We start from the raw sequence: 49,434 nt of genomic DNA on the forward strand, positions 1-49,434 counted from the left end.
TGTCGGCAGATGCGGCTCGATCTTTGAAAATTGTTCGTCCGTCAGCCAGAACTGATCCCGATTCATCGGCGCTTCCTTTCGGAAGCCGTGAATCACAAACCGCTGATCACGCCAACCATTTTATGGGTCCAGACCCTAAGACGGATCTTGCGAAGTTTGAGAACGTCTGGGATGACCATCCGCGATACGTGAACCTTGGAGCCGAAAAGAATTTCGCCCGCTACGCCGCCCGGATCGGCAAGGAATGGGACAAGTCGTCGGACAGCTTCAACGAAGCGTACTTTAAACGCGCCGTTGCGCGAGGGATCATATTCCGTGCGACAGAACGGATTGTGTCAGCGCAACCGTGGTATAATAACGGCTATCGTGCCAATATTGTCGCCTATACGTTGGCCGTTCTCAGCGAACTGACAAGGCGGCAGGAAAAAAGTCTCGATTTTCAGCGGGTCTGGAATGCGCAGGCGATAAGTCCTGTCCTTGAAAACACCATCGCGGTTGTGGCTTCCCGCGTGAACGATGACCTCCTGCGCCCGATGCAGGGTATTTCGAACATTTCGGAATGGGCCAAGCGTGAGGCCTGCTGGACGCGGATGCTGGAAAATATGGACGAGTTTGCCGACCTTCTGCCGGATGAGTTCGACGGCGAATGCCTGTCCCGCGACGATCATCTGTCTGAAAAGCGGACTGCCCGGAATACCCAGAAGGTGGATAACGGCATTGAGGCGCAGACGAAGGTCTTCGCGATCCCGGCGGCCAGATGGATCGCTGTGCATGATGCGCTTGCTGCCAAGCGTCTGCTGACGCCGAAGGAGATCGGCATATTGAACGTCGCCATGCAGATGCCGATGAAAATTCCAACAGAAAAACAATGCGCCGTGCTGTTGGAAACTATTGAGAAAGCGCGAGCAGAGGGCATCAGCCTTGATTAATGCCCTCGCCTAAAATTGGATCAATAAGGAGGCATGTCACTTGATTTTCCAGGATGATCTCACAAGCGCCGATAGCACGACCTGACTCCATGGCACGAAGAACTACCAAGAGCGCGAATATCCCATGGACCGACGACGAGCTTAGGCGATCGGTCGAAGTGTATGTGCTGCTGCTTCGCCTTCAGCTTCACGGTGCGGATGATCGATCCGAGCCGCTTGCGCAGACGCTGTTAAGTGGCGCTCTTGCCCAGAGGAATGACGCAGCGATCCGCTATCGGATGCGCAATATCTCAGCCGTGGTTCAGGAACTTGGCGCTCCCATCCTCAATGATTTCTCTCCTGCCGAAAGCGTTGGACGGCTCGTCCGTCCGAAAATCAAAGCAATGCTGCTGGAAGATACCGACTTTGCCCGTATCCTAAAGCCCGGCGTTGCAGGAGAAGCTGACGCCACATCCAATGCACGCACGGCGCTTCGCATCCTCCGCGATCATATTGAAGACCTTGAGCGCGAACTCGCATGGCGGGGGCACAACGGGCCACCTGACCAAGAAGATCACAGTGCTGAACGTGACCAGCTCCAAAATGCACTGGATGATATAGGGGTGATTGAAAGGGAACTGGAAAAATCTAACCCCGACAAGGAAATTGTAAAATCGCGAACCGCAAAATTGCTCGGTCTGGCCGTCGCCTTCGGGAAGTGGTTGGGCGAGCGGACAACGAAGTTCGTTGATGCCGCTCTGGTTGCGGCAGCCCCGGTTGCTGTCGCAAAAGTCACCGGCCTGCTCCCAGCCTTGGTGAACGCTATCGAGGCTGTGTCGAAGGCCATTGCACATTAAGTGGAAGCCCTCCGTAACCGCTTGAAATGCGATATTAGAGGGCTATGGCGAAAACGTAGTGCTCATCACTATCGGTCGCGGCCCGCCAGCAATCTTGACTTTTAAAAAGACGTTGAAAATAAAGCCGATAGGCGGTGGTCTAAAGAAGACGGTAGCCTAAAGAGGACCCCAAGCGGGACCCCAAAGGCAGGCTTCATGGCCCTTCGCTTAAGGGCGCTGGGCGCTAGGCTTTCTTGACCGCCACGAAGACCATCGCAGGGGGCGTATCGACGCCTTCCTCTTTCTCTCGCCTGTCCATCTCCCGCGCAGCCTTCTCCGCGTCTTCTCTGGTCTTGAACCAGTCGGCGTATGCAGTGTCGGGCGTGCCATCTTTCTCGCATGGGCACATGATGAAGAATGGCTCCTTCGGCGCGTAACGCCATGCGCAGCGTCGGACGACGGCGAAATTTGAAAGCAAGACCCGGAGCGCAGGGGAGGCCCGCGCCGCCTATCTATCGGTCATGACGTCGGAGAACCGGAGATCAGGACAATGCCGGCCATGAGCCAGATGGGCGGCCCCCGCGCCGATTTCGACCCGCGCTGGCCGTCGATCGTCGCGCGCGACCGCGCGGCGGACGGCGCCTTCGTCTACTCCGTCAAAACCACGGGCGTCTACTGCCGCCCGTCCTGCCCGTCGCGCCGGGCCAATCCCGAAAATGTCGCGTTTCATCCCACTTGCGAGGCGGCCGAGGCGGCCGGATTTCGTCCCTGCAGGCGCTGCCGCCCCAATGGCGCGGGCGATGCGGCCGAGCGCGCGGCCCTCGTCGAAAAAGCCTGCCGGATCATCGAGCAGGCCGAGCAGGCGCCCAGCCTCGAAGAGCTTGCGCAGATGTGCGCGGTCAGCCCGTCGCATTTCCACCGCCTGTTCAGGGCCGAGACGGGCGTGACGCCGAAGGCCTACGCCAGCGCCGAGCGGGCGAGGCGGGTGCGCCGCGCGCTTTCCGACGGCGACGCCTCCGTGACCGCGGCGATCTATGACGCGGGCTTCGGCTCGAACGGACGTTTCTATGAAACCGCCAGCAAGAGGCTCGGCATGCGGCCCATGGCGTTCAAGGCCGGCGGCGCGGGCGCGGAAATCCGTTTCGCCGTCGCCGAATGTTCGCTCGGGTCGATCCTCGTGGCGCAGAGCGCGAAAGGGATCTGCGCGATCACGCTCGGCGACGATCCCGACGCGCTGGCGCGGGAGCTGCAGGACCGTTTCCCGAGAGCGGAGCTGATCGGCGGCGACGCGGCGTTCGAGCGCGTCGTCGCGCAGGTCGTCGGCTTCGTCGAGCGCCCGTCGATGGGGCTCGCCCTGCCGCTCGACATCCGCGGCACGGCGTTCCAGCAGCGGGTCTGGAAGGCGCTGGTCGAACTCGCGCCGGGGACGACGGCGAGCTACGCGGACATCGCGAGGGCGATCGGCGCGCCGCGCGCGTGTCGCGCCGTCGCGCGGGCGTGCGGGGCGAACGGGATCGCCGTGGCCATTCCCTGCCACCGCGTGGTGCGCAACGACGGCGCGCTGTCGGGCTATCGCTGGGGCGTCGAACGCAAGCGCGCGCTGCTGGAGCGGGAGCGCGGCGAATGATGGCGCGCCCATGAGGGCGGCCGGCGTTATCTTCTCCGACCGGACGTGAGCCAGGGCGCGCATGCGCAATCGCCGGCGCTGAAGCGGCGCGCTTTTCCTTGCGTCGGCGGGCGTTCAGACCGCTTCGCCGCGCGGCGCGAGCGTCTCGCGCGCCCGTGTGATCTCGGCCGGATCGCGCCCCGCATTGGCGGCGAAGGCGAGCAGCAGCGATTCGTCGCCGGCGAGAAAGTCGAGCACGCCCGCCAGAAAGCCCGGCTCCGCCGCCGCGGCCCGCAGGGTTTCGGGCGAAAGCCCCGAAAGGCTCAAAAAGCGTTCGAGCGTCGTTTCGTCTCCGGCGATATGGCCGAGCGCCTCGATGGCGAGCGTTTCGGCGCGCTCGAGGGCGGCCGCACGCGGCGCTGAGCGGCCGTCGCCTTCAATTCTCATGATTTTGGCGTCCCTTCATAAAGGTCGTTCGATTAGCTCTAGGACGACGGGGACGGGGGTTCCCGTCTCGGCCGAGCAGGCGTTTTTCCAAGGATTCGCCCAGACCATGCAAGCTGGAGCATAGTCGCATTCGCCCGAATTTTTGACGTTCGGGCGGAACGCTTCAGCCGCCGACATGGGAGCGCCGGACCGCCGATGGAAAAGACGATTCTGATCGTGGAAGACAATGAACTCAACATGAAGCTGTTCAACGATCTGCTCGAGGCGCACGGCTACAAGACAGTGCAGACCCGCAGCGGGCTCGAGGCGGTGGGGCTCGCGCGCGCGCATCGGCCCGACCTGATCCTGATGGACATCCAGTTGCCCGAGATTTCCGGCCTCGAGGTCACGAGGCGGCTCAAGGAGGACGACGAGCTGCGCGCCATCCCTGTGATCGCCATCACCGCCTTCGCGATGAAGGGCGACGAAGAGAAGATCCGGCAGGGCGGCTGCGAAGCCTATCTCTCGAAGCCGATCTCCATCGTCAAATTTCTCGAGACCGTGCGCGGTTTCCTGAACGAGCAGTGAAAGAGCCGCCGGCGGCGGCGAGCTTGAGGAGTTTGAAGTGACCGCTCGCGTTCTTGTCGTCGACGACAATCCTTCCAATGTGAAGCTGCTCGCGGCGCGGCTCGCCGCCGAATATTTCGACGTGCTCACCGCCGCCAACGGCGCCGAGGCGCTGTCCGTCTGCGCGGCCGGCGAATGCGACATCGTGCTGCTCGACGTGATGATGCCCGGCATGAACGGCTTCGAGGTCTGCCGTCGCCTGAAGGCCGATCCCGACACCGCCCATATTCCCGTCGTGATGGTGACGGCGCTCGACCAGCCCTCCGACCGGCTGATGGGCCTTGAGGCCGGGGCCGACGATTTCCTGGTCAAGCCCATCGACGAAACGGCGCTGCTCGCCCGCGTGAAGTCGCTGGCGCGGCTGCGCGCCACGCTCGACGACCTGCGGTCGCGCGCGGCCCGCGCGGCGAAGCTCGGCATTTCGGGCGCGGCCTGCCTGTCTCAGGGCGAGGAGCCCTCCGGCCGCATCCTCGTCGTCGACGACCGCCGCTCCGCATGCGAGGCGATCGTCAACGCCCTGAAGCCGCATTACGAGATGGAGCTCGAGCCCGACGCCGCCGAGGCGCTGACGGAAGGCGCCGCCGGCGGCTATGACCTGCTGATCGTGAGCCTCGGCCTCTCCGGCTATGACGGGCTGCGGCTGTGCAGCCAGTTCCGCTCGATCGAGGCGACGCGCCAGATCCCCATTCTCGCCGTGGCCGAGCCCGAAGATCGCGCACGCGTGCTGCGCTGCCTCGAACTGGGCGTCAACGACTATATTCTGCGGCCGGTCGAGCGCGCCGAACTCGTCGCCCGCGTGCGCACGCAGATGCGGCGCAAGCGCTACGTCGACTGCCTGAGGCAGAACGTCGAGGCCTCGCTCGAAATGGCGGTGGTCGACGCGCTGACCGGCCTGCACAACCGGCGCTTCTTCGACGGCGTGCTTCCGTCCATGCTCGAGGAGGCCAAGCGCAAGGGGCGGCCGGTTTCCCTGATCATGTTCGACATCGACCATTTCAAGACCGTCAACGACCTGCATGGACATGAGGCCGGCGACCGGCTGCTGCAGGGCCTCGCCACGCGCATCAAGTCGCTGATCCGCCGCTCGGACATCTTCTGCCGCCTCAGCGGCGACGAATTCGTGATCCTGATGCCGGACACGCGCGTCGACGTCGGCGCGAAGGTGGCGGAACGGGTGCGCGCCGGCGTCGCAGGCGCGCCCTTTTTCATCGGCAAGAACCGCTCGATCGCGGCCACCATCTCGATCGGCCTCGCCGAAAGCGGCCGCTGCGGCGCCGACATCCTGCGCGAGGCCGACAAGGCGCTCTACCGCTCCAAGGAGGGCGGGCGCAACCGGGTCTATTTCGACGTCGCGTCGCCGCAGGCCGCGCCCCGCGCGCCAGGTTTCAGGGTGGTGCGGGCGGGCTGACCGGCGCGCGCGGCCGCGTTAAGGAAAGCGGGAATTTACCGGCGCGCGCCATTGCCTTTCTCGCATCTGGCGCGATAACGTCTTTTCGCCGGGCCCGCCAAGGGTGCGGCGTGGCGAGCGTTCCTCAAAGAAAATGTCCGCCGCGTCCTGCGCAGAAGTTTTTCGCGCACTGGTTACTTGACGACGAACGCCCTACGGAGTGCTCAGGTCCGCCGCATCTCCTGGGTCCGTAGGGTCGGCCGGCGCGCAGGCGGTTTAGGAGTGGCCTCCTCGAAACGCCGTCTGCCGCCGGCCGCCTTCGCCGTGCGGCGCTTTCATGGCCGAAGGCGCGTGGCCGACAGGGCGTTCCGGATTCAGGCGTCTCGTCGAAAAAGCCGATCCCCATAGGTCGATCCAGACTGACCGGAGCGCGCTCCAAGAGGCGCGCCCGGCCGTAGCCGGACGCCCCGGGGGCGTCCCTTCAATCCGTCACACCACCACCAGCTCCGCCGCATTGGCGAAGGCCGCGCGCTCCTGAATGAAGGCGAAGCGCGCCTCGGGCTTGTTCCCCATCAGCCGCTCGACGGAGTCCGTCGTCTCGGCGCGATCGTCCGGCAGCACGACGACGCGCAGAAGGTTGCGCCGCGCCGGGTCCATGGTGGTCTCCTTGAGCTGCGAGGGCAGCATTTCGCCGAGGCCCTTGAACCGGCCGATCTCGATCTTGCCGCGCCCGGTCAGAACCTTCGCCATGAGTTCGTCGCGATGCGCCTCGTCGCGGGCGTAGACCTGCTTTGTCCCCTGCGTCAGCCGGAACAGGGGCGGGACGGCGAGATAAAGATGGCCGTTCTCGATCAGCTTCGGCGTCTGGCGGTAGAAAAAGGTGATGAGCAGCGAGGCGATATGGGCGCCGTCGACGTCGGCGTCGGTCATGACGATGATTTTTTCGTAGCGCAGCTCTTCCTCGCGGTAATGCGCGCCGACGCCGCAGCCGAGCGCCAGCATCAGGTCGCCGAGCTGCTGGTTGGCGGCGAGCTTGTCGCGCGTGGCGCTGGCGACGTTGAGGATCTTGCCGCGCAGCGGAAGAATGGCCTGGTTCGCGCGGTCGCGCGCCTGCTTGGCCGAGCCGCCGGCGGAATCGCCTTCGACGATGAACAGCTCGGAGCCCTGCGCCGCGGTGTTGGCGCAATCCGCGAGCTTGCCGGGCAGGCGCAGCTTGCGCGTCGCCGTCTTGCGCGCGACGTCCTTTTCGGCGCGCCGGCGCAAACGGTCCTCGGCGCGTTCGACGGCCCAGTCGAGCAGCTTCAGCGCATGCGACGGCGCCGCGGCGAGCCAGTGGTCGAACGCGTCGCGCACGCCCTGTTCGACGATGCGCGCGGCTTCGCTCGACATCAGCCGGCTCTTGTTCTGGCCCTGAAACTCGGGCTCGCGGATGAACACCGAGATGAGCGCCGCGCAGGAGCCCATGAGGTCTTCGCCGGTGATCGCGGCGGCGCGCTTCGTCTGGCCGATGCGTTCGGCATGGTCCTTGAGGCCGCGCAGCAGCGCGGCGCGCAGGCCCGCCTCATGCGTGCCGCCGTCGGGCGTCGGAATGGTGTTGCAGTAGGAATGGACGAAGCCGTCGTCTTCGGCGAGCCACGCGAGCGCCCATTCGAGCGAGCCATGGCCTTCCGGCTTCTCGACCTTGCCGGAAAAAATCGGCTCGATCACACGCTCCCTGTCGCCGATGTCGCCGACGAGGAAGTCCTTGAGGCCGCCGGGAAAATGAAACACGGCCTCGGGCGGGGTCTGGCCGTTGGCCTCGAGCCGCTCGGGCGCGCAGCGCCAGCGGATCTCGACGCCGCCGAAAAGATAGGCCTTCGCCCGCGCCATTTTGAACAGCCGGGCGGGCCTGAAGGCGCAGCCCTTGCCGAAAATCTGCTCGTCGGGCCGGAAGCTGACGCGCGTGCCGCGCCGGTTCGGCGCTTTGCCGACTTCGAGCAGCGCGCTCGTCGGCAGGCCGCGCGCAAAGCTCTGGCGATAGAGCGTCTGGGCGCGCGCCACTTCGACCTCAAGGCTCTCCGACAGCGCGTTGACGACCGAGACGCCGACGCCATGCAGGCCGCCCGAGGTCTGATAGGCGCCCGAATCGAATTTTCCGCCGGCGTGCAGCGTCGTCATGATCACTTCGAGCGCGGATTTCTTGGGAAATTTCGGGTGCGGATCGACCGGGACGCCGCGCCCGTTATCGGTCACGCGCAGGGTTCCGTCGGCCTCGTAGGCGACGTCGATGAAGCTCGCATGGCCGGCGACCGCCTCGTCCATGGCGTTGTCGAGCACCTCGGCGAAGAGATGATGCAGCGCGGTCTCGTCGGTGCCGCCGATGTACATGCCGGGGCGGCGGCGAACCGGCTCAAGCCCTTCGAGCACTTCGATCGAGGCGGCGGTGTAGCCGGATTCGCCCGGGGTCGCCCGCGCTGGCGCAGCGGGCTTCTCCGCGGCGCGCCGCGGCCTCCCGCGGTCGTCGTCCCGAGCCGGCTGGCGCGCCGCGCCTCCAAACAGATCGCCGTGATTAGCCATGAACGCCCTGGTCTGTCGATGTTGCGAAGGTCTGTCGAGGTTGCGGAGGTTGATCGATGTGCGGACGCCTTATGCCACAGACGCGGCGCGATGGGAACAGAACGAAAACATTTTCATCGGGCGCGGCCTTGTGAACAGCCCATGAAAAAAGGCGGCCTTGCGGCCGCCTCCAGCGTCGGAGCGCTCGATGAACGCGCGGTTAACGCCAATTCGATCCCGACGCGGGGAGCCGGCCGACGAAGCCCGACGGCCGGTTTCGCTCCGCGCCCGAGCGTTCAGGCGCGCGCCTGTGGGGCGGATCGGCGCGATCCGCCCGGAGCCTGTTTCAGGCGCTGACTTCTTTCTGCTTCTTCGCCGGAGCCGCCGCCGCCGGGAGCGGAACCGTCGCGATCGTCTTCAGGATGCGCGAGGCGATCTGGTAGGGGTCGCCCTGGGAGTTCGGGCGGCGGTCTTCGAGATATCCCTTGTAGCCGTTGATGACGAAGCTGTGCGGAATGCGGATCGAGGCGCCCCGATCGGCGAGCCCATAGCTGAACATGTCGATCGACTGGGTCTCATGCTTTCCGGTCAGGCGCAGATGATTGTCCGGGCCGTAGACGGCGATGTGGTCCGCCTTGGCTTTCGCGAAGGCCGCCATCAGCGCTTCGAAATATTCCTTGCCGCCGACCTCGCGCAGATAGGTGGTCGAGAAATTGGCGTGCATGCCGGAGCCGTTCCAGTCGGTGTCTCCGAGCGGCTTGCAATGATATTCGACGTCGACGCCATATTTCTCGCAGAGGCGCTGCAGGATGTAGCGGGCGACCCAGATCTCGTCGGCGGCCTTCTTGGAGCCCTTGCCGAAAATCTGGAACTCCCACTGGCCCTTGGCCACTTCAGCGTTGATGCCTTCGTGGTTGATGCCGGCGTCGATGCAGATGTCGAGATGCTCCTCGACGATCTGGCGGGCCGTGTCGCCGACCTGGGTGTAGCCGGCGCCGCAGTAATAGGGGCCTTGCGGCGCGGGATAGCCATGCTCCGGGAAGCCGAGCGGCCGGCCGTTCTTGTAAAAGAAATATTCCTGCTCGAAGCCGAACCAGGCGCCGGGATCGTCGAGGATGGTCGCGCGGGCGTTCGTGGCGTGCGGCGTGCCGTCAGGGTTCATCACCTCGCACATGACGAGGGCGCCGTTCTTGCGCGTGCTGTCGATGAACACGGACACCGGCTTCAGCAGGCAGTCGGAGCTCTTGCCTTCGGCCTGCCGGGTGGAGCTTCCGTCAAACCCCCACGCAGGAAGCTGGTCCAGCGTGGGAAAATTGGTGAATTCTTTAATGAGAGTTTTGCTGCGCAGGTTGGGGGCCGGCGTATACCCGTCGAGCCACAGGTATTCGAGCTTATATTTAGGCATTTAGTTCCGCTTCCGTTGGAGGGCGGGGTGTCAGCGTCGCTGTTAGTCAGAACGCCGCGCGCAAGGAGTCATGACTGCAATCCGCGCGTGCTCGCGTGACTCGCATCATCCGTGCCATCTCTCCGGAAGATCTCGCGTTTTTGCTCGTGCGGCGCGTCGATGAACGCGGCCTGCGAAAAACAGGGCGCCCGCCCTGGATGGCGCCCGTTTCGCTACGTCGCGAAGCGGGGCCCGCGGCGCCGCGGCCTGTGAAACGGCGAGGCCGCGCCGGCGGGCGAAGACGCAAAAATCAGCTCGGGCGCGGGTCGGCGAGAATGTTGGGCATTTCGTGCTCTTCAACGAGCAGGAGCCTGATGCGGAAAGTCGCAGACTTTTCGCGTCAGGCTCTCATATGCCGAATCCATCTCTGTGGGGTTCGTCGCCGCGCCGGACCTCGCCGGGGGACCGCCGGCCCGGCTCCGGCGTCGGCGGAGGCGCGGCGGGAGTCGTCGCGCAGCGGGACGCCGTTCATGAAAAAGCTGGGCGCCTTCATGAAGGCGCCCAGCTCAAGATCGTGGCGTGTCGCCGTCAGACGATCAGTAGGAGTAATACATGTCGAATTCGACCGGATGCGGGGTCATCTCGAAGCGCATCACGTCGTGCATCTTGAGCTCGATGTAGCTGTCGATGAAGTCGTCGTCGAACACGCCGCCGGCCTTGAGGAAGGCGCGGTCCTTGTCGAGGTTGGTGAGCGCGTCGCGCAGCGAGCCGCACACCGTCGGGATCTTCTTCAGCTCGCGCGGGGGCAGGTCGTAGAGATCCTTGTCCATCGCCGGGCCGGGATCGATCTTGTTGATGATGCCGTCGACGCCGGCCATCAGCATGGCCGCGAAGGCGAGATAGGGGTTCGCCATCGGATCGGGGAAGCGGACCTCGACGCGCTTAGCCTTCGGGTTCGAGGCCGTCGGGATGCGGCAGGAGGCCGAACGGTTGCGCGCCGAATAGGCGAGCAGCACCGGCGCCTCATAGCCCGGGACCAGACGCTTGTAGGAGTTGGTCGAGGGATTGGTGAAGGCGTTCAGCGCGCGGGCGTGGCGGATGATGCCGCCGATGTAATAGAGGCAGTCCTGGCTGAGGTCGGCGTATTTGTCGCCGGCGAACAGCGGCTTGCCGTCCTTCCAGATCGACTGGTGCACATGCATGCCCGAGCCGTTGTCGCCGAAGATCGGCTTCGGCATGAAGGTCGCGGTCTTGCCGTAGCTCTGCGCCACCTGATGGATGCAGTATTTGTAGATCTGCAGGTCGTCGGCCATCTTGGTGAGCGGACCGAACTTCAGGCCGAGCTCGTGCTGGGCCGAGGCGACTTCATGATGGTGCTTCTCGACCTTGGCGCCCATCGCCGCCATGGCCGCGAGCATCTCGCCGCGCATGTCCTGGCAGGAGTCCTGCGGCGGAACCGGGAAATAGCCGCCCTTGGTGCGGATGCGATGGCCGAGGTTGCCGCCTTCATAGGGCGTGTCGGAGTTCGACGGCAGCTCCGCCGAATCGAGCACGAAGCCGGTGTTGTAGGGGTCGGCGCGGAAGCGCACGTCGTCGAACACGAAGAACTCGGCCTCGGGGCCGACATAGACCGCGTCGCCGACGCCGGAGGAGGCGACGAAGGCTTCGGCCTTCTTGGCGATCGAGCGGGGGTCGCGGCTATAGGGCTCGTTGCTGTTCGGCTCGAGAATGTCGCAGACGATGACCATCGTCGGCGCGGCGAAGAACGGGTCCATCGTGGCGGTCGAGGGGTCCGGCATCAGCAGCATGTCGGATTCGTTGATCGCCTTCCATCCGGCGATCGAGGAGCCGTCGAACATCGTGCCTTCGGCGAAGATGTCCTCGTCGATGAGGCTGATGTCGAAGGTGACGTGCTGCCACTTGCCGCGCGGATCGGTAAAGCGGAAATCGACGTATTTGACGTCGTTTTCCTTGATCTCCTTGAGCACGTCTTGGGCGGTTTTCATAGGCGGGCCTTTCAGTCAATGCGCTATGGAAGAGGAAGGAGGAAGGAAGGCGGGCGGGAGGCGTCAGATCGCGTCGGGGCCGGTCTCGCCGGTGCGGATGCGGATCGCGCCTTCGATGTTGGAGATGAAGATCTTGCCGTCGCCGATGCGGCCGGTCTGGGCGGCCTTGCGAATCGCCTCGACGGCGGCGTCCACGACGGCGTCGGCGACGACGACTTCGATCTTAACCTTGGGCAGGAAGTCGACGATGTATTCTGCGCCGCGATATAGCTCCGTGTGGCCCTTCTGGCGCCCGAAGCCCTTGGCCTCGGTGACGGTGATCCCCGCCGCTCCCGCTTCATGAAGCGCTTCTTTCACTTCATCGAGCTTGAACGGCTTTATAATCGCCTCGATTTTTTTCATGGAGAATCTTGCGTCGGAATGGAGGGGACGGCCGCTGCAAATTCAACGCGGCGTTTAGCACTTACGACGAAAAAACGCCATGGCGAATTATTGGGCTTCGTCCAAGGGCGTAGTTCCTTCCTGTCGGCCAGTTTTTCGCCTTTGGCAAGGCGCGCCGGCGCATAAAGCAAGGCGTGCGCCAGATTTGGCCCCGACGGAGGCGGGCCCGAGGCCCCGGGCGGCCCGCCACACAAAGGCTTGAGCTTCAGGCCAGGGTTTAGGGCCGCGCGACGTCCGGGGGCGGCGACGCCGGCCTTGCGGCTCGGCCCGGACGATGGGCGGGGCGAAATTGCATGCCAGACCGGCGCGGCGGCGCGAAAAAAGCGCGCCTGCCTTGTTTTTGGGCGGCCGAGCCGCCGCGACGAAAAACCCGCTCCAGAAAGCTGGAGCGGGTTCGCTTCAGGGGAGGATGGCGAGAGGCCGGGTTATTCGGCCGGCTCGAGAACGACCTCTTCATGCATGGGGGCGTCTTCCTTGACGATTTTGGGCGCGACGACGCTCACCCCGACGCCCGAACCGAGAAGCTGCAGCGAAATCTCCTTGCCGTTGCCGAACTTCACGCCGTCGCGATAGGCGCCGTGCTCGAGCCGCGCGAACACGACTTCTTCCGAAGGACCAACGCCGAGCCGCGTCTGCAGGTCGCTCGAAACGCCTTCGAGCTGGAGCCGCGTGTCATACTGGACGCAAACCGCCGTCGAGCAGTCGCCGGGGGTCGCGAGGCCGATGCTTCCGGAGGGGAAGCGGGTCGTCACATATTTCTCCGACTCGCGCGCCGGCCGCGAGGCGTACATTTCAAGCGAATAATCACACATGTGAACCACTCCAAATGTCTCGAGATGCGGAGACCCTTCCACGCGAAGGCGTTCTCGCCGCAGGGCGACGAGCTGGAGCTACGAGCTGTGATGCAGCCCCTCAAGACGGAAGGGGAGGGTGTGGAAGCCTCTTGAGGCCGGCTTGGGTCGATCCTGAGAACCGCGGGGGCCTGCCCGCGTCGGTCGACGCCGCGCCCGACGATCGTCAGGCGCTCCACTTGCACGCCGCTAATGCGCAACTCTTGTGGGAGTTCGCTCGACGTGCTCTTAAATTGATGATAGCTCAGCGGTTTGCGCCGTCAAGGGCTTTCCCGGAACGCCGCTTCAAATCCTGCCGCGCGCCCTCAGTCTTCGTCGGGGCCGGTCGCCACCGGCAGATCGGGCCGTCCGCCCCATTCGCTCCACGAGCCGTCGTAAAGAGAGACGTCGGCCTTGCCGAGGCTTTCGAGCGCGGCGAGCAGGATCGCCGCCGTGACCCCGGAGCCGCAGGTGGCCACGATCGGCTTCGACAGATCGACGCCGGCGCGGGCGAAGGCGTGGCGCACCTCCTCGGCGGATTTGAGCCTGCCCTTGGCCGCCACTTCGGGCCAGGGCACGCTGCGGCTGCCCGGCACATGGCCCGAGCGCAAGCCCGGGCGCGGCTCCAGCCCCTCGCCCAGGAAACGCGCGGCGCTGCGCGCGTCGACGATCTCGGCGGTCTTGAGCTCGCTCGCCTTCAGCACCTCGGCGGCGGTCGCCACGCGGGCGCGGTCGAGGCGGGCGTCAAAGGTCTTGGGCCTCGGAAGCTTCTCGCCCTTTTCGAGCAGCCGTCCCTCCTTGCGCCATTTGGCGAGGCCGCCTTCGAGCAGAAAGACCTTTTTCGCGCCGAAGGTTCTGAACATCCACCGCACGCGCGCGCCGCCGACGAGATCGGAGTTGTCGTAAATGACGATGGTCATGTCCTCGGAGAGCCCGAGCTTGCCGACGGCCGAGGCGAAGCCCGCTTCGTCGGGCAGCATGTGGGGCAGGGAGGTGGTCCTGTCGGCGATCGTCTCGATGTCGAAGAAGACCGCGCCGGGGATATGGCCGGCGGCGAATTCGGCGCGCGCGTCGCGATGCTCGGCGGGCAGGAAATAGCTGCCGTCGACGATGGCGACATCGGCCGACCCCAGCCGCTCCGCGAGCCATTCCGTCGTGACGAAAAGAGTCTGGGCCAAGGCGACGTCCTCCATGCTCCCGGTCGCGCGATCAGGGCGCGCCGGCGAATCTTCATGCGTCAAAGGCATAGGACGGCCCAGCCGATCTTCCAAGCGCAAGCTGGCGTGGTTTCGCGCGGCGAACCATTTGTCGGCGGCGTCGTTAGCGGCGCGACGCGGGCCGGCCCAGGCGTTTGCCGGCCGTTCGCATCGTCGTCAAAACCGGGAGCCTGACAATGATGAAGTTTTCCGCCGCCCTCGCCGCCGCCATGCTCGCGCTCGCGCCGGTCGCCTCCTACGCCCAGTCGTCTTCGGCAAGCGGCCGCGGCGCCGGCGACAAGGCCGTGGGGCCCGCCTCGCAGAACGGCGACACCTCGACCAGCAACACCAAGGCGCCGGGCTCCATGGGCCGCTCGGCCTATCCAGACAGCGCCCGTCCGTCCATGCCCTCGTCAAGCATGGACGTGATCTCGCCGAAGGATATGGAGAAGTCTCCGGCCCGATAGCGGCCGGATGAGCCGGGCCCGGCCGCGACGCAAGACGCCGCGGCCGGCGTTTCAGCGGCCGGCCGACGTCAATTCGCAAAGGCGCAGCGCGTCGCCGGTCGCCGCGCCTTCGGCCGTGTTGTCGAACACGCACCAGGCCGCCGCGCCGCGGCGGGCGGCCGCCGTGACGAGCGCCGCCACGCGCGCGAGCGCCGCCTCCGCATAGGCCGAGCGGTAGACGACCGGCGAGCCGTGCAGGCGCAGATAGACGAGCCCGCCCCAGCCGCCCGGATCGCCCGCGCCCGGCGCGGGCGCGGGATCGGCCGCCACGCGCGCCGCCTGAACGTCGCCGAGAAGCGCGTCCGCCTCCGCCGTGAACCAGCTCGCATGGCGCGGCTCGAATGCGACGAACCCTTCATAAAGGCTTCGCAGCAGGCTGAAAAACGCCTCGGCCGCAGGCCGGTCGAAGCGCAGGCTCGGCGGCGTCTGGACCAGCACGGGGCCGCGCTTGCGCCCGAGGGCCGAGGTTTCGTCGAGAAAGCGCCGCAGCGGCTCGCCCGCGCCGACGAGACGACGGATATGGGTGATCTCGCGCGGCGCCTTGACGGCGAAGCTGAAGTCGTCCGGCGTGCTCGCCGCCCAGCGCGCGTAGGTCGCCGGGCGATGCGGCCTGTAAAAGGACGAATTGACCTCGACGGCCGAAAGCCGCGCGGCGTAGCGTTCGAGATGGCTTCCCGTTTCCGGAAATCGCGCGGCCCATGGCCGGGCGACGCTCCATCCGGCGACGGCGATCCTGGCGTTTTCGGTCATGCGCGCTCCGCGTCCCGACACGCGCCAAACGCCCGTCGCCGGCGCGCCGTTCATTGACTGTTCACGGCGCGCGAGGCAGCCTCGCCCCATGTCGTTCTCCTCCCTTGCGACGCTTCGCACGCTCGTCCGCCTTGGCGCGCTCGCCTGTCTTGGCGCTCAGGCCGCGCGCGCCGAGCCGCTGACGTGCTTCTCGCCCGGCGAGACGCGCGAGCGCATTCGCGTCGACGGCCTCGCGGAGCCGCTCGCGCCGATGCGTCGCGTCGCCGCGAAACTGCAGGCCGAGGCGCTCAACGCCCGGCTCTGCCGCAACGATGACTCTTTCGTTTATGAAATCAGCGTGCTGACGCGGGAGGGAAAGATCATGCGCGCCTTCATCGACGCCCGCAGCGGGCAGCCCCTCGGCGGCGCGGCGGCCGTGCGCCGATAGGTTTTTCCTGAGACTTTCCGCACACTGCGCCGGCTCCGGCCGCGCGATCATCTGAACGGCGCGGCCGTCGCCGCAACGGAGCTGAACCCATGCGTCTGCTCGTCGTCGAGGACGATCAGGATTTGAACCGCCAGATCGCCGCCGCCCTCGAAAAGGCCGGCTACGCGATCGACAGGGCTTTCGACGGAGAGGAAGGCGCGTTTCTGGGCGACACGGAAGCCTATGACGGCGTGGTGCTCGACGTCGGCCTTCCCAAAAAGGACGGGGTGAACGTGCTCGTCGACTGGCGCAAGGCGGGTCGGACCATGCCGGTGCTGATGCTGACCGCGCGCGACCGCTGGGGCGAGAAGGTGGCGGCCTTCGACGCCGGCGCCGACGATTATGTGACGAAGCCCTTTCACATGGAGGAGCTGCTGGCGCGGCTGCGCGCCCTGATGCGCCGCGCCGCCGGCCATGCGTCGAGCGTCTTCGCCTGCGGCCCTGTGACGCTCGACGAGCGCGCCGGCAAGGTCGCCGTCTCGGGCGCGCCGGTCAGGCTGACCTCGCACGAATACCGCCTGCTCGCCTATCTGATGCATCATCAGGGCAAGGTGGTCTCGCGCGCCGAGATCGTCGAGCATCTTTATGACCAGGACTTCGACCGCGACTCGAACACCATCGAAGTGTTCGTCGGGCGCCTGCGCCGCAAGCTCGGCGTCGACGTCATCCACACCATGCGCGGCCTCGGCTATGTGCTGAGCGCCCCGGCGGACGCGCCCGGGACGGCGCAGTCGCCGGAGACGGCGTGAACCGCCCGAGCGTCGCCGGCGTCTCCATCGCGCGGCGGCTGTTCGTCTCTTCGGCGGCGCTGAGCTTCGCCATCCTGTTCATCGCCGGCGCGCTCCTCTCGGCGGCGTACCGGCAGGCGGCCGAACGCAATTTCGACGACCGCCTCAGCGTCTATCTGCGCGCCCTCGTCGCCGACATCGCCGCCGCCGCGCCCGAGGCGCCGAGCATCGGGCCCGACGAGCTCGGCGACCCGCAATTCCTGCTCGCGCTGTCCGGCTGGTACTGGCAGATCACGCGGCTCGGGGGCGAGCGGCGCGTGATCGCGAGTTCGCGCTCGCTGTTCGCCGCCCGCCTGCCGGAGCTCGCCGATCTCGGCGTGCCGGTCGGCGTCGGCGGCGCGCGGCGCGGCTATGCGCAGGGCCCTGACGACCGGCGCCTGCGCGTCGTCGAGCGCATCGTCGACGCGGGCGACGCCGGGATCTATCTCGTGCAGGTCGCGGCCGCGACGCAGGAGATGGAGCAGGCCATCGCCGCGTTCGAGGGCTATCTTGTCGCGACCTTTCTCCTGCTCGCGGCGGCGCTCATCGGCTCGGCCGCCCTCCAGCTGCGTTTCGGCCTCGCGCCGCTGCGGCGGCTTCAGGCGGCGGTCGCCGCGATCCGGCGCGGCGAGGCGGAGACCATCGGCGGCGCCTATCCGCCCGACATCGCGCCGCTCGCGGGCGAGCTCGACCTGCTGCTGTCCGCCAATCGCGAAGTCGTGGAGCGCGCGCGCACCCAGGTCGGCAATCTCGCCCATGCGCTCAAGACGCCGCTCAGCGTCGTTCTCAACGAGGCCGCGCTGGCGCAGGGGCCGCTCGCCGAGACGGTCGGCCGGCAGGCGCAGGTCATGCGCGACCAGGTCGGCTTCTACCTGGAGCGCGCCCGCGCCGCCGTGCGCGCCGGAACGCTGACGGGCGCGACCGATCCGGCGCCTGTGGTCGAGGGCCTGCTCGGCGCCTTCCGCAAGATCTACGCCGACCGGGGCGTGAGCTTCGCCCTGATCGCCTGCGGCCCGTCCCGTTTCCTTGGGGAAACGCAGGATTTCGAGGAGATGGCGGGCAATCTGATCGACAACGCCGGCAAATGGGCGAACGCGAAGGTCGAAGTCACGATCGAGGCCGAGCCCGCGGCGGACGCGGCCGGGCGCGCCTTCCTGCGCGTGCTCATCGACGACGACGGGCCGGGCCTGCCGCCCGACCTGCGCAGGGAGGCGATGGCGCGCGGGCGCCGGCTCGACGAGACGAAGCCCGGCTCCGGCCTCGGCCTTTCGATCGTGGTCGACCTCGCCTCCATGTATGGCGGCGCGCTCGATCTGTCGGCGAGCCCGCTCGGGGGATTGCGCGCGGAGCTGAGGCTGCCGGCCGCGCCCCAGACGGCGCCAACGCGTTCGTGACGCCGCAGGCCGGCGAAAAATCCTTTGCAAGCCCCGCGCCGCCAACTATGTAGGCGCGATGTTCTGGGCGCTTCTTGCGATCTTCTCGGCGCTGGCGACGCTCGCCGTCGCCTGGCCGCTGATCCGGCCGCCGCGCTCCCCCGCGCGCGGCGCGCTCGAAATCGGCTTCTACAAGGCCCAGCTCGCCGAGATCGAGCGCGACGCGGCGCGCGGCGCCGTCTCGCCGCAGGAAGCCCAGAGCGCGAAGGCCGAGACCGCCCGCCGTCTCATCGCCGCCGCCAGAACGCATGAGGCCGACTCCGCCGCGCCGCAGGCGGGCGGGCGGGCGTCGAAAGCGCGCGTCGCCGTCATCGTCGGTTCGGCCGTCTGCGCCCCGGCGCTGGCGCTGGCGCTTTATTCGGAGATCGGGCGCCCCGCCATGCCCGACCTGCCGCTGTCGGCCCGCATGAGCCAGCCGCCGGGCTCGCTCGACTTCATGGCGGCGATCGGCAAGATCGAGGCGCATCTCAAGAAGAATCCCGACGACGCCAGGGGCTATGATCTGCTGGCCCCGATCTACATGAAGCTCGGGCGCTATCAGGAGGCGGCGGCGAGCTTTTCCGCCCTGCGCCGGCTCAGGGGCGACACGCCCGAGCGTCTGGCGCTCGAAGGCGAGGCGCTCGTGGCCGCAGCCGACGGCGCGGTGAGCGACAAGGCGCGGGACCTGTTCAGGGCCGCCGTCGAAAAGGATCCGGGGGCGGCGCGGGCGCGCTTCTATCTCGGCGTCGCCGCGGCCGACGCCGGCGACAGGGACGAGGCGCGGCGCATTTTTGGCGCGCTTCTCGCCGACGCAAAGCCCGACGCGCCCTATGTCGACGCCGTGCGCGCCCGCCTCGCCGCGCTCGACGGCGCGCCGCCCGCCGCGTCCGCCGTCTCGCCTCCCGTCCCGTCCAAGGCCGCCGAAATCGCGGCGATGGGCGCGCCGGAGCAGGCGACGGCGATTCGCGGCATGGTCGACCGCCTCGCGGAGCGGCTCGCGCGGGACGGCGGCGACGTCGAGGGCTGGCTGCGGCTGGTGCGCGCCTACGCGGTGCTGCAGGACAAGGACAAGGCGCGATCGGCGCTCGCCGACGCGAAGAAAAATCTCGCCGGAGACGCGACGGCGAGCGCGCGTATCGACGCGCTCGCCCGCGAGCTCGGCCTTGAAGGGTGACGCGCCGGCATGACGCGCAAACAGAAACGTCTCTCCCTGATCGCCGCCGGCGGCCTCGTGATCGCGCTGGCCGTCGGCCTCGTCAGCTTCGCCCTGCGCGACAACATCGTCTTTTTCTATTCGCCGACCGAACTCGCGGCCAGAGCCTCGGTCGGCGGCGCGCGGCTGCGCGTCGGCGGCCTCGTCAAGCAGGATTCGCTCCAGCGCGAGGGCGGCCAGACGGTTCGCTTCGTCGTCACCGACACCAAGCATGACGTGCCGGTGACCTACACCGGCCTTCTGCCCGATCTCTTCCGCGAAGGGCAGGGCGTCGTCGCCGAGGGCGCGCTGCGGCCCGACGGCCTGTTCCACGCCGACAGCGTGCTGGCCAAGCATGACGAACGCTACATGCCGCGCGAGGTCGCCGACGCGCTGAAGGCGCAGGGCGTCTGGCAGGAAGGGCGGGGACCGGGGCAGGGCGGCGCGCAGGCCGCGCCCGCAGGCGGAAAGTGAGGGCGCGATGATCGTCGAAAGCGGCCATTACGCGCTGGTGCTGGCGCTCGCGCTCGCGCTCGTCAACTCCGTGCTGCCGGTCTGGGGCGCGGCGCGCGGCGACCGCAGGCTCATGGCGGTGGCGCCGCCCGTCGCCATCGTCGGCTTCCTCTTCGTCGCCTACGCCTATTTCGCGCTGACGGCGGCCTATGTCGGCTCGGATTTCTCGCTCCTCAACGTGGTCGAGAACTCCCATTCGGCGAAGCCGCTCATCTACAAGATCAGCGGCGTGTGGGGCAACCATGAGGGCTCCATGCTCCTCTGGGTGCTGGTGCTCGCGCTGTGCGGAGCGCTCGTCGCGCTGTTCTCGGCCTCGACGCCGGAGGATTTTCGCGCCAACGCGCTCGGCGTCCAGTCCTGGATCAGCGCCTCCTTCCTGCTGTTCATCCTCCTCACCTCGAACCCCTTCGCCCGGATCGGCGTCCCGCCGGCCGAAGGCAACGACCTCAATCCGCTGCTGCAGGACCCGGGCCTCGCGATCCACCCGCCGCTGCTTTATCTTGGCTATGTCGGCCTGTCGGTCGCCTATTCCTTCGCCGCCGCGGCCCTGCTCACCGGGCGCATCGACGCAATCTTCGCGCGCTTCCTGCGGCCATGGACGCTCGCCGCCTGGGTCTTCCTGACGCTCGGCATCGCCATGGGCTCCTACTGGGCCTATTACACGCTCGGCTGGGGCGGCTTCTGGTTCTGGGACCCGGTCGAAAACGCCTCGCTGATGCCCTGGCTGGCGGCGACCGCGCTCATTCACTGCGCGAGCGTCATGGAGAAGCGCGAGGCGCTGAAAGTCTGGACCATCTTCCTCGCCATCCTCGCCTTCTCGCTGTCGCTGATCGGCACTTTTCTGGTGCGCTCGGGCGTCCTGACCTCGGTGCACGCCTTCGCCACCGACCCGACCCGCGGCGTGTTCATTCTGGGCATCCTGTCGGTGTTCATCGGCGGCTCGCTGACGCTGTTTGCGGCCCGGGCCGGGACCTTGAAGCAGGGCGGACTGTTCTCGCCGATCTCGCGCGAGGGCGGGATCGTGCTCAATAACCTGCTGCTTTCGACCGCTTGCGCCACGGTCTTCGTCGGCACGCTCTATCCGCTGGCGCTCGAGGCCCTGACCGGCGAAAAGATCTCCGTCGGGCCGCCCTTCTTCAACCTCACCTTCGTCCCGCTCGTCCTGCCCCTGTTCCTCGCCATGCCGGTCGGCCAGACGCTCGCCTGGAAGCGCGGCGACCTTTTGGGCGCGGCGCAGCGGCTCGCCTACGCGGTGTTCGCCGGCTTCGCCGCCGCCGCCGCGCTCGCCGCGATCCATGGCGGGCCGGCGCTGAGCTTCATTCTCGGCGGGCTTGCGGCCTATGTCGTGTTCGGCTCTTTCGCCGACGTCGGGCGGCGCCTGTTCGCCCGCCCGACCGGGGGTGGGCTTTCCGCCGGCCTCGTGGCGCGCCGCTTCGCCGGCCTGCCGCGCGCGACGCTCGGGACCGCCTTCGCCCACGCCGGCATGGGCGTGACTCTTCTGGGCCTCGCCGCCACCGGCTGGGGCGTCGAGAAGGTGACCACGCTGCGCCCGGGCGAGACCGTCGAACTCGGGCCTTACCGCCTTGTGTTTCATGAGCTTTCGCGCCGCGAGGGGCCGAATTACTCCGAAATCGTCGGACCCGCCTCGATTTTCTCAGGCGACGCCAAGGTCGCCGAGATCGAGCCGTCGCTGCGCTCCTATCCGACGCGGCGGATGAACCGCACCGAGGCCGGCATCGCCACGCTGCGCCTCGGCCAGGTCTATATGAGCATCGGCGGAATCGAGGCCGACGGAAAGGCCGACGCGCGCATCTTCTGGAAGCCGCTCGTCACGCTGATCTGGGGCGGCGCCCTGATCACCGCCTTCGGCGGGGCGCTCTCGCTCAGCGACCGGCGCTACAGGATCGGCGCGGCGCGGCGCGCGAGCCTGCGCCCGCAGGCTGCGCCGGCGCCTGCGGAGTGATTCCGATGCGCCGCCTTTTCGCGCCGGCTTTCGTCGCGCTTCTCATCCTCGCGCCGCTTTCGGCGCGTGCGGTCGAGCCTGACGAGATTCTGGCCGACCGCACGCTCGAGGCGCGAGCCCGGGCCCTGTCGGCCGAACTGCGCTGCATGGTCTGCCAGAACGAATCGATCGACGAATCGCATGCGCCGCTTGCGCGCGACCTGCGGCTTCTGGTGCGCGAAAAGCTTCAGGCGGGCGACAGCGACGCGGCGATCCGCGACTATCTCGTGCGGCGCTACGGCGATTTCATCCTGCTCAGGCCGCCGCTGCGGGCGGGGACGCTCGCGCTCTGGGGGGCGCCGGCGGCGATCCTGCTGCTTGGCGGAGCCTTCGTCTTTCTGCATTTGCGCCGTCGCGCCGCCGTAACCGCCGCGCCGCCGCTCAGCGCCGCCGAGACGCAGGAGCTCCAGTCGCTGCTCGAGCGCGACGAGCGCGACCGGGCTTAAGGTTCGCCGCGGGCTTCGGCGCGCGGCAGGGCTTCGAGCGCCTCGGCTCCGGACACGATCCGGCCGCGCGGCCAGGCCCAGAAATCGCCATGCTGCGCCATGGCCGCGGCGAGCAGGCGGCGATAGTCGGCCTTGGCGATCTCGACCGCGCCGAGCGACTCAAGATGCGGCGTCACGAATTGCGCGTCGAGCAGCAGGAAGCGGCCCTGGCGCAGGCGCGCGACGAGATGGGCGAGCGCCACCTTCGAGGCGTCGGTCTTGCGGTGAAACATGCTTTCGCCGAAAAAGGCCGCGCCGAGATGCACGCCGTAAAGCCCGCCGACGAGCGCCCCCTCGAACCAGGCCTCGACCGTATGCACGCGGCCCTGGTCAAAAAGCTGGCGGTAGAGCCGGCGGATGCGGTCGTTGATCCAGGTCTTGTCGCGATCGGGGTAGGATCTGGCGCAGCCGTCGATCACCGCGTCGAAATCATGGTCGACGCGGACCTCGAAAAGGTCGGAGCGAATGGTCTTGCGCAGGCTGCGCGACAGTTTCAGGCCGTCGAGCGGGAAAATTCCGCGCTGCTCCGGATCGACCCAGAAGAGATTGGCGTCCTCGGCGCTCTCGGCCATGGGGAACAGGCCGATCGAATAGGCGCGCAGGAGAATGTCGGGCGTGATCTCGAACGGGTCGCGGGCTCGGGTCATGGGCGATCTTCGCGCTTGCTGCGGAGCCCCTGAAATGCGGGGCGCGTCGAGAATGCGCGCTCGCCCGCGCCGGCGCAATCGCCCGCGCCCCGAATGCGTGGGGCGGCGAGGTCTCATATTCCGCTTTCGTCGTCGCGAAAGCGTCCTATAAGGCGGTGCTTTCCTGATCCGGCCCGGGCCGGACGCGCCGCATCCGAGCCATGCTGTCAGCCGTCGTCCTCTATGAAGCCAGCGCCGCCGTCGACGTCGAGCCTGTCGAATGTCTGGTGCGCAGCCTCGCGTCTCTGGTCCGGGCGAATGTCGAAGGGCTGGTGCGCGACGTGCGCATCGCCGGGCCAAGAGGCGCGGGCCTCGACATCGTCGCGGACCACGCCGGCTGCGGCCTGATCGAGGCCGACGAGAAGACCGAGCGGATGCGCGCGGCGATCAGCGCGGCGCACGGCCCGCATCTGCTTCTGCTGCGCGCGGGCTTCGCGCCGCAGCAGGGCTTCATCGAGGAGGCGGGCGATTTCCTGCAGGTCGACCGCGCCGGGACGGCCTTTTTGCGCGCCGTGCCTGAGCGCCTGCTCGAGCGCCTGTTTCCGCGCGCCGCGCCGCTCGCCGGTCTGATCGCGCCGCGCGAGCGCTGCCTGCGCGCCCTGGCCGGCGATCTTTCGGCGCTCGCTGTGGCGGTCGCCCCCGCGATCACGCTGCGCACGCCGGCGCGACGCGTGGCCTGAGGGCGTGGAGCCGCCCGACGGCGTGCGAAATCAGCGCGCAAACGTGTTGCAGGCGTTGACGTCGCCGGTCTTGAGCCCCGTGTTCAGCCACTGCTCGCGCTGCTCGGCGGAGCCATGGGTGAAGGAATCCGGCACGACATAGCCTTGCGCCTCGCCCTGCAGGCGGTCGTCGCCGATCGCCTGCGCGGTGCGAATCGCCTTCTCGACGTCTCCCGGCTCAAGGATATTGTATTTTTTCTGCGCGTTGGCGGCCCATACGCCGGCCAGGCAGTCGGCCATCAGCTCGACCCTGACCGAAAGGGCGTTGGCCTGCGCCTTGCTGCCGGCGCGCGCCTGGGCCGCCTGAACCTTGGGCAGCACCCCGAGCAGATTCTGGATGTGGTGGCCGATTTCATGCGAGATCACATAGGCGTAGGCGAAATCGCCGCCGCCGCCGAGCTTGCGCTGCATGTCGCGGAAGAACGACGTGTCGAGATACACTTTCTGGTCGTTCGGGCAGTAGAACGGACCCATGGCGGCGCTCGCGCCGCCGCAGGCCGAGCGGGTCGAGCCGCTGTAAAGCACGAGCCGGGGCGGCCGGTAGCTCACGCCGGTCTGCTTCGGCAGCACGTCGGTCCAGACGTCCTCGTTCTGGGCGACGACGGCGGAGACGAATTTGCCGACCTCGTCGGACGGCGCCTTGGCCGGAGTCTGGGGTTCGCTCTGCGTCTGCCGGCCGCGCGTGGCCTGGTTGAACATTTCGGCGCCGCCGATGACGAGCCGCGGATCGATCCCGAACATCCAGCCGAGAAGGCCGAGCACCACGATGGCGCCAAGGCCGAGCCCGCCGCCGCCGCGCATGCCGGCGGACTGCGGGTCGCCGCGCCGGTCTTCGACGTTCGCCGACTGGCGGAAGTCTTCCCATCTCATGAAAGCGGCTCCGATTCGCGCAGGCCGAGGCCGGCACGTCCATTTCTTAACGCGAAACCGCGCCCGGACAAGAGACGCGCCCGGGCTATGGAGCGGATTCCGCGCGCAGGCGCTCCAGCTCGCGCACGAGCAGGCGCAGGTCGCGCCAGGCGAGCTTCTTGTCGGCGGGCCGGCGCAGGAGATAGGCGGGGTGCAGCATCGCCATCGCCCGTATCGGCCGGTCGCCGCATTGATAGTCGAGCCAGCGGCCCCTGACGCGGGTGATGCCTTCCTTGACGCCGAGCAGGGTCTGCGTCGAGGGCGCGCCGAGGCAGACAAGGACGCTCGGGCCGACGAGCTCGATCTGGCGCTGGATGAACGGCAGGCAGGCGGCCGTCTCAAGCGGCGAGGGGGTGCGGTTGCCGGGCGGGCGCCAGGGAACGACGTTGGCGATGTAGACGTCGGCGCGCGTGAGGCCGATCGCGCCGAGCATGCGGTTCAGGAGCTTGCCGGCGCGCCCCACGAAGGGGAGGCCCTGCCGGTCTTCGTCGGCGCCGGGCGCCTCGCCGACGAACATCGCCCGCGCGCCGGCCTCGCCGTCGCCGAACACGAGCCGCGTGGCGGTCGTCTTGAGCGCGCAGCCGTCGAATCGTTCGAGCGCGGCGCGCAGCTCTTCGAGCGTATTCGCCTCGGCCGCGGCGGAGGCGGCGTCGCGCTCGAGCGCGTCGATCGACGGCGAAGGCGCGCTGCGGGCGGGCGGCGGCGGTTCGGGTTCGGGGCGGGGACGCGGCGCGGCCGGCGGCGCGACGGGCGGGCTCTTCGCCTCGGCGAGATAGTCGCGCGGGAGGTCGCCGACGGCGATGTCGACGCCCATGTCGGCGTACCAGCGCAAAAGGGCGATCAGACTGTCCGACACGGCTCCAGCGCGGCGTTCGAGGCCGGGCCTCGCGCCCGACGCCTGAGATATAAGCGCTCGCGGGCGCGGTCGCGACCGTCTTTGCGGCGCGGGCTACTCACGCGGCGCGGCGGCGCGGGCGAGCCGGTCGTTGATCGCCTCGCCAAGCCCCTTGCGCGGGATCGGCGCGACGGCGATCGCGGCCGGCCCCGCCGCGTCGAGCCGGCGCAGAAACGAAAACAGATTGGCGGCGGCTTCCGCAAGGTCGCCGCGCGGCGAGAGGTCGAGCACGCGGGCGCCCGGCGCGAAGCGTCCGCCGAAGTCGAGCCCCGCCTCCCGCGCTTCGAGGCTTTGCGCGTCGAGCCGCACCGCCGCGCGCGGCGCGTAATGGGAGGCGAGCAGGCCCGGCGCGAGGATGTCTCCGGGCTTCGCCGCCCCGGCGAGGCGTTCGCCCAGCGCCTGCTCAAGCGCCTCGCGGGCGAGGCCGCCCGGGCGCAGCAGGCGCGGCGGGCCGTCGAGGCAGGCGAGGATGGTCGATTCGACGCCCACGGCGCAGGGGCCGGCGTCGAGAATCAGGGACACGGCGGCGCCAAGGTCTTCGCGCGCATGGGCCGCCGTCACCGGGCTCACCCTGCCCGAACGGTTGGCCGAAGGGGCCGCGAGCGGACGGCCCGCCGCGCGGATGAGGGAGAGGGCGCAGGGGTGGGCCGGGACGCGAAGCGCGAGCGTGTCGCGGCCGGCGCGGGCGCCGCCGCAGACGCGGCCTGTCGGCGCCATGGGCACGACGAGCGTCAGCGGCCCCGGCCAGAATCGTTCGGCGAGGCGCAGCGCCGCCGGCGAGAACAGGCCCTCGGCCTGTGCGTCGTCGAGGCTCGCCACATGGGCGATCAGCGGATTGTGCGACGGGCGGCCCTTGGCGGCGTAGATCGCGGCGACGGCGGCCTCGGAGGTCGCGTCGGCGCCGAGGCCATAGACCGTCTCGGTCGGGAAGGCGACGAGCCGGCCCTCCTGCAACAGCCGCGCGGCCGCGGCGATCGCGCCCGGGTCGTCGGCGCGCCGCGGCGCGGGCCCTTCGGCGCTCATTTCGCCATCACTTCGACGTCGCGGTCGATCGCCGATTCGACCTTGAAATTGGTCTGGAACACGTTGTCGTCATGGCGCGCGATGGCGACATATTCGCCTTCGGCCAGCACGATCGAGGGGAAGGCCCCGATCATCTCGCGGATCACGTCGCCGCCCGGCGTCAGAATGGTGAAGGAGGTGTTGGCGAGCGCCTCGCCCGAGGGCCCGCTGACGAGCTTCAGCGTCATGGTCGCGGCGCGATGGCGCAGCGAGGCGTCGATAAGCTTGCCCGCCTGCACCCGCAGATCGGCGTTGACGACCGAATTGGTGGTCGCGGACGAGCCGTTGGCCTGCGGGTCGAGCATGGTCGACACCACATGGTAGTCGCCCTCCGGCAGGCCGATGGTCTGGCCGGATTTGATGGTGGCCACGAGCTTGGCTTCGGAATTGTTCTTTTCGGGCACGAAGACGGCGATCTGCGTCTTGGCCGCCGGCAGGACGACGTCGCCGACGAGGGGCGTGACCTTGAGCGCGCCCGCGTTCAGCACGATCCGCTCGCTGACGCCGCGTCCCGCGACCGTCACCCGCTTCGTCGCCCCGGCGAGGCCGAAGGCGGCATGGATGATGTAGGAGCCGTCCGGGAGGGTGAGCGCGGCGATGGCGTCGGAGCTTTCGGCGACGAGCCTGTTCGTGCCGTCGAGCTCGCTTTTCTCGCTGAAGACGCGCCAGCGCACGCCCGAGCGCAGCGGCTTCGGGTCCGCCGCGGAGAGCACGGCCGTCAGGTGCAGGATCGAGCCCGCCGCCGGCGGCTCGGCCGGGGCGTCATGCGACGTCGGGCCTGGAAAGTTCAGCGGCGGAAGGACGGCGGGCGCGACCTGGTCTGCGGGCGAAGGCGCGGTCTGCGCCCGCGCGGGCGCGGCGGCGGCGAAGAGCGCGCCGAGAAGGAGAAGGGTCGCCGCGACGGCGCGCGCTCCGGTCCCGGGTCTAGTCATGGCGCTGCGAAATCGAGGCGACGGCGGCCGACAGATTGGCGATGGAGAAGGGCCGGAACGCGAACTCCACCTTGTGGCGGCCGGCCGGAACCTCGACGCCGCGGAACAGGATGTTGGTCTTGAGGATCGGGCGCGGCTCGCCGTCGACCCGCGCCTCCCAGCCGGGATAATAGATGTCGTGCAGGACCACGACTCCCGCTTCGTCGGCGACGACGTCGAGCGTCACCGCATTGTCCGAGGCCGAGACGATCGTGACGCGGCTGTTCGTCGCCGGGACGTCATGCGTGTCGCCGCGTTCGACGACGGCGTGCTTGACGAGCGGCAGGCTCGATTCGTCGACCAGCGCTTCGCGCGTCCAGTCGAACGCCGGAAGCTCGCCTTCCTCGAGGGCGAGGGCGGCGTCGGCCGGGCGCAGCCGCGAGGCGAAATAGGCGCGCGGCGCGGCGTCGCGCAGCCGGTAGACATAGACGTGCTGCGCCGAATAGATCAGCGTCGCCTTGGGGCGCGGCACATGGCGGGGAAGCCTGGAGAGCGGCCGGTCGAGCACCAGATATTCGAGCCCGAGCAGGGAGGCGAGCCGGCAATTGTAGCCGCGGAACGTGCCGGGAAAATGACGGAGATTGGGGTCGCCGGCGTTGTCGCCGGGGCCGACCGCACGCTCATAATCTTCGATGCGCAGCGGATTGTAGCCGATGGTGTTCTCGAGCTTGAGCATCATCGAGGCGTTCTGCCATGGCCCCGGCAGGCCGAGAATTTCGACGCGCGGCCGGTCGCCCTGCCGCACCCGGGCCGCGATTTCGCGGCGCAGCGCCGCGACCGCTCCGGCCTCGGCCGGGGTCATCTGGGCGTAGACGCTGTAACGGCTCTCGGGCTCGGCGTTGAGCGGGGAGGCGGCGTTGCGCCACAGGATCTCGCCGGCGCCGAGGGCGACGAAGAGGCAGGCGCAAAGCGCGCGCCGGCGCGGCGCGCGCAGGACGACGAGCAGCCCTGCCGCGAGCGCGGCGACGGCGAGGGCGACGCCAAGCTGCTCCAGCGAAAGCAGGAAACGCCCCTCGCGCCATGAGAAGCGAAGTCCGGCGACGAGGATCGCGGCGACGGCGAGCGCGGTCGCGCCGGCCGAAAGGCGCGCAAGCCGCGACGACGCGACGCGAGGGAGCCCGAACAGTTCGAAGCGGTGCAGCAGATAGCCGGCGCCGAAGGCGAGCGCGATGTTGAGGATGAAGGTCGCGTCGGCCGGGCGTCGATAGAGCGACACGCCGGGAAGGGAGTCGAAGGCGAGCGCGAAGAAGGGCGTGTAGCGGCCGAAGCCGTAGAGCAGGGCGAGGCCGGCGAGGATCAGGAAGAAGCGCCCGCCGCGCTCGCCGAGCCGGCCCGCGCCGAGCCCGTGCCACAGGATGAGCACGACCGGAAAGGTGCCGATGAAGAGATAGTCGATCGCGCGGTCGGTCCAGTCGGCCCTGGCCATGGTGTCGTAGGCCGGGCCCCAGTAATCGTTGAGCCGGTCGATCGAGCCGAAGAAATTGGGGGCGATGAGGGTCGTCAGGTTGACCGGGGCCAGCGAGCCCGCCGCCGCGACGCCGAAGGCGATGCCGGGCCGGTTCGATTCGTCGAGGAATTGCAGGGTGAGCAGCGCCGGGCCGGCCAGAATGGCGAGGATCGTCGCGCCGGCGAGGATGAAAACGCCGGCGCGCCAGCGCAGGAAGGCGACCGGCGCGCCCGAAGACACGGCCGCGTAGACGACCCGGCCGGCGAGCGTCATGACCATGAGGAAGGCGACCTGGTCGCGGCCGAGCGTCATCAGGCCGGACGCCAGCCCGAACAGCAGGGCGAGCCCGATCGTGCGCCGCTCCATCAGCGCGTCGAGCGCCCAGAGCGCCGCCGGGAAGAAGGCGTAGGAGATGATCATGCCGGTGTGCTGCAGCCGCGCCGAGGCCGCGCCGCCGAGCATGTAGACGATCGCGGCGAGAACGGCGCCGGCGGGACGCCAGCGCCAGCGGCGGCAGAGGCCGACCACGCAGGCGCCGCCGAAGGCGAGATGCGCGAGGATCACGGCGTCGAACACGCGCATCGAGGCGTTCGGCGCGATGAAGGCGAACAGCGTCATGGTCGGCGTGAACAGCAGCGACTGCGGATCGGCGACCGAAGGATGGCCGGCGAAATGATAGGGGTTCCACAGCGGCGCCTCGCCGCGGCTCAGCGCGTCCCCGAGGAAGCGGAACATGGGATAGAAGTGATTCTTCGAATCCCACGGCACGACCGCGTCGGCCGCGGCCCACATCAGGAAGGCGGCGACGCAGAAGCCGATCGTCGCGGCGAGCGCGAGCGCGGTTTCGAGCGGCGTCCAGTCCGGCGCGGACGGATGCGAAGGCGCGGACATCGAGCCGTCGGCGGGCGATCCGGCGGTCATGGCGGCGGCGGGCGACGGGGCGGTCGACATGGGGGGCGGCTGCATCCTTGGGGGCCTGCGCTTCAAATGGACGCCGAGGCTCAGGCTTTGCGCAGATTGGCGATCATCGCGGCGTTTTCATGAAGCGCCTTGCGTCCGCGCCGCCACGGGTTGGCGAACGCCTCGGCAAGAGATATCAGCATGACACGCTGAAGCTTGGCCCGAAAAGCGGCCCGCGCGTCCGATGTTGTCCTAGGCCCGAAGCGATGAACCTCTCATGAACGCGACCATTGAAATGCTCAAGGCCCGGCGATCAGCCCCTGCGGCGACGCTGCAGGGGCCAGGCCCCACCGAGGCCGAGATCGACACCCTGCTTCAGATCGCCGCCCGCGTCCCGGATCATGGCAAGCTCGCGCCCTGGCGCTTCATCGTCTTTTCGGGCGAGGGCCGCGAACGGGCGGGCGAGGCCCTGGCGAACGTCTATCGGGCCGCCCATCCCGACGCCGACGAAAAGAAGATCGCTTTTGAGAAAACGCGGCTTTCTCTGGCGCCGCTGGTCGTCGCCGTGGTCTCGCGCGCCGCGCCGCATGTGAAAATTCCCGAGTGGGAGCAGGAGCTTTCGGCCGGCGCCGCATGCATGAACCTCGTCGTCGCGGCGAACGCGCTCGGCTACGCCAGCGCCTGGCTCACCGAATGGTGCGCCTATGACCGCGCGGCGCTCGACGCGCTCGGCGTCGGCCCGCAGGAAAAGATCGCCGGCTTCATCCACATCGGCCGCAACGACCAGCCGCGCGAGGATCGCGCGCGCCCCGCTCTTTCCGACATCGTCACGCGCTTCTGAAACGACCGGGGCCCATCATGCGGATCAACGCCGATTTCTCTCAACGCGTCGTGGTCCGTCCGGGCGACGCCGACTGGACCGCTTCGCCCCAGCCCGGCGTCGCGCGGCTGCAGCTCGACCGCGTCGGCGCCGAAGTCGCGCGCGCGACGAGCCTCGTGCGCTTCGACCCCGGCGCGACGTTTCCGCATCATGTCCACGGCGGGGGCGAGGAGATTTTCGTCGTCGAGGGGAGTTTCGAGGATTCGGCGGGCCTGCATCGGCGCGGCGCCTATCTGCGCGACCCGCGCGGCTCGGCGCATCAGCCGCGCAGCGAGGAAGGCTGCCTTCTGTTCGTCAAGCTCTGGCAGTTTGCGCCGGACGACGCCGCGCGCGTCGAGATCGACACGGCCTCGGCCGAATGGCGCTGCGCGCCCGAAGGCTTTTCGATCCAGCCGCTCCATGCGTTCGCGGGGGTGACGACCTTTCTGGTGAGGCTCAATCCGGGCGCGGTGCTGACGCGCATGATCCATCCGCAGGGCGAGGAGATGCTCGTCCTGTCGGGCGACTGTTTCGACGCGCATGACGATTATCCGGCGCTGTGCTGGGTCCGCGACCCCGGCGGCCATGCGCAGGCCCTGTCCTCGAAGGCCGGCTGCGAGCTTCTCGTCAAGACCGGCCATGTCGCCGGCGCCGAGGCCGAAGCGGCGCGACTGCCCGGCTGATCACCCGGCCGCCGCCTTGTCCCGCTCCGGCGGCGCGAAGCCGACGGCCGGCGCGCCGACGATCTCGATCTGCTGCGGGCCCGCCGCCGGCCCGTCAAAGAACTTGCGCGCCTTGAACTCCTTGAAGATCGCGAAATGCAGGTCGCTCCGCACGCGGGCGAGCGTCTCGACGTCGGCGACGAAGGCCGCGAGCTCGAAATTGAGCGCCGCGCCGCTCATGCCGGTGAAAAAGATCTGCGGCGCGGGGATGCGCAGCACGCGGTCGTCGTCCCGCGCGATCGAGAACAGCGTCTCGCGCACCGCCTCGGGGTCGGCCGAGCCGTTGACCGCCACGGCGATCACCGCGCGGCCGGTGCGGTCGTTGCGCACCATGTTTTTCACGACGCCCGAGATCAGGCTCGAATTGGGGATGATGACCTGCGCCCGGTCGACGGTTTCGATCTCGGTGGAGCGTACGTTGATGCGGCGCACGAAGCCCTGGTCGCCGCCGACGACGATCCAGTCGCCGACGCGCACGGCGCGCTCCCAGAGCAGAATCAGCCCCGAGACGAAATTGTTGACGATCGACTGCAGGCCGAAGCCGATGCCGACCGAAAGCGCGCCGGCGACGATGGCGAGGCGCTCGAAGCTGAGCCCGAGATAGCCGAGCGAAAGGCCGATGGCGAGGAGGAAGCCGATATAGCCGACGCTGGTGACGATGGAGTTGCGCAGGCCGGCGTCGAGCCTGGTCTGCGGCAGGAGCTTCGTCTCCAGCCACCGCCTGAAGGCGTGGACGATCGAATAGACGAGCGCCAGCACGCCGAGCGCGCCGCAGATCGAGGCCGGCGAGATGGTGACGTCGGCGATGGTGAAGCCGAAGAAGGCGTTGCGCAGGTCGAGCGGCACGTCGGCCGACTGCAGGCCCCAGGGCGCGAGAATGGCCACGACCGCGACGATGAGCAGGATGACCCGCAACACGCCGGACAGGATGACTCCAAGAAGCTCGAGCGAATCGCGGCGCAGGCCGATGCGCGTGACGAGAAACGCGCCGACGCGCGCTTCCGGCGTGAAGCCCGCAAGAGCGCTTTCCTCGACCAGCGCGTTGAACAGGACATAGACCGCGACCACGCCTGCGATCCACAGCACCTGGTCAAGGAAGAAGCTCGCGAAGGTCGGATAGCCGACGAACACCGCGACGACGATCACGAAGGAGGCGAACAGCGCCGCCGCGCGCAGGATCACGAACCAGTTGACGCCGCGCGCGCCCGGCGCGCGGTCCGCCGAGTCGGCGCCGATGCGCCACAGGCCGCTGCCGAGCGCCAGCGCCCCGACGAGCGCGCCGACGCCACGCGTCGCGACCGAAAAGGCGAGCGAAGCGTCGACGGCGTCGTTCAGGGCTTCGAGGATGCGCGTCGCGGCCATGATCGCCGCGACCGTGACCGTGACGCTGACGAGCCGCGCCGCCGCCGCGTCGCCGACGCGCGACAGGCGCCAGCCGGGGCGCGAGGGCGCGAACAGGCCGCGTGAAAGGCCCGCCGCCGCCGCCACGCGCGCGACGCCGGCGACAAGCGCCGCGAACACGATATGGACGCGGTAGCTCGTCAGATTGGCGGCGTCGAGCGCGAACACGATCAGATAGGTGAGGGCGGTCGGCGGGACGGCGATGAGCAGCGCGATCCACCAGGCGCCGAACGCCTTGCGCAGGCGCGTCGGCTTCTCCTCGGTCCTGCGCGCGAGGACGCGCCGCGCATAATGCACGAGCGGGACATAGGCGAGGAACACGGCCGGGATGCACAGCCAGAAGGCCGCGCGCCGCCAGCCGTCGAAGCGGGCGTTGATCCGCGCGATCCAGTCCGCGAACAGGGCGCCCGTCGCGCGCAGATTGTCGAGGCTTTCGGACGGCGTGTCGCGCCACAGCGTGGGGTCGACGATGCTCGCCGAGCGCTGGAACAGCGAGCGCGCGAACAGCGCGCGCCGTTTGGCGGCGACGCTGGTCTTGATCTGGTCGACGCGCACGGCGAGCAGCTTGGCGCGCTTGACGATCTCGTCGGCGTTCGCGAAGCTCTGCTGCAGGTTGGCGCGCTCGTCCGCGACCGCCTGGCTTTCGGGCGGCGCCTTGGCGTCGGGCGCGGGGCCGAGCTGGTCGAGCCGGGCCTTCAATTCGGCGAGCCTCGGCGTGATCTTTTCCGTGATCGTCGTGAGTTCGGCGGCGACGGGCGTGGCGGCGTCGCGCAGCCCCACAAGGCTCACGTCGCTGAGGTGCGGACGCTCCAGCCCCTTTTCGATCTCGGTGAGCGTGTCGTTCGCCTTGTCGAGGGCTGCGCCCGACTGGACGAATTCGGGCGGCGCGACGACGGGCTTGGCCGGCGCTGCGGGGGCTGGCGCTGCGGGCGCGGCCGGCGCCTGCTGGGCGCGCGCCGGGCCGGCGGCGATCGGGCCTGTGAGGGACAGACAGATCAGGGCGGCGAGACGGAGGAAGGATTTCGCCAAGTCCGGTCCTTTCGGCGTCTGGTGGGCGCGTCGTCGCGACGAAGGACGGCTGATACCGCATCGAGGCGGCCTTTTGACCTCCGGCGCAGCGCGCGAAGGCTCACTTTGTTTTTATGGGCGGGGGATAAAGGTGCGCGCCGCCGCGGAAATCCGTGACCAGATAGGCGCCCGGCGCCTCCCGCTTTTCAATGAAGCCCGGTCCGATCGGGGCCTTGCCGGCTCCTCCCGGGATGTCGAGCATGTAGGTCGGCTGGCACAGGCCGGAAAGCCTGCCGCGCAAGTCGCGCATGAGCGCCTGGCCGCGTTCTATTTCGACCCGGAAATGCGACACGCCCGGCGCAAGGTCGAGGTGGTGCAGATAATAAGGCTTCACCCCGGTTTCCACGAAGCCGCGCATCAGCGCGGCGAGCGTCTCGGCGTCGTCGTTGACCCCGGCGAGCAGCACGCTCTGGCTCACGAGCGTCACGCCGGCGCGCGCCAGCCTGGCGCAGGCGGCGCGCGCCGGCGGCGTCAGTTCCCGCGGGTGGTTGGCGTGCAGCGCCAGGTAGACCGTCTTGCCCGAGCCTTGCAGCGCGGCGACCATCTCCGCGTCGATCGCGGCCGGGTCGGCGCAGGGGACGCGCGTGTGCAGCCGGACGATTTTGACATGCTCGATCCGGCCGAGGCGCTCCATCACGGCGCGCAGGCGTCGTGGCGAAAGCGCCAGCGGGTCGCCTCCGGTCAGGATCACCTCCCAGATTGCGGGCTCGGAGGCGAGATAGGCGAAGGCGGCGTCGAGCGCCGCGGGCCCGAGCAGCGCCGCCTCGCCGACCCCGACGCTCTCGCGCCGGAAGCAGAAGCGGCAATAGACCTTGCACACCGACGCCAGCTTGAGCAGCGCGCGGTCGGGGTAGCGGCGCACCACGCCTTCGACCGGGCTGAAGGCGTCGTCGCCGATCGGATCGTCGAGGTCTTCGGCGCGGCGGTCGAGCTCGGCGACGTCGGGGACGAACTGCCGCGCGATGGGGTCGGCCGGATCCTGCGGGTCGATCAGACGCGCGAGCGCCGGGGTCAGGCCCACGGCGTAGCGCTGCGCGACGCGGGCGAGGTCGTCGCGTTTTTCGGGCGGCGCGAGGCCCGCCGCGGCGATGTCCTCGGCGCGCAGCATGATCGCCGGTCCGCTCATGCGCCGCCGGCCTTCGGGTCGAGCGGCGTCCAGATCACCTGTTCGATGCGCTCCGCGCCGGTCGCGAGCATCGCGAGCCGGTCGAAGCCGAGCGCGATTCCGCTCGAAGGCGGCATGAGGGCGAGGGCGTCGAGAAAGTCTTCGTCGACCGGATAGGCGTCGCCGTACACGCGGGCGCGTTCCTCCATTTCCTGCGCGAAGCGGCGGCGCTGCTCGACGGGATCGGTCAGTTCGCCGAAGCCGTTGGCGAGCTCGACGCCGCAGGCGTAGAGCTCGAAGCGCTCGGCGAGCCGCGCGTCGGCGTCCTGAAGTCGGGCGAGGGCGGCCTCGCAGGCGGGATAATCCATCAGCACCGTCAGCCGGCCATGTCCGAGATGCGGCTCGACGCGCGCCGACAGGATCTTGCTGAAGAGGTCCGACCAGCTGTCGTCTTCGGCGACCCGAACGCCGGTCCTTGCGGCCTGCGCCGCGAGCGCGTCGCGGTCGGGCCGCAGGCCCTCGAACGTGGCGAGAACATCGACGCCCGCATGTCGCTCGAACGCCTCGGCGACGCCGAGAAGCTCGAAATCCGCGAAGGGGTCGGCGCTCGCCGCGCCATGGACGAAAAGATCGGTCCCCGCCGCCCGCGCCAGATCGCCGACGAGCCCCGCGCAATCCTCGATGAGGCGCTGGTAGGGCTCATGCGCGCGATACCATTCGATGAGCGAGAATTCGGGATGGTGCAGCCGTCCCCGCTCGGCGTTGCGGAACACGTGGCCGAAATAGAAGATCCGCTCCTCGCCGGCGGCGAGCAGCTTCTTCATCGCGAATTCGGGCGAGGAATGAAGATAAAGCGGCGCGCGCGGGCCCGCGAGCGGCTCGAAGGCGGTGGCGAAGGCCGCGATATGCGCCTCATTGCCCGGCGAAACCTGCAACGCCGCGGCGTCGACTTCGACAAAGCGCTGGGCGCCGAAGAAGGCGCGCGCCGCCGCGGCCATGCGCGATCGCGCCTTCAGAAACGGGCGCCGGTCGGCGTGGACGTCGGGCCGCCACCAGCGCGGGGGAGCCTCGCTCATGCTATTTCGCTTGAAAAGAGTCCGGGAACATGGCTAGCGATACTCCGCAAGCAGGAAGGCCGGCCGGCTTTTCTTCAGTTCGCCTGCCCGCGCGCCGGGATGGGCGCTCCGACGAAAATCTGACCGGCTTCGAAAGCCGCCGAACATCCGGGCGCCGCCACGCGGCGCGCCGGATTTCGGCGCTCCGTCGCGTCTTATTAAAGGAAACCTCGTGAAAGTCATCGCCAGCTCCATCCGCAAGGGCAACATCATCGAGAAGGAGGACGGCCAGCTTTACGTCGTGCTGACCGCCGAAAGCTTCCACCCCGGCAAAGGCACGCCGACGACGCAGATCGACATGCGCCGCCTGTCCGACGGCGTCAAGACGACCGACCGTTACAAGACGACGGAGCAGGTCGAGCGCGCCTATGTCGAGGACCAGAACTTCAGCTTCCTCTACCAGGACTCCGACGGCCACACCTTCATGAACGCCGAAACCTACGACCAGGTCGTCGTGCCGGCCGACGTGATCGGCGACCAGTCGATCTATCTGCAGGAAGGCATGACCTGCGTGCTGTCGATCTTCAACGGCGTCGCCGTCGGAATCCAGCTTCCGGCGCGGGTGACGCTCGAGGTCGTCGAGACCGAACCGGCGATGAAGGGCCAGACGGCGTCCTCGTCCTACAAGCCGGCGAAGCTCTCGAACGGCGCGCGGGCCATGGTGCCGCCGCATATCTCGGCCGGCACGCGCATCGTCGTCCAGACCGAGGACGGGTCCTACGTCGAGCGGGCGAAGGACTGAGCCCTCGCCCGTTCCGGCGGGCGGGTCGGAAAACAGGAAGGCCGCCCCTGAGGCGGCCTCTTTATCTTTCATTTCGCACATGTGGCGGATCGGACGCGGCCGCGCGCTCTGGGGCGTCGCCGCTTTGCGCGACGCGGCGCCTCAGCCGAGCTTCTCTCCGATCTGGCGCAGCAGCGCGTCGAACCGGTCCTGCGTGACGTCGTCGCCGGCCGGAAGGTCGAAAACGCGCCGCAACCGGCCGCCGAACTGGGCCGCGAGATGCCCGCCGGACGCGCGCGGAGCGACCGGCCTTTCAAAGCTGCCCGAAAAGCGCTCGACGCCCGCGCCAAGAAAGCTTCCATGATCGACAAGCTTATTCATTTCAAGCGCTTCTCTGCTGCTTGTTAACTTTTGACGCATGACTTTGACCAAACTGCGGTCGGAAGCAGGCGAGATGCGGCCATCCGCTCGAAAGCGCTCCGCGGCCACAACGATTCTCCCCCGCGATCGTTCCCGGCCTTGTCTTGCCGAACGTGCCCCTTCGACCTTGCGTCGGGCTGGGCGACGCCCGGGCGACGATCGCCGCCGCGCAGAGCCATAACAGTCGGCGAATTGATTTAGTTGCATCGCACAATATTAATTTCGCATTAAGCTGCGCCGCTCGCGCCGCGAATGATCCGCGGCATGCTTTACAAGTCGTAAACGCGTTGCATAAAGCTCTCCGCCAAAGCGGGGCGCCGCGCCGCATGGCGGCGCGTTTCGCGGCGTCGCCCCAAGAGGCGCGCCCCAGGAGGCGCCTTACGAGTCGCCCAAGGAGAAGCCATGGCGGTCGACGAAAGCGAAAACGCCGCGGGGCGAGGCTGCGTCATCGTCGGCGCGGGGCAGGCCGGCGCGGAGGCCGCGATCCTGCTGCGCCAGCAGAAATACGGCGGCCGCATCATCCTCCTCGGCGAGGAAAGCTCGCCGCCCTATCTGCGCCCGCCGCTCTCCAAAGCCTATCTCTCGGGCGAGATCGGCGCTGAAGCCCTGATCTTCAAGGCCTCCACGGCCTATGAGAAAGCCGACGTCGAGCTGCGTCTTTCGACCCGCGTCGACCGCATCGACCGGCCGGCGAAGCGGGTCGTTCTCCAGTCGGGCGAGACGCTCGCCTATGACACGCTCATTCTGGCGACGGGCGGACGGGCGCGCCGGCTCGCCGCTCCCGGCGCCGGGCTCGACGGCGTGTTCTCTCTGCGCGCCATCGCGGACGTCGAACGGCTGAAGCCGGAGCTTGCGGCGGGCCGCAGGCTCGTCATCGTCGGCGGCGGCTATGTCGGCCTTGAAATCGCGGCCGTCGCCGTGAAGAAGGGCTTGAGGACCCTGGTGCTCGAAGCCGCGCCGCGTGCGCTTGCGCGGGTCACGGCGCCCGAGGTCTCGCGCTTCTACGAGGCGTTTCATCGCAAGGCCGGGGTCGAGATCAGGACCGGGGTCGGCGTGAGCGGCTTCGCCGAGGGCGCGACGCCGGGCCGTGTCGGCTTCGTCCTGACCGGAGACGGCGGCAGGGTCGAGGCCGACGTCGTCCTCGTCGGCGTCGGCCTCGTCCCCAATGACGAGCTCGCCGCGGCGGCGGGCCTTGAGGTCGACCGCGGCGTTCTCGTCGACGGGTCGTGCCGCACCTCCGACCCGGACATTTTCGCCATAGGCGATTGCGCGGTCCATCGCCGCCATGGCTTCCTCGAGCGCGCCGTGAGGCTCGAATCCGTGCCGAACGCGCTCGAAACGGCGCGAATCGCGGCGAGCGTCATCGCCGGGCGGCCCGCGCCGGCGGCGACCGCGCCCTGGTTCTGGTCCGACCAGTACGACCTGAAGCTTCAGATGGCCGGCCTGTCGGAAGGCTATGACGAGCTTGTCGTGCGCGGCTCGATGGAGGACGCGTCCTTCACCGCCTTCTATCTCAAGGACGGGCGGGTCATCGCCGCCGACGCCGTCAACCGGCCGGGCGACTTCATGGCGGCGAAGCGCCTGATCGCCGAGCGCGTCAGGGCGAAGGCGGCCGATCTCGCCGACGAAGCGGTTTCCCTCAAGAGCCTGCTGGCGGCTTCGGGCGGCTGAAGTCCCGGCCTGCATGCGCGCGCCGCGCGGCCGGCCAATGGAGACGTCGATGGATTTTCATTCGATCTATGCGCATGGCTTCATGCGCGCCGCGGCCTGCGTTCCCGTCGCCGCGATCGCCGATCCGCCGCGCAACGCCGCGGCGATTCTCGAGCTGGCGCAGGCGTGCCACGAGCAGGCGGCGGCCCTCGCGGTCTTCCCCGAGCTCGCGCTTTCGGCCTACGCCATCGAAGACCTGCTTTTGCAGGACACGCTGCTCGACGCCGTGGCGAGCGCGGCCGAAAGCCTCGTCGCGGCTTCGGCCGATCTCATGCCCGTCCTCGTCGTCGGCGCGCCGCTGCGGCATGGCGCGCGCGTCTATAATTGCGCGCTCGTCATTCATCGCGGCCGCCTGCTCGGCGCCGTGCCGAAATCCTTCCTGCCGAACTATCGGGAGTTTTACGAAAAGCGCCATTTCGCCTCGGGCGAAGGCGTCAGGGGAGAAACGATCCGCGTCGGCCGGCTCGAAGCGCCGTTCGGGGTCGACCTGCTGTTTCCGGCCGAAGACGTCGAGGGCTTCGTCCTCGGGGTCGAAATCTGCGAGGACATGTGGGTTCCGGTCACGCCCGCCGCCACGGCGGCGCTCGCCGGCGCGAGCGTGATCGCCAATCTGTCGGGCAGCCCGATCACCATCGGGCGCGCGGCGACCCGCGGGCTTTTGTGCCGCTCGACCTCGGCGCGCTGCCTTTGCGCCTATGTCTTCGCGGCCGCAGGAGCCGGCGAATCGACGACCGACCTCGCCTGGGACGGACAGACCTCGATCCATGAGAACGGCGTCCTTCTGGCGGAGGGGCCGCGCTTCAGCCGGCGGGCGGAGATCACTTTCGCGGACGTCGACCTCGACCTCCTGCGCAAGGAGCGCGCCGGCGCCGGCAGCTTCGACGACAACCGCAGGGCCGCGCCCGACGCGAACAGGTTTCGCCGGATTGCGTTCCGGCTCGGCCCGCCCGGGGGCGACGTCGGGTTCATGCGCGTCGTCGAGCGGTTTCCCTTCGTGCCGGCCGACCCCGCCCGTCTCGCGCTCGACTGTTTCGAGGGCTACAACATCCAGGTGGCGGGCCTCGCGCAGCGGCTGAAGGCGATCCATGCCGACAAAATCGTCATCGGCGTTTCGGGCGGACTCGATTCGACCCATGCGCTGATCGTCGCGGCGAAAGCGTTCGACCTCATCGGCCTGCCGCGGACGAACATCCTCGCCTACACCATGCCGGGCTTCGCCACCTCCGACGAAACCAAGGCCAACGCGATCGCCCTGATGCGCTCGCTCGAAGTCTCGTGGAGCGAGCTCGACATCCGCCCGGCGGCGCGCCAGATGCTCGCCGACCTCGGCCACCCGTTCGCGCACGGGGCGCCCGTCTATGACGTGACCTTCGAGAACGTGCAGGCGGGGCTGCGCACGGATTATCTGTTCCGCCTCGCCAATCAGAACGGGGCCATCGTGCTCGGCACCGGCGATCTGTCCGAGCTGGCGCTCGGCTGGTGCACCTATGGCGTCGGCGATCAGATGTCGCATTACAACGTCAACGCCGGCGTGCCGAAGACGCTGATCCAGCACCTGATCCGCTGGGTCGTCAGCTCAGGCCAGTTCGACGCGAGCGTCGGAAAGACGCTCGCCGCCATTCTGGAGACAGAGATCTCGCCCGAACTCGTCCCGGTGGAGGCCGGCGAGACGCCGCAAAGCACGGAGGCCCGCGTCGGGCCTTATGAACTTCAGGACTTCAATCTTTTCTACACGCTGCGCTACGGATTTCGGCCCTCGAAGATTGCCTTTCTCTCGTGGCGCGCATGGAGCGATCCCGCGAGCGGGGCGTGGCCGCCGGGATTTCCGGCGGACCGGCGAAGGGCCTACGACCTTGCGACCGTCCGGCGCTGGCTGGAGGCGTTCCTGCGGCGCTTCTTCGGCTTCGCGCAGTTCAAGCGCTCGGCCCTGCCGAACGGGCCCAAGGTGTCGGCCGGAGGCTCCCTGTCTCCGCGCGGCGACTGGCGCGCGCCGTCCGACGGCGCGCCCGACGTCTGGATCGAGGAGCTCGACCGGAACGTGCCGCCCGCGTGAGTGGCGCGCCATGCCAAGGCCGGCCGCGCCGTCAGGGGAAGAAGCGCCTGAGGGCGGCCGGGAGGTCGTCCTCGACCGCGTCGGGCGCGGCAGAAAGTCTCGTTTCTTCGCCCGGGCGATATTTGCCGGTGCGAACGAGCACGCCCCTGAGCCCGGCGGCCATGGCCCCGGCGACGTCGGATTCGGCGTCGTCGCCGATCATCACGACGTCCCCGGGCTCAAGACCCATGCTGCGCGCGGCGGCGTGGAAGATCGCCGGCGAGGGCTTGCCGAGGGGGATCGCCTCGCGCCGGGCGGCGTGTTCGAGCGCGACCACGAAAGGCCCCGCGTCGAGGCTGAGTTCGCCGTCGGCGTCCTGAAAGTTGCGGTTTTTCGCCAGCGCGTAAAATTCCGCGCCATGAACGAGCGCGCGATAGGCGCGGTTGAGCCGCTCATAGGTGAAATGCGCCCCGGCGTCGCCGATCACGACGGCCGGGGCGTCGCCGCAGGCGAGATCCCGGAAATCCTCTTCGAGGTCAGGATGAATGACAAGGAGCGGCTTCAGCCCGCGCCCGGCGATCAGCGCGGCGGCCACCGCGGCGGGCGTGAAGACGTCGCCGTCGCCCGCGTCGACGCCGAGCCTGCGCAGGTCTTCGAGGATGCGCCGGCGCGGCCGACGCGTGGTGTTGGTCACGAAGCGAACCGGGACGCCGCGCGCCGCAAGGCCGCGAACCGCGTCGACCGAGCCGGGCAGGGCGATCCCGCGCGTCGCGATCACGCCGTCGATGTCGAGGAGCGCGCCGCGCACGGGAACGTCGGCGCTGGGCTTTTGCGCCATGAACAAACCTCTTTCGCCGGCGCGGCGATCGGGGGCGCGGCGCGAGCCGCTTTGGCGTCAGCCTGGCCAGACGCGTAATTTACCGCGGCTTTGCTTGTTTTCACAGGGCTGCGGGCATAAGTTCCGCGCTTGAGAGTCATGCCGTCAGGCTCATTGTCGAGGTTCGCCGTGGGAAGCTTTTCGATCTGGCACTGGCTCATCGTCGGCGCGGTGGTTTTGATCGTGTTCGGCGGCAAGGGCAAGATCTCCGACATCATGGGAGACGTCGCCAAGGGCGTCAAAGCCTTCAAGAAAGGCATGAGCGACGACGACGAGAAAGTCGAGGCCAAGCCCGTCGCGCCCGAGCCGCTGCGCACCATCGACCATCAGCCGGCCGAGCCGCTGAAGGCGTCCGAGCCGCGCAAGATCGGATGAGCGGGCCGGGCCGCGCAGGTTTGACGCGGCGCGCTTCGCCTGAAGCATGTTCCGGCCGGATTGGGACAATCCGGCCGACGCGAACATGCCCGGCATCTTGGATCAGGCGCCAGCATGTTTGAATTCGACGCCAGCAAGCTTCTCATCATCGCGATCGTGGCGCTGGTCGTGATCGGCCCCAAGGACCTGCCGCGCGTGCTGCGGCAGGTCGGGCAGGCGGTCGGCAAGATGCGCCGCATGGCGGCCGAGTTCCAGGGGCAATTCATGGAGGCGATGAAAGAGGCCGAGCTCGCGGACGCCAGGGCCGAGGTCGAGAAGCTCGCCGCGAAGGCGAAAATCGACGCGCCTTTCGATCCGCTCGCCGACATCCGCAACGAGCTCAGGTCGACGATCGAGAAGGCGGACGAGCCGGCCCTCGCCCCGCCGCCGGCTCGGGAGGTCGCCGAAGCGTCGCTCGGCGTGCTTGGCGAAGCGCCTCCCGCCGCGCCCGAAGGCGCGGAGCCTCCGGCGGCCTCTTGTGAGTCCGCGCCCGAAGGCGAGGTCAGGGCCGGGGGCGACGTCAAGGCCGAGATGGCGGCGCTCGCCGTCGCCCTGAAGCAGGAGATCGACACGCCGGAGCCCGAGCCGGCGGACGCGCCCCGCGCCGGCGCGGGCGGGGCCTGAGGCCGGAAGCCGACGCTCATGACCCAGGCCGACATCGACTCGACCAAGGCGCCGCTGATCGATCATCTGATCGAACTGCGCTCGCGCCTGATCAAGGCGCTGGCCGCGTTCCTCGTGATGTTCTTCGTGTGCTTCTTCTTCGCGAAGGACATCTATAACATTCTCGTCGCGCCCTATCAGCATGTCGCGGGGCCCGACGCGGTCCTGATCTACACCGCGCCGCAGGAATATTTCTTCACGCAGATCCGCGTCGCGGTCTTCGCCGCCGCCTTTCTGTCGTGCCCCATCGTCTTCGCCCAGATCTACGCTTTCGTGGCGCCCGGCCTCTACCGTCACGAGCGGCGCGCCTTCGCGCCCTATCTCTTCGCGACGCCCCTGTTCTTCGCGCTCGGGGCGCTGCTCGTCTATTTTCTTGTGATGCCCAACCTGCTGCATTTCTTCATCAGCATGCAGCAGGCCAAGGAGCCGGGCAGGGCGCAGATCGAGCTGCTGCCGCGCGTCTCCGAATATCTGTCGCTGATCATGACGCTGATCTTCGCCTTCGGGATCACGTTCCAGCTTCCGGTCGTGCTCACGCTGCTCGGGCAGGTCGGGATCATCGACCAGGCGTTTCTGCGCGACAAAAGACGTTACGCCATCGTGCTGGTCTTCGTCGTTTCGGCGGTGCTGACGCCGCCGGACATTTTTTCGATGCTGGCGCTTGCCGCGCCCGCGCTGCTTCTCTACGAGCTTTCCATTCTCGCGGTGGGCTTCTTCGACAAAAAAGAGACCGCCGAGGGCGCGAGCGAGACGCCGGCCGCCTGAGACGGCGCGGCGCCCGCCGCCTGCCGGAGCGAAGCGGATCGATGTACGACGTCAAATGGATCAGGGAGAATCCCGAGCTTTTCGACAGGGGCCGCCGTTCCCGCGGCCTTGAGCCGCTGTCGGCGCGGCTGCTCGAGCTTGACGACGCGCGGCGCGCGGCCATCGCGAAGCTTCAGGTGTCGCAGGAGCGCCGCAACGCCGCCTCAAAGGAAATCGGCCAGGCGCTCGCCGCCCAGCAGAAGGACAAGGCCGAGGCGCTGATCGCCGAAGTGGCGGCGCTGAAGCGCGAACTGCCCGAGCTCGAGGCCGCCGAACGCGAGGCCGAGGCGGCGTTGAGCGCCGCGCTGTCCGAAATCCCCAACCAGCCGCTCGACGAGGTTCCCTTCGGCCGGGACGAGAACGACAATCGCGAACTGCGCGCCGTCGGCGAGAAGCCGCGCTTCGATTTCGATCCGCTCGAACATTATGAGCTTGGCGAAGCGCTCGGCCTGATGGACTTCGAGACGGCGACGAAGCTCTCGGGCGCGCGATTCGTGATTCTCAAGGGCGCGCTGGCGCGGCTCGAGCGCGCCCTCGCGGCCTTCATGCTTGACCTGCACACGGGCGAGCATGGCTATACCGAGGTCAATCCGCCGATTCTGGTGCGCGACGAGGCCATGTTCGGCACGGCGCAATTGCCGAAGTTCGAGGACGACCAGTTCTGGGCTCTCTCCGGCGAGGCGTTCGTCTCCGAGGCGCTCGCGGCCGAGGCGCGCAAGAACCGGCTCGGCCTCATCCCCACCGCCGAGGTTCCGCTCACCAACCTCGTGCGCGAAAAAATTCTCGACGAGAAGCAGCTGCCGATTCGCGTCACCGCGGCGACGCCCTGCTTTCGCGCCGAGGCGGGCTCGGCCGGGCGTGACACGCGCGGCATGATTCGCCAGCACCAGTTCGCCAAGGTCGAGCTTGTGTCGATCACCACGCCGGAACGCTCGCTCGAGGAGCATGAACGCATGCTCGCCTGCGCCGAAGAAGTTCTGAAGCGGCTGGAGCTGCCCTATCGCGTCGTCACGCTGTGCACCGGCGACATGGGGTTCGCCTCGCAGAAGACTTATGACATCGAGGTCTGGCTGCCGGGGCAGGACCGGTATCGCGAAATTTCCTCCGTCTCGGTCTGCGGCGATTTTCAGGCGCGGCGCATGAACGCGCGCTATCGTCCTGAAGGCCAGAAGGCGACGCGATTCGCGCATACGCTGAACGGCTCGGGCGTGGCGGTCGGCCGGGCGCTGGTCGCGGTGCTCGAAAACTATCAGGAGCAGGACGGCTCGATCCGCGTGCCGGAGGTCTTGCGGCCCTATATGGGCGGGCTCGGAAAAATCGAGAAAGCCGTTTTGTTCTAGGTTAAAATCGGGGTTGACGACCAGGGGCGAGGCCACTAATGTCCGCGCACCTCAGGCAGGCAGTAGGCTTTTGTGTCCGGAACGACTCGTTCTGGACCTTTCGGAGCCTAAACGCTGCCGGATTTCGAGACTGAAACGTCAAAACGATCCGGGCTGCGTGCCGGGTCGCCAGATGCATGAGCGCGGGCAACCGCGGTCCTCTGCGTAAACCCAGCGCTGAGAGCCTTGAATGGGCTGTTGGCGCTGATTTTTTCGCGTTTTTGCGCGCCGTGAGGCGAGCGGGGCGAAACCTGGCGCGCGGCGTGGCCTTCGGGCGGCGCGGCGGGCCGACAAGCCGTTTGGGAACAGTTGAAGCATGCCGACGATCAGCCAGTTGATCCGTAAGCCGCGGCAGGAAAAGACCTACCGTGAGAAGGCCCGCCACCTCGGCGCTTCGCCGCAGAAGCGCGGCGTCTGCACGCGCGTCTACACCACGACCCCGAAGAAGCCGAACTCGGCGCTCCGCAAGGTCGCCAAGGTGCGCCTGACCAACGGCTTCGAGGTCATCGGCTACATCCCGGGCGAGGGCCACAATCTGCAGGAGCACTCGGTGGTCATGATCCGCGGCGGCCGCGTCAAGGATCTGCCCGGCGTGCGCTACCACATCCTGCGTGGCGTGCTCGACACCCAGGGCGTCAAGAACCGCAAGCAGCGCCGCTCGAAATATGGCGCGAAGCGCCCGAAGTAAGCGGGTCAGCGCCCGCGAGGGCCGGCGGCCGGAGCCGCCGTTTCTTAAGAGTTAGTTACGGAGCGTAACGCATGTCTCGCCGCCACAGCGCCGAAAAGCGGGAAGTCATCCCCGACGCCAAGTTCGGGGACACGGTCCTCGCCAAATTCATGAACTCGATCATGTATGACGGCAAGAAGTCCGTCGCCGAGGCGATCGTCTACGACGCCTTCGACATCATCGAGCAGAAGACCCGCGCGGAGCCGCTCGGCGTCTTCAAGCAGGCGCTGGAGAACGTCGCTCCGGCGATCGAGGTCCGCTCCCGCCGCGTCGGCGGCGCGACCTATCAGGTCCCGGTCGAGGTCCGCATGGAGCGCCGTCAGGCGCTGGCCATCCGCTGGATCATCACCGCCGCCCGCGCCCGCAACGACAAGACCATGGTCGACCGCCTGTCGTCCGAACTGATGGATGCCGCCAACAACCGCGGCTCGGCCGTCAAGAAGCGCGAAGACACGCACCGCATGGCGGAAGCCAACCGCGCCTTCTCGCACTACCGCTGGTGACGACGTTCGATAGGCGCTCCGCGCCTGAAGGGAATTGACTATGCCGCGCAGCCATAAAATCGAGGACTACCGCAACTTCGGCATCATGGCCCACATCGACGCGGGCAAGACGACGACGACGGAGCGCATCCTCTATTATTCCGGCAAGTCGCATAAGATCGGCGAGGTGCACGAGGGCGCCGCGACGATGGACTGGATGGAGCAGGAGCAGGAGCGCGGCATCACGATCACGTCGGCCGCGACGACGACCTTCTGGAACGGCAAGCGCCTCAACATCATCGACACGCCCGGCCACGTCGACTTCACCATCGAGGTCGAGCGTTCGCTGCGTGTGCTCGACGGCGCGGTCTGCGTGCTTGACGGCAACCAGGGCGTCGAGCCCCAGACCGAAACCGTGTGGCGCCAGGCCGACAAATATTCCGTCCCGCGCATCGTGTTCGTCAACAAGATGGACAAGATCGGCGCCGACTTCTACCGCTGCGTTGACGACATCAAGACCAAGGTCGCCGGCCGCCCGGTCTGCATCCAGCTGCCGATCGGCGCGGAATCCGACTTCAAGGGCGTGATCGACCTCGTCCGCATGAAGGCGGTGGTGTGGGAGGACGAAGGCCTCGGCGCGAAATTCCACGACGCGGAGATTCCGGCCGACCTCAGGGATCGCGCCGAAGAGTACCGCAACATCATGATCGAGGCCGCCGTCGAGCTCGACGACGACGTCATGGCGGCCTATCTCGACGGGCAGGAGCCCGACGAGGAGACCCTTCGCGGCCTGCTGCGCAAGGCCGTCCGCGGCATCGTCTTCGTGCCGGTGCTGTGCGGCTCCGCGTTCAAGAACAAGGGCGTGCAGCCGCTGCTCGACGCTGTCGTCGACTATCTGCCGTCGCCGGTGGATCGCGGCGCGATCAAGGGCGTCGACGTCGCGACGGGCGAGGAGACGGTGCGCAACCCGACCGACGCCGACCCCTTCTCCATGCTCGCCTTCAAGATCATGGACGATCCTTTCGTCGGCTCGCTGACCTTCGCGCGCGTCTATTCCGGCTCGGTTGAATCGGGCACGTCGGTGCTCAATTCGACGAAGGACAAGCGCGAGCGCGTCGGCCGCATGCTGCTGATGCACGCCAACAACCGCGAGGACGTCAAGGAAGCCTATGCGGGCGACATCGTCGCGCTCGCCGGCCTCAAGGACACGCGAACCGGCGACACGCTGTGCGACATCAACAAGCCGGTCATTCTTGAGCGGATGGAGTTCCCCGAGCCGGTCATCGAGATCGCCATCGAGCCGAAGTCGAAAGCCGACCAGGAGAAGCTCGGCCTCGCCCTGGCGAAGCTCGCGGCCGAGGATCCGTCCTTCCGCGTGTCGACCGACCAGGAATCCGGCCAGACCATCCTCAAGGGCATGGGCGAGCTGCATCTCGACATCAAGGTCGACATCCTGAAGCGCACCTACAAGGTCGACGCCAACATCGGAGCGCCGCAGGTCGCCTATCGCGAGCGTCTGACCAAGAAGGTCCAGATCGACTATACGCACAAGAAGCAGACCGGCGGCACGGGCCAGTTCGCCCGCGTCATCATCGACTTCGAGCCGAATGAGGCCGGCGCCGGCAACGTCTTCGAGTCGAAGATCGTCGGCGGCGCGGTGCCGAAGGAGTTCATCCCCGGCGTCGAAAAGGGCATCAACAGCGTGATGGGCGCGGGCGTGCTCGCCGGCTTCCCGGTGGTCGACGTCAAGGCGACGCTGATCGACGGCGGCTTCCACGACGTCGACTCGTCAGTGCTGGCCTTCGAGATCGCCTCGCGCGCGGCGTTCCGCGAGGCGCTGCAGAAGGGCGGCTCGGTCCTGCTCGAGCCGATCATGAAGGTCGAGGTCACGACGCCCGAGGACTACACGGGATCGGTCATGGGCGATCTGCTCGGCCGACGCGGTCAGGTCCAGGGCCAGGACATGCGCGGCAACGCCGTCGTCATCAACGCGATGGTTCCGCTCGCCAACATGTTCGGCTACGTCAACCAGCTGCGGTCTTTCAGCCAGGGCCGCGCGAACTACACCATGCAGTTCGATCACTACGAACAGGTCCCCGCGGGCGAAGCCGCGAAGGTCCAAGCCAAATACGCCTAAGCGAAGCCACATACGCCTAGCGGACGGACTGCGCTTTGCGCAGCGGCATGGGCGAAGCGTTCTAGAGGAGCCACACCATGGGCAAGGAAAAATTTCAGCGGAACAAGCCGCATTGCAACATCGGCACGATCGGTCACGTCGATCACGGCAAGACCTCGCTGACGGCTGCGATCACCAAGGTTCTCGCTGAGACCGGCGGCGCCACCTTCACCGCCTATGACCAGATCGACAAGGCGCCGGAAGAGAAGGCCCGCGGCATCACGATCTCGACCGCCCACGTCGAGTACGAGACGAAGAACCGTCACTACGCTCACGTCGACTGCCCCGGCCACGCCGACTATGTGAAGAACATGATCACCGGCGCGGCCCAGATGGACGGCGCGATCCTCGTCGTCTCGGCCGCCGACGGACCGATGCCGCAGACGCGCGAGCACATCCTGCTCGCCCGCCAGGTCGGCGTGCCGGCGCTGGTCGTGTTCATGAACAAGGTCGACATGGTCGACGACCCGGAGCTGCTCGAACTCGTCGAGCTCGAAGTGCGCGAGCTGCTCTCGAAGTACGAGTTCCCCGGCGACGACATTCCGATCACCAAGGGTTCGGCGCTGTGCGCGCTCGAGGGCAAGCAGCCCGAGATCGGCCATGACGCCATCCTGAAGCTGATGCAGACCGTCGACGAATACATCCCGCAGCCCGAGCGCCCGGTCGATCTGCCCTTCCTGATGCCGGTTGAGGACGTGTTCTCGATCTCCGGCCGCGGCACGGTCGTGACCGGCCGCGTCGAGCGCGGCATCATCAAGGTCGGCGAGGAAATCGAGATCGTCGGCATCCGCCCGACTGTCAAGACCACCGTCACCGGCGTCGAGATGTTCCGCAAGCTGCTCGACCAGGGCCAGGCCGGCGACAACATCGGCGCGCTGCTGCGCGGCACCAAGCG

General features: G+C 68.1%; 46 protein-coding genes. 27 read left to right on the forward strand and 19 right to left on the reverse strand.

The genetic code is table 11. From position 1 onward, the window contains the following. The 3 genes from ACILRB_RS11395 to ada form a co-directional block, all read left to right on the forward strand. Positions 1–929: AIPR family protein (locus ACILRB_RS11395; RefSeq protein ID WP_395666408.1), on the forward strand; the 929-nt coding region annotated here is incomplete at its 5' end. A 158-nt stretch (positions 930–1,087) separates the two neighbouring features. Then, entirely contained in the window at positions 1,088–1,765 is a 678-nt protein-coding gene (locus tag ACILRB_RS11400) for a hypothetical protein (protein ID WP_395666409.1), read from the forward strand. Between the two features lie 538 nt (positions 1,766–2,303). Further along, the gene (gene ada / locus ACILRB_RS11405) at positions 2,304–3,371 is read left to right on the forward strand and encodes a bifunctional DNA-binding transcriptional regulator/O6-methylguanine-DNA methyltransferase Ada (RefSeq protein ID WP_395666410.1); all 1,068 of its coding nucleotides are present in this window, start codon (positions 2,304–2,306) and stop codon (positions 3,369–3,371) included. 114 nt (positions 3,372–3,485) lie between these two features. Here ada and ACILRB_RS11410 read toward each other — a convergent pair whose 3' ends face one another. Beyond that, positions 3,486–3,797, reverse strand: a complete 312-nt coding sequence (locus ACILRB_RS11410) for a DUF3572 domain-containing protein (RefSeq protein ID WP_395666411.1) — start codon at positions 3,795–3,797, stop codon at positions 3,486–3,488. A 195-nt stretch (positions 3,798–3,992) separates the two neighbouring features. On the opposite strand from ACILRB_RS11410, the gene ACILRB_RS11415 reads away from it, so the two are divergent. Both ACILRB_RS11415 and ACILRB_RS11420 read left to right on the forward strand, forming a co-directional pair. Continuing rightward, complete coding sequence (locus tag ACILRB_RS11415; protein WP_395666412.1) at positions 3,993–4,364, forward strand: response regulator; 372 nt, start codon at positions 3,993–3,995, stop codon at positions 4,362–4,364. Between the two features lie 37 nt (positions 4,365–4,401). After that, entirely contained in the window at positions 4,402–5,811 is a 1,410-nt protein-coding gene (locus tag ACILRB_RS11420) for a PleD family two-component system response regulator (protein ID WP_395666413.1), read from the forward strand. A 468-nt stretch (positions 5,812–6,279) separates the two neighbouring features. Here ACILRB_RS11420 and parE read toward each other — a convergent pair whose 3' ends face one another. The 6 genes from parE to sseA form a co-directional block, all read right to left on the reverse strand. Next, a complete protein-coding gene (parE, locus tag ACILRB_RS11425; RefSeq protein WP_395666414.1) occupies positions 6,280–8,346 on the reverse strand; it encodes a DNA topoisomerase IV subunit B in 2,067 nt (688 codons plus the stop codon). A 325-nt stretch (positions 8,347–8,671) separates the two neighbouring features. Further along, entirely contained in the window at positions 8,672–9,730 is a 1,059-nt protein-coding gene (locus ACILRB_RS11430; RefSeq protein ID WP_395666415.1) for a glutamine synthetase beta-grasp domain-containing protein, read from the reverse strand. A 575-nt stretch (positions 9,731–10,305) separates the two neighbouring features. After that, on the reverse strand, positions 10,306–11,715 hold the full coding sequence (gene glnA, locus ACILRB_RS11435; RefSeq protein ID WP_395666416.1) for a type I glutamate--ammonia ligase: 1,410 nt from the start codon (positions 11,713–11,715) through the stop codon (positions 10,306–10,308). A 63-nt stretch (positions 11,716–11,778) separates the two neighbouring features. Continuing rightward, on the reverse strand, positions 11,779–12,117 hold the full coding sequence (locus ACILRB_RS11440) for a P-II family nitrogen regulator (protein ID WP_395666417.1): 339 nt from the start codon (positions 12,115–12,117) through the stop codon (positions 11,779–11,781). Positions 12,118–12,581: 464 nt separating this feature from the next. Continuing rightward, positions 12,582–12,968, reverse strand: coding sequence for a hypothetical protein (locus ACILRB_RS11445; RefSeq protein ID WP_395666418.1), 387 nt, complete (start codon positions 12,966–12,968; stop codon positions 12,582–12,584). A 344-nt stretch (positions 12,969–13,312) separates the two neighbouring features. Beyond that, the gene (gene sseA, locus ACILRB_RS11450; protein ID WP_395666419.1) at positions 13,313–14,179 is read right to left on the reverse strand and encodes a 3-mercaptopyruvate sulfurtransferase; all 867 of its coding nucleotides are present in this window, start codon (positions 14,177–14,179) and stop codon (positions 13,313–13,315) included. A gap of 200 nt (positions 14,180–14,379) precedes the next feature. Here sseA and ACILRB_RS11455 point away from each other — a divergent pair, with 200 nt between their 5' ends. Further along, the gene (locus tag ACILRB_RS11455) at positions 14,380–14,649 is read left to right on the forward strand and encodes a hypothetical protein (protein ID WP_395666420.1); all 270 of its coding nucleotides are present in this window, start codon (positions 14,380–14,382) and stop codon (positions 14,647–14,649) included. Between the two features lie 51 nt (positions 14,650–14,700). Here ACILRB_RS11455 and ACILRB_RS11460 read toward each other — a convergent pair whose 3' ends face one another. Then, positions 14,701–15,438, reverse strand: coding sequence for a DUF72 domain-containing protein (locus tag ACILRB_RS11460; RefSeq protein WP_395666421.1), 738 nt, complete (start codon positions 15,436–15,438; stop codon positions 14,701–14,703). Positions 15,439–15,526: 88 nt separating this feature from the next. On the opposite strand from ACILRB_RS11460, the gene ACILRB_RS11465 reads away from it, so the two are divergent. The 7 genes from ACILRB_RS11465 to ACILRB_RS11495 all read left to right on the forward strand — a co-directional run bounded on the left by ACILRB_RS11465 (position 15,527) and on the right by ACILRB_RS11495 (position 22,236). Then, the gene (locus ACILRB_RS11465; protein ID WP_395666422.1) at positions 15,527–15,865 is read left to right on the forward strand and encodes a PepSY domain-containing protein; all 339 of its coding nucleotides are present in this window, start codon (positions 15,527–15,529) and stop codon (positions 15,863–15,865) included. An 89-nt stretch (positions 15,866–15,954) separates the two neighbouring features. Further along, entirely contained in the window at positions 15,955–16,653 is a 699-nt protein-coding gene (locus ACILRB_RS11470; RefSeq protein ID WP_395666423.1) for a response regulator transcription factor, read from the forward strand. Continuing rightward, a complete protein-coding gene (locus ACILRB_RS11475; protein ID WP_395666424.1) occupies positions 16,650–18,065 on the forward strand; it encodes an ATP-binding protein in 1,416 nt (471 codons plus the stop codon). The genes ACILRB_RS11470 and ACILRB_RS11475 overlap by 4 nt, the downstream gene beginning before the upstream one ends. 58 nt (positions 18,066–18,123) lie before the next feature. After that, a complete protein-coding gene (ccmI, locus tag ACILRB_RS11480; protein ID WP_395666425.1) occupies positions 18,124–19,257 on the forward strand; it encodes a c-type cytochrome biogenesis protein CcmI in 1,134 nt (377 codons plus the stop codon). A 9-nt stretch (positions 19,258–19,266) separates the two neighbouring features. Beyond that, positions 19,267–19,749: a cytochrome c maturation protein CcmE gene (gene ccmE / locus ACILRB_RS11485; protein ID WP_395666426.1), complete on the forward strand. Its 483-nt coding sequence runs from the start codon at positions 19,267–19,269 to the stop codon at positions 19,747–19,749. Between the two features lie 7 nt (positions 19,750–19,756). Continuing rightward, positions 19,757–21,751 carry a heme lyase CcmF/NrfE family subunit gene (locus ACILRB_RS11490; RefSeq protein WP_395666427.1) on the forward strand — a complete coding sequence of 665 codons (1,995 nt, stop codon included), beginning with the start codon at positions 19,757–19,759 and terminating at the stop codon, positions 21,749–21,751. Between the two features lie 5 nt (positions 21,752–21,756). Continuing rightward, positions 21,757–22,236, forward strand: coding sequence for a cytochrome c-type biogenesis protein CcmH (locus ACILRB_RS11495; protein WP_395666428.1), 480 nt, complete (start codon positions 21,757–21,759; stop codon positions 22,234–22,236). On the opposite strand, the gene aat is transcribed toward ACILRB_RS11495, so the two are convergent. Beyond that, on the reverse strand, positions 22,233–22,922 hold the full coding sequence (aat, locus tag ACILRB_RS11500) for a leucyl/phenylalanyl-tRNA--protein transferase (protein WP_395666429.1): 690 nt from the start codon (positions 22,920–22,922) through the stop codon (positions 22,233–22,235). The two genes, ACILRB_RS11495 and aat, sit on opposite strands and share 4 nt — an antisense overlap. Before the next feature lie 200 nt (positions 22,923–23,122). Here aat and ACILRB_RS11505 point away from each other — a divergent pair, with 200 nt between their 5' ends. Next, entirely contained in the window at positions 23,123–23,641 is a 519-nt protein-coding gene (locus tag ACILRB_RS11505; RefSeq protein ID WP_395666430.1) for a transposase, read from the forward strand. A 30-nt stretch (positions 23,642–23,671) separates the two neighbouring features. On the opposite strand, the gene ACILRB_RS11510 is transcribed toward ACILRB_RS11505, so the two are convergent. The 5 genes from ACILRB_RS11510 to ACILRB_RS11530 all read right to left on the reverse strand — a co-directional run bounded on the left by ACILRB_RS11510 (position 23,672) and on the right by ACILRB_RS11530 (position 29,915). Beyond that, positions 23,672–24,550, reverse strand: coding sequence for a neutral zinc metallopeptidase (locus ACILRB_RS11510; RefSeq protein ID WP_395666431.1), 879 nt, complete (start codon positions 24,548–24,550; stop codon positions 23,672–23,674). Between the two features lie 85 nt (positions 24,551–24,635). Next, positions 24,636–25,403, reverse strand: a complete 768-nt coding sequence (locus ACILRB_RS11515) for a uracil-DNA glycosylase (RefSeq protein WP_395666452.1) — start codon at positions 25,401–25,403, stop codon at positions 24,636–24,638. 135 nt (positions 25,404–25,538) lie between these two features. After that, a complete protein-coding gene (locus tag ACILRB_RS11520) occupies positions 25,539–26,507 on the reverse strand; it encodes an L-threonylcarbamoyladenylate synthase (RefSeq protein ID WP_395666432.1) in 969 nt (322 codons plus the stop codon). Further along, a complete protein-coding gene (locus tag ACILRB_RS11525; protein ID WP_395666433.1) occupies positions 26,504–27,478 on the reverse strand; it encodes a hypothetical protein in 975 nt (324 codons plus the stop codon). The genes ACILRB_RS11520 and ACILRB_RS11525 overlap by 4 nt, the downstream gene beginning before the upstream one ends. Next, positions 27,471–29,915 (reverse strand): YfhO family protein, encoded by a 2,445-nt coding sequence (locus tag ACILRB_RS11530; protein ID WP_395666434.1) that lies wholly within the window; start codon positions 29,913–29,915, stop codon positions 27,471–27,473. The genes ACILRB_RS11525 and ACILRB_RS11530 overlap by 8 nt, the downstream gene beginning before the upstream one ends. Before the next feature lie 226 nt (positions 29,916–30,141). On the opposite strand from ACILRB_RS11530, the gene ACILRB_RS11535 reads away from it, so the two are divergent. Next, the gene (locus tag ACILRB_RS11535; protein ID WP_395666435.1) at positions 30,142–30,705 is read left to right on the forward strand and encodes a nitroreductase; all 564 of its coding nucleotides are present in this window, start codon (positions 30,142–30,144) and stop codon (positions 30,703–30,705) included. A 17-nt stretch (positions 30,706–30,722) separates the two neighbouring features. Then, positions 30,723–31,406: a cupin domain-containing protein gene (locus ACILRB_RS11540; protein WP_395666436.1), complete on the forward strand. Its 684-nt coding sequence runs from the start codon at positions 30,723–30,725 to the stop codon at positions 31,404–31,406. Here the strand turns inward: ACILRB_RS11540 and ACILRB_RS11545 are convergent, their stop codons facing one another. The 3 genes from ACILRB_RS11545 to epmA all read right to left on the reverse strand — a co-directional run bounded on the left by ACILRB_RS11545 (position 31,407) and on the right by epmA (position 36,095). Continuing rightward, positions 31,407–33,875, reverse strand: a complete 2,469-nt coding sequence (locus ACILRB_RS11545) for a DUF3772 domain-containing protein (RefSeq protein WP_395666437.1) — start codon at positions 33,873–33,875, stop codon at positions 31,407–31,409. It abuts the gene before it with no gap. Between the two features lie 100 nt (positions 33,876–33,975). Further along, positions 33,976–35,040, reverse strand: coding sequence for a lysine-2,3-aminomutase-like protein (locus ACILRB_RS11550; protein WP_395666438.1), 1,065 nt, complete (start codon positions 35,038–35,040; stop codon positions 33,976–33,978). Then, positions 35,037–36,095, reverse strand: coding sequence for an EF-P lysine aminoacylase EpmA (gene epmA, locus ACILRB_RS11555; protein ID WP_395666439.1), 1,059 nt, complete (start codon positions 36,093–36,095; stop codon positions 35,037–35,039). Before epmA ends, ACILRB_RS11550 begins: the two co-directional genes overlap by 4 nt. 211 nt (positions 36,096–36,306) lie before the next feature. On the opposite strand from epmA, the gene efp reads away from it, so the two are divergent. Next, the gene (gene efp / locus ACILRB_RS11560) at positions 36,307–36,876 is read left to right on the forward strand and encodes an elongation factor P (RefSeq protein ID WP_395666440.1); all 570 of its coding nucleotides are present in this window, start codon (positions 36,307–36,309) and stop codon (positions 36,874–36,876) included. A gap of 141 nt (positions 36,877–37,017) precedes the next feature. On the opposite strand, the gene ACILRB_RS11565 is transcribed toward efp, so the two are convergent. Next, entirely contained in the window at positions 37,018–37,236 is a 219-nt protein-coding gene (locus ACILRB_RS11565) for a hypothetical protein (protein ID WP_395666441.1), read from the reverse strand. Positions 37,237–37,677: 441 nt separating this feature from the next. Between ACILRB_RS11565 and ACILRB_RS11570 the strand changes: the two genes are divergently transcribed. Both ACILRB_RS11570 and ACILRB_RS11575 read left to right on the forward strand, forming a co-directional pair. After that, the gene (locus ACILRB_RS11570; protein ID WP_395666442.1) at positions 37,678–38,946 is read left to right on the forward strand and encodes an NAD(P)/FAD-dependent oxidoreductase; all 1,269 of its coding nucleotides are present in this window, start codon (positions 37,678–37,680) and stop codon (positions 38,944–38,946) included. A gap of 49 nt (positions 38,947–38,995) precedes the next feature. Continuing rightward, the gene (locus tag ACILRB_RS11575; protein ID WP_395666443.1) at positions 38,996–41,038 is read left to right on the forward strand and encodes an NAD(+) synthase; all 2,043 of its coding nucleotides are present in this window, start codon (positions 38,996–38,998) and stop codon (positions 41,036–41,038) included. Between the two features lie 31 nt (positions 41,039–41,069). On the opposite strand, the gene ACILRB_RS11580 is transcribed toward ACILRB_RS11575, so the two are convergent. After that, complete coding sequence (locus tag ACILRB_RS11580; protein WP_395666444.1) at positions 41,070–41,855, reverse strand: TIGR01458 family HAD-type hydrolase; 786 nt, start codon at positions 41,853–41,855, stop codon at positions 41,070–41,072. A 168-nt stretch (positions 41,856–42,023) separates the two neighbouring features. On the opposite strand from ACILRB_RS11580, the gene ACILRB_RS11585 reads away from it, so the two are divergent. From ACILRB_RS11585 to tuf, 8 genes are all read left to right on the forward strand, one after another. After that, complete coding sequence (locus ACILRB_RS11585; protein WP_395666445.1) at positions 42,024–42,269, forward strand: twin-arginine translocase TatA/TatE family subunit; 246 nt, start codon at positions 42,024–42,026, stop codon at positions 42,267–42,269. A 114-nt stretch (positions 42,270–42,383) separates the two neighbouring features. Continuing rightward, positions 42,384–42,932: a Sec-independent protein translocase protein TatB gene (gene tatB / locus ACILRB_RS11590; protein ID WP_395666446.1), complete on the forward strand. Its 549-nt coding sequence runs from the start codon at positions 42,384–42,386 to the stop codon at positions 42,930–42,932. An 18-nt stretch (positions 42,933–42,950) separates the two neighbouring features. Then, entirely contained in the window at positions 42,951–43,736 is a 786-nt protein-coding gene (gene tatC, locus ACILRB_RS11595; protein ID WP_395666447.1) for a twin-arginine translocase subunit TatC, read from the forward strand. Between the two features lie 41 nt (positions 43,737–43,777). Continuing rightward, positions 43,778–45,115, forward strand: a complete 1,338-nt coding sequence (gene serS, locus ACILRB_RS11600) for a serine--tRNA ligase (RefSeq protein ID WP_395666448.1) — start codon at positions 43,778–43,780, stop codon at positions 45,113–45,115. A 355-nt stretch (positions 45,116–45,470) separates the two neighbouring features. Beyond that, positions 45,471–45,842: a 30S ribosomal protein S12 gene (gene rpsL / locus ACILRB_RS11605; protein ID WP_012589627.1), complete on the forward strand. Its 372-nt coding sequence runs from the start codon at positions 45,471–45,473 to the stop codon at positions 45,840–45,842. 71 nt (positions 45,843–45,913) lie between these two features. Further along, positions 45,914–46,384: a 30S ribosomal protein S7 gene (rpsG, locus tag ACILRB_RS11610; RefSeq protein ID WP_395666449.1), complete on the forward strand. Its 471-nt coding sequence runs from the start codon at positions 45,914–45,916 to the stop codon at positions 46,382–46,384. Positions 46,385–46,424: 40 nt separating this feature from the next. Then, entirely contained in the window at positions 46,425–48,500 is a 2,076-nt protein-coding gene (gene fusA / locus ACILRB_RS11615; protein WP_395666450.1) for an elongation factor G, read from the forward strand. A 77-nt stretch (positions 48,501–48,577) separates the two neighbouring features. Then, a partial coding sequence (tuf, locus tag ACILRB_RS11620) for an elongation factor Tu (RefSeq protein ID WP_395666451.1) occupies positions 48,578–49,434 on the forward strand: 857 nt, incomplete at its 3' end.

This window comes from Methylocella sp. (assembly GCF_044226135.1).
Taxonomy (GTDB): Bacteria; Pseudomonadota; Alphaproteobacteria; order Rhizobiales; family Beijerinckiaceae; genus Methylocapsa.

Bases quoted from the DNA above. Each gene is read 5' to 3' on its own strand.
- ACILRB_RS11490 (WP_395666427.1), top strand. From the start codon at position 19,757: ATGATCGTCGAAAGCGGCCATTACGCGCTGGTGCTGGCGCTCGCGCTC.
- ACILRB_RS11430 (WP_395666415.1), bottom strand. From the start codon at position 9,730: ATGCCTAAATATAAGCTCGAATACCTGTGGCTCGACGGGTATACGCCG.
- ACILRB_RS11415 (WP_395666412.1), top strand. From the start codon at position 3,993: ATGGAAAAGACGATTCTGATCGTGGAAGACAATGAACTCAACATGAAG.
- ACILRB_RS11535 (WP_395666435.1), top strand. From the start codon at position 30,142: ATGAACGCGACCATTGAAATGCTCAAGGCCCGGCGATCAGCCCCTGCG.
- tatB (WP_395666446.1), top strand. From the start codon at position 42,384: ATGTTTGAATTCGACGCCAGCAAGCTTCTCATCATCGCGATCGTGGCG.
- rpsG (WP_395666449.1), top strand. From the start codon at position 45,914: ATGTCTCGCCGCCACAGCGCCGAAAAGCGGGAAGTCATCCCCGACGCC.
- epmA (WP_395666439.1), bottom strand. From the start codon at position 36,095: ATGAGCGAGGCTCCCCCGCGCTGGTGGCGGCCCGACGTCCACGCCGAC.
- ACILRB_RS11515 (WP_395666452.1), bottom strand. From the start codon at position 25,403: ATGGGCGTCGACATCGCCGTCGGCGACCTCCCGCGCGACTATCTCGCC.
- ACILRB_RS11460 (WP_395666421.1), bottom strand. From the start codon at position 15,438: ATGACCGAAAACGCCAGGATCGCCGTCGCCGGATGGAGCGTCGCCCGG.
- ACILRB_RS11580 (WP_395666444.1), bottom strand. From the start codon at position 41,855: ATGGCGCAAAAGCCCAGCGCCGACGTTCCCGTGCGCGGCGCGCTCCTC.
- sseA (WP_395666419.1), bottom strand. From the start codon at position 14,179: ATGGAGGACGTCGCCTTGGCCCAGACTCTTTTCGTCACGACGGAATGG.
- rpsL (WP_012589627.1), top strand. From the start codon at position 45,471: ATGCCGACGATCAGCCAGTTGATCCGTAAGCCGCGGCAGGAAAAGACC.
- ACILRB_RS11440 (WP_395666417.1), bottom strand. From the start codon at position 12,117: ATGAAAAAAATCGAGGCGATTATAAAGCCGTTCAAGCTCGATGAAGTG.
- tatC (WP_395666447.1), top strand. From the start codon at position 42,951: ATGACCCAGGCCGACATCGACTCGACCAAGGCGCCGCTGATCGATCAT.
- aat (WP_395666429.1), bottom strand. From the start codon at position 22,922: ATGACCCGAGCCCGCGACCCGTTCGAGATCACGCCCGACATTCTCCTG.
- ACILRB_RS11525 (WP_395666433.1), bottom strand. From the start codon at position 27,478: ATGACTAGACCCGGGACCGGAGCGCGCGCCGTCGCGGCGACCCTTCTC.
- ACILRB_RS11570 (WP_395666442.1), top strand. From the start codon at position 37,678: ATGGCGGTCGACGAAAGCGAAAACGCCGCGGGGCGAGGCTGCGTCATC.
- parE (WP_395666414.1), bottom strand. From the start codon at position 8,346: ATGGCTAATCACGGCGATCTGTTTGGAGGCGCGGCGCGCCAGCCGGCT.
- ada (WP_395666410.1), top strand. From the start codon at position 2,304: ATGAGCCAGATGGGCGGCCCCCGCGCCGATTTCGACCCGCGCTGGCCG.
- serS (WP_395666448.1), top strand. From the start codon at position 43,778: ATGTACGACGTCAAATGGATCAGGGAGAATCCCGAGCTTTTCGACAGG.
- ACILRB_RS11550 (WP_395666438.1), bottom strand. From the start codon at position 35,040: ATGAGCGGACCGGCGATCATGCTGCGCGCCGAGGACATCGCCGCGGCG.
- ACILRB_RS11540 (WP_395666436.1), top strand. From the start codon at position 30,723: ATGCGGATCAACGCCGATTTCTCTCAACGCGTCGTGGTCCGTCCGGGC.
- glnA (WP_395666416.1), bottom strand. From the start codon at position 11,715: ATGAAAACCGCCCAAGACGTGCTCAAGGAGATCAAGGAAAACGACGTC.
- ACILRB_RS11495 (WP_395666428.1), top strand. From the start codon at position 21,757: ATGCGCCGCCTTTTCGCGCCGGCTTTCGTCGCGCTTCTCATCCTCGCG.
- ACILRB_RS11465 (WP_395666422.1), top strand. From the start codon at position 15,527: ATGTCGTTCTCCTCCCTTGCGACGCTTCGCACGCTCGTCCGCCTTGGC.
- ACILRB_RS11510 (WP_395666431.1), bottom strand. From the start codon at position 24,550: ATGAGATGGGAAGACTTCCGCCAGTCGGCGAACGTCGAAGACCGGCGC.
- ccmI (WP_395666425.1), top strand. From the start codon at position 18,124: ATGTTCTGGGCGCTTCTTGCGATCTTCTCGGCGCTGGCGACGCTCGCC.
- ACILRB_RS11410 (WP_395666411.1), bottom strand. From the start codon at position 3,797: ATGAGAATTGAAGGCGACGGCCGCTCAGCGCCGCGTGCGGCCGCCCTC.
- ccmE (WP_395666426.1), top strand. From the start codon at position 19,267: ATGACGCGCAAACAGAAACGTCTCTCCCTGATCGCCGCCGGCGGCCTC.
- ACILRB_RS11565 (WP_395666441.1), bottom strand. From the start codon at position 37,236: ATGAATAAGCTTGTCGATCATGGAAGCTTTCTTGGCGCGGGCGTCGAG.
- ACILRB_RS11445 (WP_395666418.1), bottom strand. From the start codon at position 12,968: ATGTGTGATTATTCGCTTGAAATGTACGCCTCGCGGCCGGCGCGCGAG.
- ACILRB_RS11520 (WP_395666432.1), bottom strand. From the start codon at position 26,507: ATGAGCGCCGAAGGGCCCGCGCCGCGGCGCGCCGACGACCCGGGCGCG.
- ACILRB_RS11455 (WP_395666420.1), top strand. From the start codon at position 14,380: ATGATGAAGTTTTCCGCCGCCCTCGCCGCCGCCATGCTCGCGCTCGCG.
- ACILRB_RS11505 (WP_395666430.1), top strand. From the start codon at position 23,123: ATGCTGTCAGCCGTCGTCCTCTATGAAGCCAGCGCCGCCGTCGACGTC.
- ACILRB_RS11530 (WP_395666434.1), bottom strand. From the start codon at position 29,915: ATGTCGACCGCCCCGTCGCCCGCCGCCGCCATGACCGCCGGATCGCCC.
- ACILRB_RS11470 (WP_395666423.1), top strand. From the start codon at position 15,955: ATGCGTCTGCTCGTCGTCGAGGACGATCAGGATTTGAACCGCCAGATC.
- fusA (WP_395666450.1), top strand. From the start codon at position 46,425: ATGCCGCGCAGCCATAAAATCGAGGACTACCGCAACTTCGGCATCATG.
- ACILRB_RS11575 (WP_395666443.1), top strand. From the start codon at position 38,996: ATGGATTTTCATTCGATCTATGCGCATGGCTTCATGCGCGCCGCGGCC.